Raw genomic sequence first — 49,524 nt, 5'->3', positions numbered from 1 at the left:
ACAAAGGACAAAGGACAAAGCGATGCCTGAATATTTGTGCGAGACTTGTACCGTAGCTTATTGCTTTGATGATTGTAATTCGGCATTGGCGCTACGAGAAATGATTGAAGTAGAAGAAGTCTTGGATCGTAAACAAGTAAGCCAAGATCCTGAACGGCGGCTTAAACAAGAAAATTCAGACATAAAAAATCCCTACAAGCACAGCCTGTAGGGATTTTGTACGTTGCAATACTGTTCTCGCTTTCTCAAGCAAAGGGTCTTACAAAAATTTTTAGAACAGTGTTATTCGACAATAAATTATTGACGAGTCACTATTTTTCGTAAGTTTTGATTTCGCCAGATTTAACTCGAGCAACAAATGATTGCAGTTCTTTCTTCACAACAGGCATTAGGAAGTACAGGCCAAGAATGTTGAAGATAGACATCGCAAAGATAGCCGCATCAGAGAAGTCGATTACCGCGCCAAACTGAATCGTCGCACCAATAACAACAAACACACAGAACATCACTTTAAAAATCAGTTCCGTTGTTTTGCCTTCACCAAATAGGTAAGTCCAAGCTTTAAGACCGTAGTACGACCAAGAAATCATCGTCGAGAACGCAAACATGATTACCGCGAGAGCAAGTGTGTATTTAAATACTTCTGCCGTTTCAGTAAATGATGCAGCAGTCAGCGTTACACCCGTTAAACCTGTTCCATCATATGGACCTACGTTTAAGCCAGCGATAGTGATTACCAATGCCGTCATTGTACAAATGATTACCGTATCAACGAATGGTTCTAGTAGTGATACAAGACCTTCAGTGATTGGTTCTTTTGTTTTAACTGCTGAGTGAGCAATTGCTGCTGAACCTACACCTGCTTCATTTGAGAATGTTGCACGTTTTAGACCTTGGATTAGGGCACCAATAAATCCACCAACCACACCTTCACCGGTAAATGCACCTGTAAAGATTGCGCTGAACGCAGGGCCAACTTGATCAAGATTAGAACCGATAACAATCAGAGCCATACCGATGTACAGAGCAGCCATCCAAGGAACAACTTTTTCTGTTACGGACGCAATAGAAGGCATACCGCCAACGATAACGGAAAACACTAAGGCAGCGAGTACAAGCCCTGTGATGACACCGTATTCACTTGGTACATCGAATGCGTAAGTTAACATGGCATGTGCTTGGTTAGCTTGGAACATGTTACCGCCGCCCAACGCGCCTAAAATACACATTAATGCAAAACCAATTGCAAGGGCTTTACCTAGTCCACCGAGTCCTCTTTCGCTCAGACCTTGGCTTAGGTAGTACATTGGACCACCCGAAACGACACCTGAAGGTAAGATAGTTCGGTATTTTACACCTAAAGTACACTCACAGAATTTAGACGCCATACCCAGAAGACCACACAAGATCATCCAGAATGTCGCACCAGGGCCACCAATTGCAAGTGCAGCACCAACCCCGGCAATATTACCAAGTCCGACAGTTCCAGAAAGCGCAGTTGTTAACGCTTGAAAGTGAGAAACTTCGCCATCCTCTTTGGAGTTAGGGTCGGTATACTTTCCTTTGATAATGTCTATGGCCATGCCAACACGTTTAAATTGAACAAAGCCAAAATAAACAGTAAAGATAATCGCGGCGAGCAATAGCCAGCCAACAATGATTGGGAAGTTTGCTTCACCAAGTGGGACACTTTTAAATATTAATCCAACGAACCACCCTGTGTAGTCATTGAAAAAACCATCAACACTTTGGCTCAAGTTACTGATACTTTGACTAAATGATCCTTCTTCTGCAAATGCACTGGAACTAAACAATAATATAAACCCAAAAAATAATTCACGTAAGTTTTTCATGGTTTTCCCTGTCTTTTTATTAAATTATGTTTGCTGCTGTTGTGTTTGTTTTTTATTTGATTTTTTACATTTCAGTGTTTTATCTACTTCATTCGACGGCAACATAAACGGCTGTAGCTAGGTCGAAAAACGAAATAAATATAAGTACTGATCTTGCTTTGTATGGATATCCTTTTGGTATGTGAACCAATAAGACTATGGTATTCGGCCTACCAAGTCCTACTGATAATCCTATACATAAAAATAATACCCTCAAAGAAATTTTTACAATAAATTTACAATTGTTCGGGTTTTGTCATTGTTTTGGAATAAGTCGATGCTTTTTAGGTTGCAAAAGGCATATGCAGTAGCGGTTATAGCGACGGGCTAAGGTGAAGTATAGTGCGGGATCACAGGGAAGTCGGCGAGTTTGAATATTCGATATGTGCTTGTGAAGTGTTTAAACAATTGATAGTTGAAGGTGGAATCAGGCCTGAGGGCATTAAAAAGGCCCTTTATCAGAGCCATTTTTAATGGGTTACGATGAGCATGAGCATGAGCATGAGCATGAGGCTTAGCGTTTAGAGACTAGAGTTAAACCGAGCCAGTGATACGTTTACTCGACTTGTGGTAAAGCTTAAGTGCTAATAACGAACCCCATAAAGCGACCTGTCCCCATAGTAATGTCCATTGAGACGCTACTTCTTGCCAAGATGCACCCATCTGATTAAGAGCTAAGAAACCTTGGATAGCTGGTGTGCTTGGGAATAACTGTGACAGCAGTACTAACCATTCAGGCATCATTTCAACAGGCCAGATAAAACCTGAAGAGAAGATCAGCGGCATTGAACTGATTAACACCACAACCGTGACTAACTCTCTTCTTGGCACTAGCTCACCAATAAAAATCCCGATCAAACAACTGGCCAATAAGAAGGGCAGCAGTAAGGTCAAAATTTGTGTCGTTGAGGCGAGCAAATTTATTCCATACATCGAAAAGCTCGCGCCGAAGTAGTACATCGACAACAAGTAATAAATGCCGACCAAGGTACAACAGCGAGCAAGCATCAGTTTTGCTGGAGAGGTCTTACTCCAATAGCCAAACGTAGATTGAGCGTTTTGGGTTGCCCCAACTAAACCAGAAGCCATGGCTAAGGTTTGTTGCAAGATCAACACAAAGACAGCTGGAACTACGTAATCGATGTATCCCATGCGGCTATTGAACGTTGGTTTTAGGTTCAAGCTAAACGCGCTGTAGCCTTTGGCTGCGGATTCTAAAGGCACTCCTTCGACTAACAAGTGACTGACCTTAACTTGCGCAGCTAACGTGCCACCTGCCTTGGCAAGCCCTTCAACAATGGTTCCGTACACTAAGAAGTAAGAAGCATCGCCAGCGTAAGAAAGCGTCGGGCTCTTACCGAGCAGTAAGTCTTTATAGAAGTCTTCTGGAATGACGAGGAACCCACCGATCTCTTGGTTAAGTACGGCTTGTTTTGCATCAGCGATGCTGGAGTCTCGACGTACCAACTCGATTTGAGAAGTGGCATCCACCATTCGTTCTAATTGGTAGCTGCTTTGACTCTTATCCAAGTTTACTACCGAAGCTTTAAGCTGTTGAGGAACTTGGTGCGCGTAAGGCAATGGATACAAGAATGAATAGAAGACCACACCACCAAATACCGTAAGAAGTACAACAGGGTTACGCAGTACCGCTAAGAGTTCTTGCTTGAGCAGTTGAGTAAAGCTCATCGTTTTACTCCTTGTGGTGCTGATTGTTCTGGTTTCTCTTGCTGTGTTGCTTGTGTTGCTTGTGTTGCTTGTGTTGACGGCGTCGCTTTTGCAGATAGAGCTGCTTGGGCTGTTAGATCCGTTTGTGCAGACAGATTCGATTTCGCCAAGTGTTTCTTAATCAACAACATCACAACGAAAGCAGGAACCGCGTACCACAACATAGAAGAAAGGCTGATCAAAGACTGTGCCGCGCTCACGCCATAACTAGACTGTGCCGTTTGTACTTCGATGTAGTGACTCACGGGCAATAAGCTTCTCCAGATTTGCGCTGCAGTGTTCATGTCGGTTACTGGAAAGGTAATGCCCATGAACGCAAAGCTTGGTGCTGTAAAGGCGCCAGCGAAACTCATCGCCCTTGCTGGATCAAGCGTTAAGAAGAAAAACAAACACCCCATGATGATACAACTAATGACGGTAAGCAGTTGGGCGACGGTCAGTGCCACAAAACTGCCGTTAAACGGCCAGTCTAAGAGGACATAGAACCAAAAGCTAAACGCGATACCAAACATCAAGAACAAGACAAGGTAGGGCGTTAATGTTGATGTTAGTGACTTCATAGGGGCGTTGGATAACCAAGCATGAAGACCACGTGCTCTAACGTTCGCCGTCAAAACCAATATCGTGCCCACCACAATCATGATCTGCCATAGCGCTGGAATAACCGCAGACACCAAGAACTGAGCATAACTGGTGTTCTTGTTGAACAATGGCGTGATCTGGCTTTGCACTGTTACTGCTTGGCCTAATGCGGATTGCACCGTGGTATCACCGTGTGATAACTGCTTAACGACCTCAAGTTGCGCGTTAAAAGTCCCCTGAGCCTGCAACAACGCCGAATTCACTAGCTTACCTATCAAGATAAATTGGCTGTTGTAGAACACAGACACTTGCGGATTCAATCCGAGCAGAAGGTCTCGGTCAAAATGCCTTGGTATCACAACATAACCGTAGATATCACGTTCAATCATCGCTTTCGCCGCTTCACTCGCAGAGCTGTATTTCTGAGTGACTTGCAGCGTTGGTGATGCATCAACAAGGCGTGTGAACTGCTGCGAAATTTGACTGTGTTCCAAGTCAACAACCGCAACCGGTAAGTCACGAGCGATCCCTTGCGAAAAAATCAGCCAAATACTGGCAGCAAGAAGCAAAGGTATCCAAGTTAGGCAAGACAACAACCATTTGTCTTTGCGGACAATCGCCCACTGCCTAAGCAAGGTATTCTTCGCTCTATGATGCTCAGTTGATTGCGAGCCTTTAGATTGTGAGCTTTTAGATTGCGAACCTGTAGATCGAAAGTTAGCAGACATACGTCACCTAAAGCTCAACCACAAGGCTCATGCCCATACGCAGTGTTTCGCTCGTATCGACAGGGTGCGCTTCTACTTCAAAAGTACGTAAGTCGAAGCCTTGTGCTGCGTCTGTTGAACGCCAAGTCGCGAAATCACCCATTACGGCGATGTGAGTCACTTGGAAAGTTAATGATTTATCCAGAGCCGGTAGGTACGCTTCAAACTGGCTGCCTTTTTCGAAGTGCTTAAGCATGTCTTCACGCACATTAAGTACTGCCCATGCATCCTTGGTGTCGATAACAGTCACAACAGGGAAGCCTTGTGGTGCGAGTTCACCGCTGCTCAATAGAACCTGAGAGACTTCGCCATTAAACCAGCTGTGGATCTGTGTGTCTTTTGCGTAAGCTTCAACTTCCGCTACCGCGCCTGCTGCCATTAATGCTTTTTGAGCGGCTGCCACTTTGGTTTCGTCACGAGCGCCTTCTCGTGCTAATTGATACATTTGGAACGCAGCGCTTTCCGTGTACTTCGCTGCTTGCCACTGTGTTTTGGCTTCATCGCGTTTTTGCTCGGCAACGACACCATCGTTGTAAAGGTTATTGACACGTTGATAAGTTTTGTCCATGAGATCGGCTGCTGCTTTTGCCTTCAACCACTGGTCTTTAGCAGCTTGGATCTGTTGAGTACGGGCACCATTCTCTGCTTGTTTTGCTAATGCGCCAGCAGCTTTTTGACCTGCTTTTGCTTGTTCTAGCTTCGCGTCAATCTCAGGGCTAAGAAGAGAAAAGATCAATTCGCCTTTTTCAACCGAATCGCCTTTACGCACGAATATTTCATCAATTCTGCCAGGTACTTTCGATGAGATGCTGTATTGCTGCGCATCGATTTGACCTTGAAGCTTAACAGGCTGAGGTTGATAAGCTTGGTAAAAACTGTATCCGACCCAGCCAATAACGCCGATACCAACTAAAGATAGAAGAAGGGGCTTAATAGGTTTCATGAATTATCCTTTTGACTGGCTATCGGTGTCTGTTTTTGAGTCGAAGTCAGACGGAACAGAAGAGGTTAAGTAACTCGAGTAAGCATTCATTTCGCTGGTTAGCGCTAATAGCTTGTTCAGAGAGATTAGGTATTTGAATCGCGCAGCAGATTGCTGGGTTTTGATGCTCGCAAGGTAGAGCTCTGCATCAACCACTTCTAGCGAGTTCGAAAGTCCTTGAGTGAAGGCTTTTTTACGGAGTAATAGGTTTTCTTGAGCCAAAGCCAAGCTTGAGTTGAGGCCTTGAACCTCCTCAATTGCTTGGTTCGCTTCAAGGTAAGTCTTCTGTACCAACACGGTTAAGTCTTGCTTAGCTTGCGACTTCAGGAATTGAACCTGTGATACAGCACTGTGAGCGGCGGCTACTTTGTCTGAACGGCCAGAAGTATCAAGTAGCGGCACATTCACACCAATGCCAACTAACCAATCGGGTTTCATTTCGCTGGCGAGAGAGTCATCTTCATACAGGCTGTAGTCACCGTAAAGGTATACCTCTGGGTAGTATTTACCTTTCTCAGCTTTAATTAAGCTGCTTGCTTGTTTCTCTTTTGCATCAAGAATCTTAAGGCCGGGGTAGGTCATGAGTGTTTGGTCAATGAACACATCCATATGAGGCAGGTTCTTATTGATAAACAGTTGCTCTGAGGGTTCTACACTTTGGCTCTGACCAAGGATTTGAGTCAGCGCTAATTGAGCAATCTTAAGGTCGTTTTGAGCTTTAGTTCGCTCGACAACCGCTTTGTCTAGTGAAGCATCCGCTTGCAAGCGTTCTACCCGTGCGATTTGCCCTTGTTGTTCAAGCTTGATGGCGAAATCACGATGCTGAGTTAAGCCAGCTTCAACGGCTTGACGCGTTTTCACGACGTCTTCCGCTAAGATCACCGAGAAGTAATATTTACTTAAGTCTTCGTAGCGAGCTTGTCTTTCCATCAACAGCTGGCTTTGCGCTTCTTCGCTTTTACCTTCAGCTGCATTTTGCGCAGCGGTAATTCGACCACCAGTGAAGATAGGCCAAACCGCGCGAATAGAAGAGCTAAAGATGTCTTGTTCTGTAATCGTTGAGGTGATTCCACCTAGTTGGCCTAATAAGGGAGCAAATGCTGGGTTTACACCACTTAAGCTGTCGCCAAATTGTTTGCCATTAATGGTCACGTCACTATCAAGGTGCGTGTAGTTAGCCCCTAAGGTGATAGAAGGCAAGTTGAGGCTACTCGTTGAGTTCTGAAGGTGTTGATAACGTTCAACGTTGGCTTGTTGAGCCGCAAGTGAGTTGTTGTTTTCTTGTAATATTTGCCACGCTTCAGAAAAAGTGAGCGGAGCTGCATAGCCTGGCGAAGCCATAGTGCCGAGAAGCATGCTGGCGATCGCAAGGTATCGAAATTTTGGTTTGGTCATCTGCATTAAATACCAATTAGAGTATTAACTCTAATGTTAACAGGGCAATAGTCATTTGTCTTGATCAGATTCTCTCACACTTAGAGAAAGTCTCATAACTCGTTAACCAAGTGTAAATAGGATTGAGTGATGAAGATATCAGAGATAAATGAAACTTAAAAAGCACGCATAAGCGTGCTTTTTAAGTTCAGTATAGAAGCGTTTTTACAAAATGAAGCGGCTTATTTAAAGCCAGGACAATGGTGATCGGCGCGCCACACCAATTGTCTTGAACCTTGCATTGTTTGTAATAAATCTCTGCCCGACATTTGCGGGAACGCTAACAATACCTTGAGATCGAGAGGGGAGGTACCGTCTTTCTCATAGGCTCTTACGTGAGTAAAAGTCGATTGCAAGTGTTTGAACAGCATGGTCTTAGTAAGACAAATTCCAAAATTATCGCGTTTCATTGCCTGGTTTCCTTTTCAACAATGTTTATACGTTATGTTTTTAATCCTGTTTCTATTGGACGTTGCCACTGATCGATACTTCCTGCTCATCAATGTTTTATTATTGGGCGCTGCTTTATCAGGCACCTCTGAGTTGTCATGCTGGCCTATAGTGTAAATAGAGATGTATGAATGAGGTTAGGTTGATAACCTATTTGTTCAACAATCCTAGCGGCGAGCGTGCAACGTTTCGTTATAGATACGTCCAGTGAGCGAAGAGTTGTTGTCTTTTTGTTAACCGAAATTTCGATTTAAAGCAGAGTCTGAAAATCATGACTTATGGCTTGGCAACAATAAACTTCTTCATATGCAACTATTATAATTGTATTTATTTTAAACAACCTAAAAAACACCTAAAAGCTTAGTGATCTAGCTCAATATTTATTCGTTTATTTTGATTTTTAAGCTAATCCGTTCTAAAAGCGAACGATTAATCGAGGTGAACAACGTAAAGGATTATCAATTAATAATCTGCTCAATTATTTAGTTGAGTAACAGTCACAAATTCGCGTATGTAGAAAGGTCATCTAATTAACTTGGTGTTAACATTGCTCGTCTAACACTAGGGACGGTGGAATATGAAATGGAGTAGTATCAGCTTCCGTAAAAGGCTGCTGATTATCATGACGGTCACTGGTCTTGTTGAACTTTTGATACTTTCAGCGGCTGGGTTTTATTATATCAAACAATCTCAAGAACAAGAGATGGGTTTGAAAGCGTTAGGTGTTGCTGAATTTCTGTCTGAATCGCCACTTGTCACCAGCATTATTCAAGAAAATGGAACGATGGACCCTAATGGCGCTCCCTACGTTCTGTCTGAAGAAACTCAAGTTAAATTTCGAAACCTTACCCAGCTCATTGGCGCGGCGTTTATCGTTGTGGGAGATGATAAAGGTATCCGCCTGATTCACCCTTATGATGACCGGCTTGGTAAACCCATGCGCGGTGGTGATAACCAAAAAGCATTGGTGTTGGGTGAATCTTATGTGTCGACGGCCAAAGGATCACTTGGTTTTTCTGTCCGTGGTAAATCCGCGGTTAAAGACCCGCAAGGCACTGTCATTGGCGTGGTGTCGGTTGGCTACTTGTTGGACTCGTTACAAGACAGAATTGAACCTTACTTAGCCTTTTTGATTGTGATGGCATTGCTGGTGGTTGCGGTCAACGCTTTGATTTCAAGCTATGTGTCTCGTCGCTTTCAACGCGCTATTTTAGGCTTTGAACCCGAAGAGATCGGCCGACTGTATGTCGAGTTAGATGTGACTATGAGTACCGTGAAAGAAGGTATTCTGAGCATCGATAAGCACGGAATTTTACGTTCTATTAATAAGAGTGCCTGCGATATTTTGTCTATCGATAGAGAGTCTGCACTCAACCAACAGCGCCTTTCAGATGTATTGGCCGGCAGTGATTTAGAGCAACTGTTATCCACTGGTGAAACCGACCACGACGTCGAGCTGTACCTGAACAATAAGCGAATCGTTGCCAACCGCAGCCCGATTATAGTGGCAGGTGAGGTGGTCGGGGCGGTATCCAGTTTCCGATTACGAGATGAAATCAACGATTTAACAGACCAACTCTCACAAACCAAAGAGTATGCAGATCTACTCCGTTCACAAACCCATGAGCATCAAAACAAGCTCAACACCATTAGTGGCTTGATCCAGATGGGCGAGTTGGATTCAGTACAACAGCTGATTGGCCAAGAAACAGCGCACTATCAAAGCTTGATCGAGTTCTTGCGTGAAACCGTTAAAGACCCGCTCATTGCAGGCATGCTCTTGGGGAAAACGGAGCGTGCAAGAGAAATAGGTTTAGAGCTCAAAGTCGAAGAAGGCTCAAGGCTTGAAGCATTGCCTAGCTGGCTGAACGCGGATGACGTTGTCACAATTCTGGGCAACCTGATTGATAACGCCTTTGATGCCACTATGACGGCTATTAAGCAAGAGGGTCAAATTACTCCAGCGCGTCGAGTTATTGAAGTTTCAATCAGTGATTTTGGTAATGAAATTATCGTAGAAGTAGAAGACAAAGGGTGTGGTTTGCCTAAAGATTTGGCGACGAAAGCACTCACCGAAAAAGGCGTATCAAGCAAAGCGAAACAGAATCGCGGCGTCGGTTTGTATTTGATAAAGCAATTGGCAGACCGATATCAAGGACAGCTTGAAATGGTCGACAACCACGATTTTGGTACGCGAATGACGGTTTATCTGCCAAAAGAAGCACAATAATAATTAAGCGCGAAGTGATCGAGTGAAGATCATCGTGACGGAAAAAACATGGTTAAAGGAAGAACATAAATGAGCGCAATCACGAGAGTCATGGTCATTGAAGATGATATTGCGATTGCAGAGCTACACCATCGTTATTTAGAACAGATGGGTGGCTTTGATGTGGTGGGGATTGCGACCACGCAGTCTGAAGCGTTAATGCAATTAGACATATTAAAGCCTGACTTGGTTTTATTGGATGTGTATCTGCCGGATGGATGCGGGCTTGATATTTTGAACCACGTTCGTGGTAGTAATCAGGGTTGTGATGTGATTTTGATTACTGCTGCGCGAGACGTCGATACCTTGCAACAGGCAATGCGCGGTGGAGTCGTGGACTATCTGCTGAAACCTGTGATGTTTCCTCGCTTAGAAGCGGCGCTGAAAAAATATCAATCGCAGCTGCAAGAGTTTGAAAGTGTGTCTGATTTGAACCAAGGTTTGGTCGATAAGATGCTGCAAGCCAACGCGAAAGCGGACTCAGGAAAAGTGTCAACCTTACCCAAAGGGATTGATGGCGTAACGCTTGATAAAATTAGAGCCATTTTTCAACAAGCCGACATTGCTGATATTGCAGCAGATGAAGCAGGTGAACGTATTGGAGCAAGCCGAACCACCGCTCGACGCTATTTGGAATTTCTAATCACGACTGGTGAGTTAGTGGCCGACTTAAATTACGGGTCAGTAGGCCGCCCAGAACGCTGCTACAACAAAACTAGAAGATAGATTTAGCGACAACAAGTCACCAAGACAAACGCGATGCTATCAAATAAATATAAAGCCAGTTGAATAGGCTGGTTTTGCCTTTCTCTCCATTTCCTATTATTCACTCCACCGACCAGATACCGTTCTTTCTTGACTACAATGTTTGAGAATACCGATTTGCTTCACTCTCGGGCTCGGCGAACTGAGCTATCGATTAGAATTTGTTCGAAATGAGTCAATATTTAATCGATTGCTTTCACAGTGGTTGATGTAAATCAAATACTCATAGACAATACTGTCCCGAATAGAGGTGATAGCTTTCACCCTCGTTTACCAAACGCATTCTCAAGTGTAATAGGCACTCGCTATTGATGTAATAGCCAAGGCCTATTATCTATTTTCGTATGTCGCTGATACCTTTGGCGAATACTAAAAACCTTGTTTTTATAGGAAAGATGATGGTAATACCTGAAAACAGCAGCATCGTTATTTTTGGTGCATCGGGAGATCTAACTTACCGCAAGTTAATTCCTGCTTTGTACCACCTGTATGCTAGCAATCAACTACCAAAATCCTTTGCGATTCTTGGAGTGAGCCGTACTGAGTACAGCGATGAGTCTTACCGTGAGAAGCTGAAGAAGTCTCTTCAGGAAATGGAAAAAACTGAGCCAGAGACGCTGAATGCATTTATTGAACATCTGCATTACCAAGCGATCAACACTTCAGATGTAGACGACTACGCTCGTTTAGCACAACGTCTAGACAAGCTTGAGCAAGACTATCAATTCGAAAACCATAACACATTGTTTTACTTGGCAACCCCGCCAAGCCTATACGGTGTGATTCCAGCAAACCTTGCTGCGCATGGCCTGAACGATGAAAAGAACGGCTGGCGTCGTCTGATCATCGAGAAACCATTTGGTTACGACTTAGCATCAGCTCAAGCGTTAGATGAAGAGATCCATCATCACTTCCAAGAACACCAGATCTACCGTATCGACCATTACCTTGGTAAAGAGACGGTTCAAAACCTTCTAGTGCTTCGTTTCTCAAACGCGATGTTTGAACCACTGTGGAACCGTAACTTCATTGAATACGTTGAAATCACAGGTGCTGAGTTCCTTGGCGTTGAAGAGCGTGGCGGATACTACGACGGTTCTGGTGCAGTTCGTGACATGTTCCAAAATCACTTGCTACAAGTATTAGCAATGGTTGGCATGGAACCGCCTGCACAAATCAATGCGGATTCAATTCGTGACGAAGTGGTTAAAGTACTTCAGTGTCTGAAACCACTGGAAGAAGACGACCTGCGTAAAGATTTGGTTCTAGGTCAATACACAGCGTCAGATGTTCGTGGTCAGCACTTGCCTGGTTACCGCGAAGAGCATGGTGTCGCAGACGACTCTCGTACTGAAACGTACATTGGTCTTAAAGCACACATCAACAACTGGCGTTGGAATGGGGTTCCTTTCTACGTACGTACGGGTAAACGCTTACCAACGCGCGTAACGGAAATCGTGATTCACTTTAAGAACACACCTCATCCAGTATTTGGTCAAGATGCACCAGAGAACAAACTGATTATCCGTATCCAACCGGATGAAGGTATTCAGATGAGCTTTGGTTTGAAAGAGCCGGGTGCAGGCTTCAAAGCAAAAGAAGTGAAAATGAACTTCTCTTACTCTGACTTGCCTGAAACTCAAATGCTGACGGCTTATGAGCGTCTTCTTCTTGATGCGCTGAACGGTGATGCGACTCTGTTTGCACGTACCGATGCAGTAGAAGCATGTTGGAAGTACGTTCAACCGATCTTAGATCTCAAACAAGACCCTCAAGCACTGTTTGGCTATGCTTGTGGTACTTGGGGCCCGCAAGAAGCCGATGAGCTTCTGCAGCGTGATGGCCGCGCATGGCGTTTCCCATGCAAAAACTTAACAGACACGGATTACTGCGAACTATGATCAATCACAAGATCTTTGCAACGCCTGAACTGGTCGTTGAAAACCTAGCAAATGAAATGAAAGCATACAGCGAGCAGGGTAAACCTGTTCACATTTCATTGTCGGGTGGCAGCACGCCAAAAATGCTTTTCAAGCTTTTAGCTCAAGCACCATACGCAGAAGGCATTCAATGGAATAACCTTCATTTTTGGTGGGGCGACGAACGTTGCGTGGCACCAGACGATGCGGAAAGCAACTACGGTGAAGCAAACGCACTGCTGTTTACTCAAGTCAATCTTCCTGCTGAAAACATCCACCGCATCCGTGGTGAAGATGAGCCTAAAGCAGAAGCAGAGCGTTTCGCAAAAGAGATGGCAGACGTGATTCCAATAGAAAACGGCACACCTGTTTTCGATTGGATCCTGCTAGGTGTTGGCGCCGACGGCCACACAGCTTCACTATTCCCGGGTGCAACTGACTACCAAGATGAGAACCTATCTGTATTAGCTTCTCACCCAGAGTCGGGCCAGATCCGTGTTTCTAAAACAGCGAAAGTTTTAGAAGCAGCAAAACGAATCAGCTACCTAGTACTGGGTGCAGGTAAAGTTGAGATCGTTAAAGAAATTCATACAACTCCTGCTTCAGAACTGCCTTACCCGGCAGCGAAAATCCAGTCTAAAACTGGCGAAACAGAGTGGTTCCTAGATTCAAATGCAGCAAGTGCTATCGCATAAGTGCGAATAGCCGCAAGGAGATAAAATAATGAAAGGTGATATCGGTGTAATTGGCCTAGCAGTAATGGGTCAGAACCTTATCCTAAACATGAACGACCACGGCTTCAAAGTTGTGGCTCACAACCGTACTGCTGCTAAGGTAGACGAGTTCCTAGAAGGCCCAGCTAAGGGTACTAACATTGTTGGTGCTTACTCTCTAGAAGAGCTAGTTGAGAAACTAGAAGCGCCACGTAAAGTGATGCTTATGGTTCGTGCTGGTGATGTTGTAGATACGTTCATCGACAAGCTTGTACCACTTCTAGACAAAGGCGACATCATCATTGATGGTGGTAACACTAACTTCCCAGACACAAACCGTCGTGTTGCTGCTCTTCGCGAGAAAGGCATCCACTTCATCGGTACGGGTGTTTCTGGTGGTGAAGAAGGTGCTCGTTTCGGTCCTTCTATCATGCCAGGCGGTTCTCCTGAAGCTTGGGAAGCGGTTAAGCCTATCTTCCAAGGTATCTCTGCGAAAACTGACGCAGGTGAGCCTTGTTGTGATTGGGTTGGTAACGACGGTGCTGGTCACTTCGTTAAGATGGTTCACAATGGCATCGAATACGGTGACATGCAGCTTATCACTGAAGCATACCAGTTCATGAAAGATGGCTTAGGTATGAACCACGACGAAATGCAGGCAGTATTTGCTGACTGGAACAAAACTGAGCTAGACAGCTACCTAGTAGAAATCACTGCTGACATCCTTGGCTACAAAGATGAAGACGGTGAAGCGCTAGTTGAGAAGATCCTAGACACTGCTGGCCAAAAAGGTACAGGCAAATGGACAGGTATCAACGCACTAGACATGGGTATCCCACTGACTCTAATCACTGAGTCTGTATTCTCTCGTTGCCTATCTGCACTTAAAGACCAACGTGTTGAAGCTGAAAAACTGTTCGGCAAGACTGTTGCTCCAGTTGAAGGCGACAAGCAAGAGTGGGTTGATGCAATCCGTCAGGCTCTACTTGCTTCTAAGATCATCTCTTACGCTCAAGGTTTCATGCTAATGCGTGAAGCGTCGAACGAAAACGGCTGGGATCTAAACTACGGTAACGTTGCTCTTATGTGGCGTGGCGGTTGTATCATCCGTTCTGCATTCCTAGGCAACATTCGTGATGCTTACGAAGCGAACCCAGAGATCGCTTTCCTAGGTTCAGATGCATACTTCAAAGGCATCCTAGACAACTGCATGGGCGCTTGGCGTAAAGTTGCAGCTAAGTCTATGGAATCTGGTATCCCAATGCCATGTATGACTTCTGCACTAACGTTCCTAGACGGCTACACTACAGCTCGTCTTCCAGCGAACCTTCTACAAGCTCAACGTGACTATTTCGGTGCTCACACTTACGAGCGTACTGACCGTCCACGTGGTGAATTCTTCCACACAAACTGGACTGGTACAGGCGGCGACACTGCTTCTACAACTTACGACGTATAATCGTTAGTTAGAATCAGTAAAGAACACGTTCGTTCTTTCAGCTGAAAACTAGAAAACAAAAGGATGCCAATTGGCATCCTTTTTTGTTGGTTCGCGTTCTCTTACTTAGGCCTGAATAACAAAGGTGCCATAGTTTAAGCTGTCATTAAATGCGGCTGAGCATCGTCATTGTATTGCTCCCGAATTGCCATAAAGCCGTCTAGGTTCTGTTTAAGAGCCACAACACACTCTGGGTCGAACATTGAACCGTTCTGCGCTTCTATGTATTCCATCACTTCATCGAGTGACCACGCGTGCTTATAAGCTCTTTTGCTCATCAGCGCATCGAATACATCGGCTAATGTCACTATTCGAGCCTCTAGTGGTATCGCTGTGTTACTCAAAGCATCAGGTAATCCTGAGCCATCAAACCGTTCATGATGATGGCGCACAATATTCTTAATGAATTGAATCTCTTCACTGCACATCGAGCTGTGGTGGGATAGGGCAACCACGTCATCAATCATCTCTTCGCCATATAAGGTGTGATTGTTCATGATGTTTCTTTCTTCTTCATTAAAGCGCGCGCTGCTGAATAACACTTTATCTGGAATTCGATACTTTCCGATGTCGTGAAAGGGCGCATACAACCGAATTCGATGAATGAATTGATGGGTAATTTCTCTTTTGGTGTGCGACAGAGTGCGAGCAATTTGCTCACTGTATTTACCCATGCGAATTAGGTGTTCTTTGGTTTCTGGATCTCGAGCATGACCCATATTTAAAGCGATCGCTAAAGAAGATTGAAAGTGACGCTGGCGCTCAAACCACTGAACGAAAAGGCTAGAGATGACTTGAGTGAGATAGGCGATATCACACTGAATAGTTTGGTTAGCAAAAAATCCTGTCGATGAAGCATTGATAAACACAAACCCAAGATTACTTTCTTGATGATGAATCGGTGTTGTATAACTGCTTTGATGACCAAGATCGAGTAGGTGAGATATTTGTTTGGTTGAGCTAATGGTGGTGAGGTCGTTGATGATCCGGGTATCTAAAGACTTAGCCATGCGCGACAAAGCCGATTCTGGCGTAAGTTCTTGCTCGACATGGCGATGTTCGGCTTCTTGGCACAGAGTATCCGAAACAAAGTAATTCGACGCTCTATTTTCGTTGCATAGCACAACCGAGAGCCTAGACAGAATGGGGTAATATTCGCGAGCTAGCCGAAAGAGATCATCAACGATGGCGATAATGTCTTTATCTTGGGCGGCTACTCTGCTGATTTTGGAGTAGTCAAACATGGTCAAAGCCAACCTTTATTTATAATTATATCATTGTTTAGTATCGTTATTTGTAGGTTTCTATACCACTTCTAACATAGCATCGTGCTGTTAATTAGCAACACTGCGTTCTAATAAATTTATAATTCATTACTTAAATTAGGGATATTTCATGCTTCTATCATGGTTTTTGTTAACTTGAACGAATTTGGTCGAAATCTAAGAGAAGCATTCGTCGGGAGTGCATGGCGGTATTGCACGCAACATTAGGATGATAAGTGACCATTTTAAAATTAAATTGAAAGATAAATAGGATAACGAGCATGCTTTATGCCATCATAAAGGCATAGATAAGGGCAATGGATGTAATGCCCAAATGATTGAGCTAGATATGGTCAGTGATGACGGTGTTCTAGAGTATATTCAAGGCCTTTAGTTGCCTTGGAAAAGGTAAAGATATGACTGAAGAAGAAAGAATCGAACTGCAACAAAACAACCCACTGCACGGCTTAAAGCTAGATACTATGATCACTGAATTAGTGGATCATTACGGTTGGGAAATTTTGGATGCAGCAATGCGCATGAACTGCTTTAACACTAAGCCAACGGTGGCAAGTGCTGTTAAATATCTGAAGAAGACTGAATGGGCTCGTGAGAAAGTAGAAAACTTCTACCTTTACCGTTTCAAGCGTATGCCTAAAGCTTCAGATATCGAATACCAGATGCCTCCGCGTTCACGTACATTCCGTCACGGGTTAGAGCCTCGTGAGCCAATGGAATTGACGGTTGAATCGATTCTAGCATCACAAGCTAAAGCAGCGTCTGCATTTAAAGAGCGCCGCGGCGGCAACGGTCGTAACTTTCGTCGTTAATAGGGCGTCGTTAATAGAAATGCGTTGCTAGTAATAGGGCGTCGTTAGTTTTAACGTCTTTATGTAAAGGCGTAAGTTGAGCATCGTAAGATAGCCAAAGCCTTGACTGCAAAATACAAAAGGAGCCTAAGTGCTCCTTTTTTAGTGCGTGTCGCTTTAGTCGTTCGTCTTAAGCTTCGCGGTTCTTTCTTTGATTCTTCCAAAGGTCAACGACATAAACAATGGCGCTGATCAGTAAGAATAGCGCTGACACAGAAAACAGAGCGGGCATTTTTAGAATCCACGCGAATGTGGCAGCAAGAAAAGCGACAAAGCAAATGAGTCGACTTGATGACATGACATGACCGAGTTTAATGTTCATAACGCCTCCTAATGAAGTCTCACTTTCGACTGGAGAATTATCCCACCTTTGGCAAAATAAAGGCTAAAAAACAGTCTAAATTGTTATCAAATTTGCTAATTGAAGGACTCGCCTCACACATTTTGCTTTGGCTATTTTATAAGCAATAAAATAGCGAAATCGGTATGAGAAGGGTGGAGTCTTTTTGCTTTATCTTTTCAGTCGCAAGCCTTATTGAGCCTAATGTCTGGTTAGCTTAAAACCGAGTTGGCACAGAACTCACTTAACATAGAACCTAGTTAGCATAGAAAAAGTAAGCGGTGATCAAAAAGCTCGCGATGATCACTGTGGTACGAACATAGTGTTGAGGGATGCGGCGAGAGATTTTTGCTGAATAATAACCACCAACCAATGTACCAAATAATACTGCCATGCCAGACGGCCAATCAATCGAACCATTCACAACAAAGAACACGATTGCCGCGAGTGATGCGCACGCAGACACGAGCAGTTTGATGCCATTCATTACGTTGATGTTGGTGTAACCAGCCAGAGCTAAGTAACTCAACGTTACTATCCCCAAACCTGCGTTAAAGTAACCACCATAGATACACACGACCAAAAGCAATAAAGCGGAAAAGAATACCCCTGCGCTGGTGGCGTGCTTATGTTTTACTGTTGCTTGCTTAAGCCATTTATTGAGTGTGCCACCAAACGTGAAAAGCAAAGCAGCAAATAGCAGTAGCCAAGGAACGGATTGAGTGAACAGGGCTTCTGGTGTGTGCAGCAGTAGAAATGCTCCGATGCCACCACCAATTACACACAAACCAATGGTCAGTTTTAGCTGCTTAGTACCAGATTGAATTTCGTGGCGTAGCGCGTAGGCTCCGCTAATGTAGCCAGCGCATGAAGCAAAGGTATTGGTCGCGTTGGCTGCAATTGGTGGAACTCCAGCGAACAAGAGCGCAGGGAAGGTGATGAAGCTACCGCCACCCGCAATTGAGTTAAGTACACCGCCAATCACTCCCGATAAGAATAGAATCAACCAATCCATAGTTTTGAATCCAATGCGTTAAATGATCGTTTACCTTACTTGATTTCGTTACGAATATCAGTGTCATGTGTGTTGTAAAGGTAGGTTTGTGAGTTTGCTACCATCTTTAACCGTTGGTTCAAATTGAGCACCTAATTGAAAAAAGGAGCCAATGGCTCCTTTCGTTGAGGTTTCGTTGAATTGGTAGAGTTTTACACTTCTACTGGTTTCGATTTAAAGCTTCTAAATAGTTTGACTAAGATTGGGCTAGATAGTACCAGCACAGCCAGAATAGTGAACGTCATCGTGATTGGTCGTTCCCATAGGAAGCTCAGCTCGCCATCGCTGATCATCAATGCACGTCGTAGGTTCTCTTCCATTAATCCACCAAGGATAAAACCTAGGAGTAATGGGGCAAGTGGGAAGTTAGCTAACCTCAGCGCAATCGCAACCATAGCAACAATGAGCATTACAAAAACATCCATCGTGTTGAAAGACACCAAGTACACGCCTGTGATTGAGAAGAAGATAATCATTGGCAGTAGTACCGTTCTTGGTACCGCGAGCAGTTTAGAGATGTAAGGGATTAAAGGCAGATTCAAGATAACCAGTACGATGTTACCAAAGTACATCGAGATGATGACTGACCAAAATACATCTGGGTGTTCAACGAACAAGCGAGGGCCCGGCTGAATACCGTATGCGATTAGGGCGCCAAGCATGATTGCGGTAGTACCAGAGCCGGGAATCCCAAGCGTCAGTAGCGGAACGAATGAACCACTCGAAGCTGCGTTGTTTGCAGATTCAGGAGCAACAAGACCACGAATACTGCCTTTACCAAACTCTTTCTGTTTGTCTTTTGGCGCAAGGCTACGTTCCATACCGTAACTTAGGAATGCCGCAATAGTGGCTCCTGCGCCCGGTAGAACACCGGTAAAGAAACCGAGAATAGAAGAGCGAATCGAAACTGGCGCCACTTCTTTGAACTCTTCTTTGGTAATTTTCATGCTACCAATATCAGCCATCTTTTGGCTTTCTTCGCCGCTAGTGTCTTTCTCCGGTTTCAAAATACCCATTAAAGTCTCACCTAAAGCGAAGGTTGCCATAGCAAGAAGTAGGAAACTAAAGCCATCCATCAGGTCTGTTAGACCAAACGTGAAACGCTCAACACCAACGCCTTTGTCGATGCCAACAGTAGACAGCATCAAACCAAGAATGGTCATCATCCATGCCTTGATTACCTGACCTGGGCCCGCAAACGCCGCTACTGCCGATAAACCTAACAACATCAATGCGAAGTAGTCTGAAGACTGGAAGCTCAATGACACGCTGGCTAAAGCCGGAGCCGCAATCAAAAGCATGATTGCCGAAAGTGTGCCACCAGTGAAAGAAGAGTAAGCCGCGAGTGCAAGTGCTTTACCCGCTTGGCCTTTTTGTGCCATCGGGTAGCCATCGAATGCGGTTACTACCGTTGAAGAACAACCTGGAGCGTTGATTAATATTGATGACGTCGAGCCACCAAATACAGCGCCGTAGTACACACCAGCCATCAAGATTAGGCCAGAAGAAGGGTCTAGGCCGTATGTAATCGGGATCATCAACGCGATTGCTGAAATTGGACCGAGTCCCGGTAACATCCCAATAAAGGTACCAACAAAGCAGCCAACAATTACCATCATGATGTTCATTGGCATCACGGCGGTCGAAAGTCCTTGTAAAATTCCGTCTAACATAATGTTATCCCTACCAAAGAGTGAAGATTAAACCAGGCTCTAGGTAGATATCTAAGCCTTGAGTTAATAAAAGAAAGAACGCGATAACGAAAGGAAACGACGCGCCAAATAAGACAGCTTTGCGGCGCTCACCCAGTAGGTAAAAGCCTGCAAGTAAGAAGAAGCTGGTTGCTAAAACAAAGCCAAGATAAGTCAGCCCAACACCGTACAGAGCCATTAACACCAAGAAGCCAATAAGCAGTTTCCGGTTCAACGGCGTAGTGTCGCATGTGACTTTTTTATCTGGCTGTCCGGTTATAAGCAGGATCAACGAAAGGCCAATGCCGATAAACGTTAGCAGGATAGGTAAGGTTCTTGCTGTGAAGGGTTCGTACTCGTCACCGGGGAACAAAGGAATCAGCGTGGTTTGGTAGCCATAGCATAAACACGCAAGCATAAAGAGCATGGCTCCGATGCGATCCTTCGAAAGCAAAGATTCCTTACTCAGAAATTTGGTTGGTAAGTCCGACATATCCAACTCCATTTGGGGTGGTATAAAAAGTAAAAAAGCCGTACATGAGCGAGTTAATGAAATGTCTGGGATCACTAACCAAAGGTAAGCGAATTACGGTACTGGTTTATCAGCCACTTGCGTTTACAACGAATCGGCAAGCGTTAGTAATACGTCTACGAATAAACAAAGGAGTTTGAAGTTAACTCATGCACGGCGAAACAAGGAAAGAGTAAGAGGGCACATAGGCCCTCTATGGTTGTTGGTTATTTCAAGAAACCAAGCTCACGCATTAGGTCGCCCATCTGTTTTTCTTGATCTTCTAGGAAGGCGTAAAAATCTTTGTCAGCTTTGTAGTTGTCGATCCAACCGTTACGGTCACGAACCACTTGCCACTCATCGGTTTTGTACATTTTGCCAAGTGCTACATTCCACTCGTCGATCTTCGCTTGGCTTGTGCCAGGTGCCGCAAAGAAACCACGCCAGTTAGCGAATACGGTTTCGTTGCCGTACTCAGTCAGTGTTGGGATGTTAGGTGCAGCGTCAAGACGCTTTGGCGCCGTCACAGCAAGCACTTTTACTTGGCCAGATTTAGACATCTCTAGCACTTCACCAAGGCCAGTAGAAAGCAGCTGTGTTTCGCCAGAAAGCAGTGCTGCCATCGCTTTACCGCCAGCATCGTAGGCAATGTAACGCACTTTTTTAGCATCAAAACCTTCGCCTTTGAACGCTGCCGCAACCACAAGGTGGTCCATGCTGCCACGAGCTGAGCCACCAGCAATTTTCACTTTACGTGGGTTGCTTTCGAACTCTTTAACGACGTCTTCCCAAGTGTTGTACTTAGAATCCGCAGACGCGACGATTGCGCCATAGTCGGCAATAGTTGCTGCAACTGGTGTTAGGTCGCGGAAAGATTGAGGGAAGATACCGGTCAGCGAGCGCACAACGATAGGCGTTGAGTTCACCATTAGCGTGTCTTCTTGGCGTTGAGCCGTCTCGATTAGGTGAGCAATCGCTTTACCGCCGCCACCACCAGAAAGGTTTTGGAAAGAGACATTTTCTACGATGTCTGATTTCACCAATACATCACCCGTACCACGAGCTGTCATATCCCAACCGCCACCAGCGCCGCCAGGGATTAGGAAGTGGATTTTTTCTACGTCAGCAGCAAAAGTGTTGAAAGAAAAGGTTGCTGCGATAATAGAAGCCGCAAGAGTAGGTTTCAGTGCCTTGAACATGGTTCACGTTCCTTATGTAGGGGATCTCTTCAATGGAGAGAAACTTATGTTTTATATCCAGCTACTAAATACACGAATAGGGTATTGCTTAGTAGATGACGTTAAAGTTAACGGTGTGTTAATGAAATGTCTGTAATGCGGTGATATTGAGAATAAAGAACATTGGATTAATATTGTTCATAAAGTTCACGGGGAGGTGGCTGTAGGATTCTTCTAGCAATAATAACTAGGTTTTTCTTGAGTTTATGTGAACAATTCTTTTGACTGTTGGTCGCTTTATACTGCTGTGTATCATTAAAGAGGGTACTTATTGCGACACAAAGAGTGATATGGAGAGGCGCTCTTTAATATATAGAATAATATGTTGCTAGGTGTGCAGTGCTACTGTAATAATATGATTATAGCTGGCACGTTACATTTCTGAGCTAGTGGTTATTCAAGGATCGAATAATGACAGACAAAAAAATTTCGTTACGATTTACTGTTGGAGGAATGTTTTTACTCGCGACATTTCTTACCGCTGTTGTTGCGGTTTCACTGCAATATTACTTCAGTAAAAAAATGGCGACTGAGAATACCCTATCAAAGTTGACGATGGTGTCCCAAGAGCTGAGTAACTATATCGGCGCGGTTGATTCTGACGCAGCCAATACCGCGCGTTTACTTTCTTCAGTGAAACGTTCTATAAGTAACAAAATATCGAAAGAAGAGTCGCGTAGTATTCTCTCAGAAGCAATTAAAGATAACCCTCTCTTTTATAGTATTTACATTGGCTCATCTAATGAAAACTTCTTCCAAATTATTAATCTAGAATCTGCCCCTGTCGTTAGAGAAAAAATCGGTGCACAACAAAAAGACCGTTGGGTTGTGGTTGAGATTCATAATATAGGGGAGGAGCGCGTCCGTACGACGAAATATTTTGACCAAGAGTTTACGCTAAGAAACTCAACTACGGAGCAGAGCAACTACCTTCCAACAACCAGGCCTTGGTATGTTTCTGCCAATGTTCAGTCGGTCGAAAAAACTCAGCCATATCTTTTCCAGCATTTACAAATTACCGGGCAAACTTATTCTTTAGCGTTTGATTCGAAAATCGAATCTGAAGTTCAACATGTGATTGGTATTGATATTGTGTTGTCTTCTTTAGCTAGCAAACTATCAGGTACGGCGCTTGGCTTAGCAGAAGACAGTAAGGTTGAGTCTTTCTTATATTCGAAATCGGGTAATATTATTGCGTCTAACCTCAAGGTTAACAATCAGGAATCGGAGTTTGATGTATCAACATTGATGCTATCGTCTGAGCAGCAAGCCTTGATTAACGATACCCCTCCGCTGTTAGTGTCTAATCAAAATGATTGGGGGCCGATGGACTTTTCAGTGGCGGGAAAACCAAACGGCTATGCGATAGACCTTCTTAAAATGATTGGTGAGATGACAGGGATCAGGTTTGAATTTGTTAATGGTTTCTCTTGGGGCGAGCTTGTCAGTAAGTTTCAAGAAGGAAGTATTGATGGCCTGCAATCGGTTCAACATTATAAAAATAATGGCATAGATGGCCTATACACGACTCCAATTTATGAATTGCCATTTTCTATCGTGACAAGGGTCGGCGCGAAGGTTGTCACTAATTATGCCGAGCTTGAGGGTAAAAAAGTTGCCATTTTATCTGGGTGGTCAATTATTCCTAAGTTGAGAGAGGATTTTCCGAACATTGATTTAGTTGAATTTGAAAACCTAGAGTCTGCATTTAATTCAATTGAAAGCGAAGAGAACTTTGCTTTCTTAGAAGCAGAACCCGTACTCTCGTTTGCATTAGATAGGTTTTTCCAGCCAGGCCTTGTTGTCAATGGGACTCTAGAAGATCTAAAACAGAACTACTCAAACCAATTCCATTTGGTGCTGCAGAGCAAGCATAAACAATTGCTCCCAATCATTGATCAAGCTATCAGTAAGTTAAGTGGTGAACAACTTGATGCCTTAGCGAAAAAGTGGCTGCATGATACCGGCTTTAATACGAATACGACGGTTCCTTATACTGAACTTTATGATTTGACTAAGGAAGCAACGGTTGAAGGCAGTATGGTAAGGGTAGAGTTGAATGGCGAGATCAAGCATCTCTATTTAAAGAAAATAGACACGGGCGAACACTACTCTGAGTATTTTGCGGTATTGATTCCCGAATCTGAAGTCTTCAGTACAGTCAATAAACGTCTAGCAACCTCTGTTGGTGTAACGGTGTTACTGATGAGTTTGACGTTGCCTATTGCTTGGGTTTTTGGTGCGCCGATAGTGCATCCAATTCGCCAATTAGAGGAAGAGACTCATAAGGTTAAGCTGCGTGATTATGACAACGTGACAATTCTTGATACTCGAATCAAAGAAGTGTGGGAATTATCTGTTGCTGTAAAAGATATGGCTATGGAGATTAAACGACATGAACAGATGCAAGAGGCGTTTGTTGAGTCGTTTATCAAGCTCATCGCTCAAGCGATCGATGATAAGTCCGCTTATACGGCAGGGCATTGTAATCGTGTACCAGAACTCGGCTTGATGCTGGCTGACGCGGCGGAACAATCGCAGTCTGAGCACTTCAAAGACTTTGAGTTTAAAAATGATGACGAACGCCGTGAGTTTAGAATTGCGGCTTGGCTTCATGATTGTGGCAAGATCACGACACCGGAACACATCGTCGATAAAGGTACGAAGTTAGAAGCGAACTACAACCGAATCCACGAGGTGAGAACTCGATTTGAAGTACTTTGGCGTGATGCGGAAATCACCGCTTTGAGAAAACAACTTGATGGTACGCTATCAACGCAACTGATAGCCGATGAACTTACGGCAACGAAGCAGCAGCTACAAGATGACTTTGCCTTTATCGCTACGTCGAACGTTGGTGGTGAGTTCATGAGTGACGACAAAGTTGCTCGTATTCGTTCGATCGCTGAGACGACTTGGATGCGTAATTTTGATGACCAACTTGGTCTATCACCGATAGAAGCCTTGAATCGAGAATCGAGTTCAAGCTTGCCAGCGACAGAGCTGCTGTTAAGTGATAAGCCTGAACATATAGTGAAAAGAGATAGGCCGTTAGAGTTCGACCCGAAATATCAAATCAAAATGGATGTGCCGGAGCACCTATACAACTTAGGCGAAGTCTACAATCTGAGCATTGCACGTGGCACGTTAACTGCTGAAGACCGATTCAAGATAAATGAGCATATGCTTGGCACGATTAAGATGCTTGAGAACCTGCCATTCCCGAAAGAACTAAGCCGTGTTCCTCGCTATGCTTCGACGCACCATGAAACACTCAAAGGCACTGGGTATCCAAGGAGGTTAACTGGCGATGATCTTTCAATTCCAGAACGTATTCTCGTGATATCGGATATTTTTGAGGCGCTAACTGCTGCGGATAGGCCGTACAAGAAAGCGAAGCCAATCAGTGTTGCTGTCGACATCATGTACAAAATGGCGTTGGACGAGCATCTCGATATAGAACTGTTTAGGTTGTTTCTAACTAGCGGGACACATATCCGTTATGCCGAAACGTATTTAAAACCGGAACAGATCGATCATATAGACCTATCAAAATATGTAGTTGAAGGCGTCGCTGCTTAACTTTGCCAGAAAGCATGAATGGCTGTTGACGTCACTTCATGTAGTGAGTTGGGGTTTCTCCGGTGTGTTGCTTAAAGAAATGAATAAACGCACTGTCACTGGAGAACTCTAACTCGTGGGCAACCGCAGAGACACTCTTTTTTTCTGACAATTGCTCAATGGCACTTAACAGCCTCCATTGTTGACGCCAAGCTTGGTAAGGCATCCCCGTTTCTTTGATGAATAATCGGCTTACGGTCTTGCTGCTTGCTCCAATATGCTTGGCCATTTCATTGAGTGGTTGAGGTAACTGTGTTCCTAGTTTTACTTTTTCTAACCACAACGCTAATCGTTTATCTTTGGGTAAAGGCAGCGTTAGCTCGTTCCTTTCTGCGTAAGAAAGTTCCTCGCAACACAACGCCAATGTGTTTTGTTGCTCTTCATTAGGTTTATCCCAATCCCAAAAAGCCATTCGTTCGTTCAATTCCTTTAGTAGTGGTGTGACGTTAAGAATACTTAACTCTTCAGGCAAGTTTTTAATGCGAAGAGGATCAAAATAAAGCGAACGATAGGCCACGACATTGGTCATGGTTGCACAATGCTCAATTCCCGCGGGTATCCAGGCAACTTTGGTGGGCGGCAACACACAATGCATTCCGTCGAGGGTAATACTGATGCAACCGTGTGGTGCAAATAACAATTGTGCACGGTTGTGTGTATGCATACCAGAATCGTGCCTGCCGACTTGGGCGGCAATGCCGACAAAGGGATAGGGCATTCCATCAACATAAAAAGGTGTGTTGTCATCGATCAACATGATTTGTCCTTATTTTGATGTTTGTTGTTCTACTGTTGATATTTGAACACAAATGAAATCCATATACTTCTCTTATTCCAGTTTTAGAAGAGAATAATATGAATAAAAAACCCCATATGGGACTGATCATCATTCTGCTGATGTTCCCCCAAATTGTTGAAACTATCTACAGCCCAGTATTGCCGAACTTAGTTGATTATTTTGGTGTATCAATGGCAAGTGCAAGTCAAACCTTGTCGATTTACTTTATTGCTTTTGCTGTGGGTGTTGTTTTTTGGGGGCGAGTTTCTGATCTTATTGGCCGCAGAAAAGCGATGTTGTGTGGTTTGTTTACTTATGGTGTTGGTTGCCTGTTAGCCATCACGGCAACTCAATTTGATATGGTCATGATTGCGCGGGTTGTTTCAGCTTTTGGGGCAGCGGTAGGCTCAGTTATTGGTCAAACAATACTGCGAGATAGCTATGAAGGCAAAGAGCTAGGGAAAGTGTTTTCGCTAGCAATTGTTGCAGTATCAATCAGCCCTGTTGTTGGCTTAATGTCAGGAGGATTGATTGCTGAATATTTTGGACACTTAGTGGTGTTCAGTTTACTGCTTGTCATGGCTTTTATATTGCTGATCGTATCGGCCTTTTCTTTACCCGAAACGAAACCTGCTGATACTAAAACAGTCAGCTTTATTGGTATTTTCACGGTAATGCTAAAAGATAGGGATATTTGGAAAAGTGCGATTCTTGTGGCTTGCTTTAATGTCATGATGTTTAGCTATTATTCTTTAGCACCATTTATGTTCAGCCAATTTGGCTTAAGTTCCATAGAATTTGGTTACAGTGGCGTGATCTTGGCGGCTGCCTCCGTTTTAGGAAGCTCGATGAATAAACGATTGCTAGTAAAAGAATGGGGTTCCCAACGACTCATTCAGATCGCGGTGTTAATCAGCTTTGTTGGGGCTGTTCAGGTGTACTTTTACCAAGACAGCCTTTGGTTTCTACTAGGAATGGCTGCTGTGGTTGTAGGGTTTGGTATGGCAAGTCCTAATATATTCAGTACGGCGTTGGTCAATTATAAACAGCAAGCAGGCACGGCAGGGGCGGTTCTAGGATTGTTTTATTACTGTTTAATTGGTGGGGGACTAGGGCTTGCTGGTGAGATTGGTAACTTAGGGGTAGTGCTAATAGGAATGTCGTTATTGGCAAGTACCATGTTGATGTCTCGTGATTAACCTATTTTGAGAGTGTTAACCTTGTGAATAATAAAGAGAGGCGATCATTGCTTCTCTTTTTTTTGGTCTAAATCGCTGATGAGTAGAAATGAATACTATATCTAAAAGGTGGATGGCAAGTTGTCGACACATCGATTTCTAATAATTGTAGGGTAAGTAAGGGTTTGTTGAGCCTCTCCTAGGTTAATTCATTTATTAACAGTTGGTTAAATCATTATTTGCGTGTTTTCTAACAAACTTTATCGTCTATAAAAAATACTACCTTAGTCTAAATTGTCGACAATCTACTTGATTGTCGACAATTCGATCGTGTATTTTATGTTCATGTTATGAAATTGTTGACAGTTAGGGTCGGCAATCAGAAGTGAGCAGCGTGAATATGAATACTGCGATAAAAGACCTCACCTTAAGTGCAAACACGAAAACACGTGTGAGCGACAAAGAAAACACCAAGTCGGAAAATCTGACTGAGTACCTCGTTGAGGCGATTGTTAACGGTGAATTAGCTCCGGGCAGTAAGATCTCGGAACCTGAATTGGCTAAACGCTTTGAGGTAAGCCGAGGTCCATTACGTGAAGCGATAATGCGTGTTGAAGGACTTGGCCTGATAGAACGTATTCCACATGTCGGCGCTCGAGTTATTACTTTTTCGGCAGACAAACTGCTAGAGCTTTACGCGGTGCGAGAGGCATTGGAAGGCATGGCGGCTCGCTTGGCAGCGCGACATATCACGCAAGAAGAGCTTATCGGGCTTGAAGGATTATTGTCGACACACTCAAAGCACATCGATGAAGTCGAAGGTTCTTCTTACTTTCATCAACATGGGGATTTTGATTTCCATTACCGCATTATCAAAGCGAGTCGTAACAGCAAACTCATTTCGCTGCTGTGTGATGAGCTTTATCACCTATTACGCATGTATCGCTATCAATCGCCTAGGGCTCAGTCTCGACCAAAAGAGGCGCTCGATGAACATAAATATATTCTACAAGCAATTCGTAACCGTGATGAAGAGCTAGCAGAAATGCTAATGCGACGACACATCTCGGGTAGCCGATTGCTTATAGAGCAACAAATTCAATCCAAAGATCTTGATTAAGCGGCCATTGGAATCTGTCAGCGGATCAGTGCTGGCGATAACCAAAAGCCGTAAGTCTTAAAGATTAGCTAGAAATAAACAATTAACAGGGAGCGTCATTATGAAGTTATCAGCAGGAGCTAAGTTCCGACAAGCTGTGCAAGACAACGACCCATTGCAGATCGTCGGTACGGTGAATCCGTATTGCGCGATGATGGCAAAGAACTTAGGGCATCAGGCGATCTATTTGTCGGGTGGAGGTATCGCCAATGCGTCTTATGGTTTGCCTGATTTAGGTATTACGACATTGAACGATGTGTTGGTGGATGTTGAACGTATTACCAACGCGTGTGATCTGCCATTGCTGGTGGATATCGATACGGGATTTGGTGGCGCATTCAATATTGCACGTACGATTCGCGCTATGGAGAAGGCAGGCGCAGCAGCAATTCACATGGAAGATCAAGTCGCTCAGAAACGCTGTGGTCATCGGCCAAATAAAGCGATTGTGAGCCAACAAGAGATGGTCGATAGAGTCAAAGCGGCAACCGATGCCAGAACCGATGACAGCTTTGTGATTATGGCTCGTACCGATGCATTGGCGGTTGAAGGCATTGATAGTGCGATTGAACGAGCGATAGCTTGTGTTGAAGCGGGCGCGGACATGATTTTCCCTGAGGCGATGAATCAGCTCGACCAGTACGTGAAGTTCTCGGCAGCGCTGAAATCAGCAACGGGTAAGCACGTGCCTATCTTGGCTAACATAACTGAGTTTGGCCAAACACCACTCTACAACTGTAACGAGTTAGCCCAATCAAGTGTCGACATGGTGCTTTATCCATTGAGTGCGTTCCGTGCGATGAACAAAGCGGCGGAGAATGTTTACAAGCACTTGTTAGTTGAAGGCAATCAAGAAGCTCTGTTGGATTCAATGCAAACCCGTAAAGAGCTTTACGAACACCTGAATTACCACGACTACGAGAACAAGCTTGATCAGTTGTTTTCAAGCGAAGGGTAAACCAGTTTCAATTAATCAAAAATCAACTTAATCCAATAACGTGAAATGGTTAGTCGCCATATCCAGTACCGATGATAAAGATCATCGGACATATAAACAGGCAGCACCAAAGAGTGCAGGCGGCTAACACAGAAAAGGAGTTCAACATGTCTGTATCTTTGAGTGATAAAGCAACTGTCGAAAAGGCTTCTACAGAAAACCAACAACAAAGCGAAAAAACAGCCAGCACACCTGCAATCGGTGGTGCTGGTCTACGTGGTCAGAGTGCGGGAACCACGGCGCTATGTACGGTAGGAAAATCAGGAACTGGTTTAACCTACCGTGGTTATGATATTACCGACCTTGCTAATCATGCTCAGTTCGAAGAAGTGGCGCATCTGCTACTAAGAGGTCATTTACCCAGTGAAAAAGAGCTTGATGATTACAAAACATTGTTGGTTGGTCTGCGCGGCTTGCCTCAACCTTTGAAAGTAGCATTAGAGCTTATCCCTGCTGACGCTCATCCAATGGATGTGATGAGAACGGGCTGTTCAATGTTGGGTAACTTAGAGCAAGAATCGGACTTCTCTGAGCAACTATCAGCAACAGAACGTATGCTTGCACTTTTTCCTGCGATTATTTGTTACTGGTATCGCTTTAGCCATGATGGCGTGCGCATTGATACTGAAGATCAAAGTGAAGCATGTTTGGGTGGCTACTTCTTGAAAATGCTAACGGATAAAGCACCGAGTGAACTTCACAAGAAGGTGATGCACTGCTCGCTAACCCTTTACGCGGAACATGAGTTTAATGCTTCGACTTTTGCCGCTCGTGTGTGTGCATCAACGCTGTCGGATATCCACTCTTGTGTCACCGCAGCGATTGGTACGTTGAGAGGCCCTTTGCATGGCGGTGCGAATGAAGCGGCGATGGAAATGATCCAAGATTGGCAAACCGCCGATGAAGCGGAAACGAACATCATGAATATGCTTGCTAACAAAGATAAGATCATGGGCTTCGGTCATGCCATTTATCGTGAAAGCGATCCACGAAATGCTCTAATCAAGCGTTGGTCAAAAGAGCTTGCTCAAGAGGTGGGAGATAAACAGCTTTATGCCGTTTCTGAGCGTGTTGAAGCTGTAATGAAGCGCGAGAAAGGGCTGTTCTGTAATGCTGACTTCTTCCACGCATCGGCATATCACTTCATGGACATCCCAACCAAACTGTTTACTCCTATCTTCGTGATGAGCCGCCTTACTGGTTGGACGGCACACGTATTCGAGCAAAGAGAAAACAATCGAATTATTCGTCCAAGTGCAGACTACACCGGGCCAGAGCATCAAGACTGGCTACCAATCCATTTACGTTAGTCCTCTATATCGAGCCGACTTATATCTCGAGGTGACTTTCTCTTCATGTGATAAGGCCTCGAGAACCAACGAATAGAATTTGACAGATAATGGTGGATGTATGTCTGATGTAAAACTTGAAAGAAACCAAGAGCTTGATGAAAACAAGTATCGAAAGGTTCTACCGGGAACGGGCTTAGAATATTTCGACGCTTGCGAAGCGGTAGAAGCAATATCCCCAGGTGCTTACAAAACCTTGCCTTATACGTCGAGAGTATTAGCAGAGCAATTAGTAAGACGCTGTGATCCTGAAACCCTTGAAGACAGCTTAAAACAGATCATTGAACGCAAGAGCGACTTAGATTTTCCTTGGTATCCTGCGCGCGTGGTGTGTCATGACATTCTAGGTCAAACAGCTTTGGTTGATTTGGCTGGATTAAGAGACGCGATTGCCGACCAAGGCGGAGACCCTGCCAAGGTGAATCCCGTTGTCGAAACTCAATTGATTGTTGACCATTCGCTGGCAGTGGAACACGCGGGTTTTGATAGCGAAGCGTTTGATAAAAACCGAGCGATTGAAGATCGCAGAAACGAAGACCGTTTTCACTTTATAGAATGGTGTAAAACCGCGTTTAAGAACGTGAGTGTGATTCCTGCGGGGAACGGGATCATGCACCAGATTAACTTGGAGAAAATGTCTCCGGTTATTCAATCCAAAGAAGGTATCGCTTTCCCTGATACTTGTGTCGGCACCGACAGTCATACTCCTCATGTTGATGCTCTGGGTGTTATTGCAATAGGTGTAGGTGGTTTGGAAGCTGAGACTGTGATGCTCGGTCGTCCGTCTATGATGCGTTTGCCAGACATCGTGGGCGTTAAACTGACGGGTCAACGACAAGAAGGGATAACCGCAACGGATATTGTGCTTGCGATTACTGAGTTCCTTCGAAATGAAAAAGTGGTTTCTAGTTACTTAGAGTTCTTTGGTGAAGGTGCTCGTGCACTGACTATTGGCGACCGCGCCACTATATCGAATATGACACCAGAATACGGCGCGACAGCAGGTATGTTCTATATCGATGAACAGACCATACAATACCTAAAGCTGACAGGACGCGAGCCTGAACAGGTTGAGTTAGTTGAGCTATACGCTAAGCAAACTGGCTTATGGGCCGATGATTTAGATTCCGCTCAGTACGAACGTGTGCTTGAGTTTGATTTGTCTAAAGTTGAGCGCAACCTTGCAGGGCCATCCAATCCCCATCGTCGTTTACCAACCAGTGAACTTACCAAACAAGGCATTAGCCAATCATTGTGGAAAGAACAACATTCGGCGAAATATAGCGATGAACAAATGCCCGATGGTGCTGTGATTATTGCTGCAATTACTTCTTGTACAAACACCAGTAATCCAAGAAACGTGGTCGCCGCAGCATTGGTGGCCAAGAAAGCCAATCAGCTTGGATTAGTTCGTAAGCCGTGGGTGAAAACGTCATTTGCTCCAGGTTCTAAAGTTGCCAAGCTCTATCTCGAGTCGGCAGGTTTGCTTCCTGAGCTGGAACAATTAGGCTTCGGTATCGTCGGTTATGCGTGTACTACCTGTAACGGAATGAGTGGGGCGTTGGATCCTAAAATCCAACAAGAGATCATCGACCGCGACCTGTATTCAACCGCGGTGTTATCGGGGAATCGAAACTTTGATGGTCGAATCCACCCTTATGCCAAACAAGCGTTTTTAGCCTCACCGCCATTGGTGGTTGCTTACGCGTTGGCTGGCACGATTCGCTTTGATATCGAGAAAGACAGCTTAGGCACCGACAACAATGGTAAGCCAATCTACTTAAGTGATTTATGGCCGAGTGATGCCGAGATCGATGCCGTTGTCGGTGAGCACGTTAAGCCTCAGCAATTCCAACAAATCTACGTGAAAATGTTCCAGCCAGATGAGGATCAGGTGACGACTGAACCGCTTTATGACTGGCGACCTCAAAGTACCTATATTCGCAGACCACCTTATTGGGAAGGTGCTCTTGCGGGAGAACGAAGCCTATCTGGTATGAGACCTTTAGCGATTCTGGGTGACAACATCACCACAGATCACTTATCCCCTTCAAATGCGATTCTCGCTTCGAGCGCTGCGGGGGAATACCTCACCAAAATGGAAGTGCCCGAAGAGGACTTTAACTCTTACGCGACCCATCGAGGCGATCACTTAACCGCGCAACGAGCAACATTCGCCAACCCTAAGCTGTTTAACGAAATGGTGAAGGACGCTGGAGAAGTCGTGCAAGGTTCATTAGCAAGAGTTGAACCTGAAGGTCAAGTTACGCGAATGTGGGAAGCGATTGAAACCTACATGAATCGTAAACAACCCTTGATTGTCGTTGCTGGTGCCGATTATGGACAAGGTTCATCACGTGACTGGGCAGCCAAAGGTGTACGTCTAGCGGGTGTTGAAGTGATTGTTGCTGAAGGGTTTGAACGAATTCACAGAACCAACTTGGTTGGCATGGGTGTTCTGCCTCTGCAATTCAAAGCGGGGACCAATCGCAATACCTTACAACTCGATGGCACCGAGCTTTACGATGTTTACGGCGATATTGAAGCGGGTTCTGATTTGGCTCTAGTGATCACTCGTAAAAACGGTGAAAAGCTTGATGTGCCAGTAACCTGTCGATTAGACACCGCTGACGAAGTGAATGTGTACAGCGCTGGTGGCGTATTGCAACGTTTCGCTAAAGACTTTCTCGCCCAGTAGGAGCTAGTTATGAACATCAAACAGATAAAAGTGCCTGCGACCTATATGCGAGGCGGGACGAGCAAAGGCATTTTCTTCAACCTAAGTGATTTGCCTGAATCAGCGCAAGTTGCTGGAGAGTCGAGAGATAAGTTGTTGCTGAGAGTAATTGGCAGTCCAGATCCTTATGGTAAACAAACAGATGGTATGGGTGGTGCAACTTCGAGTACCAGCAAAACTGTGATTGTTTCGAAGAGCAGCAAAGCTGATCACGATGTTGATTATCTCTTCGGTCAAGTTGCGATAGATAAGCCGTTCGTTGATTGGAGCGGTAACTGCGGTAATTTGTCTGCTGCAGTGGGCCCATTTGCTATTCATGGTGGATTGGTTAATTCGAATCGTATTCCAGAAAACGGCGTGGTCGAGGTGCGAGTGTGGCAAGTGAATATAGAAAAAACCATCATTGTTCACGTGCCTATCGTTAAAGGTGAAGTACAAGAGTTAGGTGATTTTGAACTCGATGGTGTCACTTTCACCGCCGCTGAGATCCAAGTTGATTTTCTAGACCCCGCCGATGCGAGTGGCTCTATGTTCCCAACAGGGAATGTTGTCGATTTTTTAGATGTTCCCGATCTGGGTTGCATCAAAGCGACATACATTAATGCTGGGATACCCACCATTTTTGTTGATGCTGAATCGGTTGGTTACCAAGGCACTGAACTTCAATCAGATATCAATAGTGATACCAAAGCCTTGGCTCTGTTTGAATCCATACGAGCACATGGTGCAGTAGCGATGGGTCTTATCGATTCTTTAGAACAAGCTGAATCACGTCAACATACACCTAAAGTCGCGTTTGTTGCTAAGCCTCAAGCGTACCAAGCCTCCAGTGGTAAATCGGTTGCTGTCGAAGATACTGACCTTCTGGTGCGTGCTTTGTCTATGGGACAACTGCATCACGCCATGATGGGTACGGCAGCGGTCGCCATTGCTTCAGCGGCGAGTGTGCCAGGTACGTTAGTGAACTTGGCAGTCGGTGAGGGTTCCCGAGATTTTGTTACCTTTGGTCATCCATCAGGAACCTTAAAAGTGGGTGCTAAAGCTATTCAGACGGAAAGCGGGTGGAAAATAGAACGGGCAATTATGAGTCGTAGTGCCCGAGTGATCATGGAAGGTGCCATTCGAGTGCCTTTTCCTAAGTAAAGCGATTGTCGTGAACGGTTAAATGTTCACGAGCACAACGCTGAGAAAAGAGTGCAATCAAGTGCTACTGCCAAAAGCTAGGCGCTTGGACTAATGGATAAATCATGGAGGAGGCACTATGTCTGCTACGAATCGAATGAACAGAAAAACAGACTATATCACCGAGTATCAATGGGCTAGGGAAGACCCCAATTCGTTCTGGGAAACACAAGCACAAGCGATAGATTGGTTTGAACCACCAAAAACGATATTACAAACTGACGATAACGGTATTGAACGTTGGTTTCCTGATGGGGTGATGAACACCTGCTGGCTCGCGCTGGATTACCATTGTGAAAATGGGCGAGGTAGCAATACCGCGCTGATTTACGACTCTCCAGTTACAGGAACTCAATCCTCGTACACTTACAATCAATTGCGTGAACAAGTGGCTAAAGTCGCAGGTATGTTAGCCACGCAAGGCGTTACCAAAGGTGATCGTGTGGTGATCTACATGCCAATGATTCCTGAAGCTGCCATGGCAATGCTAGCCTGTGCACGACTAGGCGCGGTGCATTCGGTGGTGTTTGGTGGTTTTGCTCCTCATGAGCTTGCCGTTCGTATCGAAGATGCTGAACCGAAGGTGTTGATTACTGCATCCTGCGGTGTCGAGATAAATAAAGTTCTGCCATATAAGCCGATGGTCGACAGGGCGATCATGGACAGTCGTTGGAAGCCTGAGAAAGTCGTGGTATTCCAAAGAGAGCAGTCTCTAGCCGAATTGAACAACGAACGTGATGTACTTTGGCAACAAGCGGTTGAGGATGCTTTGCCTCACGTATGTGTGCCTGTTCTAGCGACTGACCCACTATATATCTTGTATACATCAGGGACGACGGGTAAGCCAAAAGGCGTGGTGCGCGATAATGGTGGTCATGCGGTTGCGATGAAATACTCGATGAGCACTATTTACGATATGCCGCAAGATGGTGTGTTTTGGGCAGCTTCTGATGTCGGTTGGGTAGTGGGGCATTCCTACATTGTGTATGCGCCATTGATTCATGGCTGTACGACCATTTTGTTTGAAGGCAAGCCAGTACGAACGCCAGATCCCGGCGCATTCTGGCGTGTGTGTGAAGAGTACAAGGTCGATGTATTGTTTTCTGCGCCAACAGCGTTTAGGGCAATCAAGAAAGAAGATCCCGAAGGCGAGTTGCTCACCAAGTATGATTTATCATCGCTCAAGTCGATTTTTATGGCTGGCGAGCGTTTAGACCCTCCAACATTGGATTGGGTTGAGTCTCATACCAATAAACCAGTTATCGATCATTGGTGGCAAACCGAAACAGGTTGGGCCATTTCCGCCAATCCAACAGGGTTAGAATCTTTACCAGTGAAAGCGGGCTCTTCAACCAAGCCAGTACCCGGTTACCAAGTGGAGATCCTCAATGAGTTGGGTGAAATCGCACAAACGAATCAACAAGGGTTTGTGGCACTTAAACGACCATTGCCGCCTGGTTGTTTACCCACGGTATGGCGCAATCATGATCGGTTTGAATCCGGCTATTTGAGTCAGTTCCCGGGCTATTATGTTTCTGGGGACGGTGGCTATCTTGATGAAGATGGGTATCTATTTATCATGGGCCGTATCGACGATGTGATAAACGTAGCGGGACACCGTCTGTCGACGGGAGAAATGGAAGAGATCGTGGGTGGTCACCCAGCCATTGCAGAATGTGCGGTAGTCGGTATTCACGATGACTTAAAAGGGCAGTTACCTCTTGGTTTCGTTGTGCTGAAAGATGGCGTAAAAGTCGATGGTATTGAGTTGCAAGCGGAGTTGGTTGGCAAGGTTCGTAATGAGATTGGCGCGGTAGCTTGTTTTAAGCAAGCCTTGGTTGTTGAGAGACTACCCAAGACACGTTCAGGTAAGATCTTACGCAGAACTATCCGACAGATCGCAGAAGGTGAGCAATATGTGGTGCCTTCGACGATTGACGACCCTACCAGCTTAACTGAAATTGCTGAAAAGCTCGGCAAATAGACGTCGCAGTTTAGGTAGTATAATCTTCGGCTGGTTGATTTATACATAAGCCAGCGTGATGGTTTACCTAAACTCTACTTTATTCATCCGCTTATCCATTGCGTTTACTATGACCTCATTATGAATCCCACATATTGAGGTCTTTTTTATGCGAGCTTACTTTTGGTTGATTGCTTTACTGGTCAGTGGTGCTGCTAGTGCCAGTATTTCAAAGGATGAAGCGAGTAGAGCGTTGTTAGAGCCATTGAGTCATCCCAAGATATTTAAATGTGTGTCCAAGACTGGCGTCGATCTCTATCAAGCAGTTTTTGATATGGGCGTGGGGTATGAAGCCAACCCGATTAACTCGAAGATGATCGTTAATTCAAGGAAAGGTCGCTACGAATATCAAATCTTAGGCGCGGTAAGGTCTGAAAGAGCCGGTGAAATTGTCGTGTTGACTCGTCATGTGGGAGACGGTGTCAAAGTAGCCGCTATGATTGATGACGAAAATGGCAAGATACTGGGGATCGGCGATAAAAATCATTATCGAGATTGCGGTGTTAGGCCACCACCTAGCGCAGAAAATATGCAAAACTTTTGGTCCAAAGGCTAAGAGCGACATGTGAAATACAAAAATTATTGAGAAAGCTAGATTGAGGAGACCTTATTGGTCGCCTTTTTTGTTTGTCAGGCTAAGGCGAGCTCAAAGATATATATCAATAAGCACTTATGCGATGGTTGAATGATACATAACTGAACATGATGTATCGTCTAAACGTGGCTTTATTTATCTCATTAACGGTTCTGCTTAAGATGGCTCTACTCCAAACGAAGAACTAAGCGAGACTCCTATGAAATTCACTAAACCTTTTCTTTTAGCGACACTGATTGTGACTCTTTCTGGTTGCGCATCACCAGCAATGGATAACGAAAATGAGAATGCTGCACGTAATCGTGGTGCTGTGGGTGGTGCTTTATTAGGAGCGACAGCAGGCGCTCTAACTGGAGATGCGGGCTTAGCCGCGAAGGGTGCTGCATTGGGTGGTGTGACTGGTGGTGTTGCTGGTTCAATGAAAGATACGGATGATGCAAGAAACGCACAACGAACCCAAGTTACTGCTGATGGTCTAGCGCAAGACAATCGCACCGATGCAGAAAAGCGAGTTGCTGAAGTAGAGGCTGAAATTAAGCTTATTGAACTAGAACAACAGCTTGCTGATCTCAAAGAAGAGAAAGAGGACAATGGTGCATAAAGCTGAAGCTACAGCAAAAGCTAATGCCTAGATATTCGTTTAATTCAAAATAATTCAAACAGAATGGCCACGTAATGTGGCCGTTTTTGTATCTAAAATACGCACTTCAAACAATGAATTAATTCAATAACTTGTATAGATACTCACGCCAAGTAAACTAGACTCAGTTTAGATATTAATTTGGTTTGAGAAGCGCAATAGTCATGAATGTCATCTTAAGGGCCGCAAAGCACGCGGATTTGGAACAACTTAACGAGTTAATGTTCGATCTCCACCATCACCACCACCTTGCAAGCCCAGAGCACTTTAAAACGGCAGAAGAGATTGAGCAGGAAAAAAGCATTGCACGTTACTTAGATGATCCTGAATGCTTAGTCTACGTGGCATTAAAAGGTGAACTAATTGTTGGCTTTATCTCCGGACATTTTTGTGAGCTTATCTCAACGGTGAGTAAACCGGTGCCGATGGGGAGTGTCGATGAACTGTTTGTCTTACCTGATTATCGAAAAGAATCAATTGCTGAAAAGTTGTTTAACAAAGTTGAAAGTACTTTTGATGATTATGGCGTTGAACAAGTCTTTGTAGAGGTTTGGGACTTTAATTCACCTGCCAAGGACTTCTATCAAAAAATGGGGTTCACACCTCACATTCAATGGATGAGGAAGGCTTTGCACAAAACGTAGGCAGCGATTTTGTGCGTGTTTGATTACAATAGACTCGTGTATTAGCAGTCTTAAATTTCTTCTATTATTTTTTAGGTAAACTCGTTGGCTATTCGATATTTATTAGTTTTCATATTATCTCTTTTGAGTACTACTTCCGCTTGGGCAAGCAACACTTTGCCCGATCATATCGCGGGCGCTTTGTGTGTAGTACGTGCTGATAACCAAATCGTGTTGGTTGATGAGTTGATCACAGGTCAATTGTCTCTACCGGGAGGCACTGTTGTTTCAGGTGAGCCGCCAGCAGTCGCGGCGCAACGTGAAACGTGGGAAGAGGCGGGTTTGTCGGTAACGGTCGGTGATGTACTGGGTTATACCGACAGTGCCGTCGTGTTTGATTGTATTTCTGACTCTGAAGTGATCAGCTACAAGGCTCGGAATGAATTAGGTGGCTTTGAGTTGCCGATTTGGTTTGCGCCTCATTACGGCGTGGAAGTCAGCCGTGCGATGTTACTTCCTCCTACTGAATTGCAAGATCACCAATACCGCTACCCAGAACAGTGGTCTGAGATTAACGAGCTGTTTTTATCTGCGACAGATCAACCTGTGACGTATGTGACTGAGCTGGTGGGCGCGGCACCCCAAGTCCATCAAGTTGAACTAAATTGGATTGTGTCGCTTCAAAACGTGTTCGATAAGATGCCAAGCTTGTTTGCGAATACTGTACTTTTAACTGACTCGTTAGCGAAGCCTTGGGTTTTCATCGTGATATTGCCGCTAATTGCTTGGCATTTTGGCCGTAACTTCGCGTTAAAGTTTGGCTTCACTTTGATTTCGGTGACACTGCTCACTTTAATCGCCCACCAAGGGTTTGGTTTTCCACGTCCGCATGCTTACTTGCCAACATTGAAACTAGTGATGAGCAGTGGGTATAGCTTTCCAAGTTTATTGGCTGGCTTATGGGTGAGTTTAACCTTGTTAGTCTTTTGGAAACTAAAGCGCCTCTTGGAGCAAAAATCGATTTTGATTGTGCTCACTGGCCTACTGTGGATCATGCTATTTAAGTCTTATTCAGGCAGTGCGTTCTTTAGTGATGTCATAATGGGAGGCGTATTGGGCGCGTTAACGACTTGGCACATCGTGAGATTAGATGCGAAACCTGATGTTGATATTAGTGCCTTGTTAAGCTCTAAAGGTGTCTGGTGGGCATTGTGCTTACTGTCGATTGTTCTCACGGTTATATGGCCTCTGCCAACATTTTCTTTCTGGGTGGCAATTTTGATGACGATTGCATGCTTAGTAACGTTAACGGACTCGAAGCCTTTGGTCGGCCACTTCTCATTCAAGATTGTATTTGGAGTGATGGCGATGTTGTTAGCGGGGAATCTGCTGATTAGCTGGGCTGGAAGTTTCGTCTCATTCAGTGGCATCGCTTCATTTATTGTTGAGACCTTACGTTTCCCAATCTTGATTCTATTTGGTGTCGTGGCGTTTCGTCTGCCATGGAAAAGAGAGTTGGCGAACCGACGAACATAAAATCAAAAAAGGCTGTGCAGTGCACAGCCTTTGTCATTTGTGAAACAAGCAAAAAGTAATTCTCACTCGAGCCTATTGACCGTTTACGAGTTGAAGATAAACTTTTCAATCGCGACGGCGACTCCGTGGTCGTCGTTGGCCGCTGTGATGTGATCCGCCAGTTTCTTGGTTTCTTCCATTGCGTTTTCCATCGCAATACCCATGCCCGCGTATTCAAGCATATGGTGATCGTTTTCAGCATCGCCCATGCAGATCACTTCTTTCGCTGTAATCCCCAAATGTTTAGCGATTGCTTCAATACCGACACCCTTGTTTGAATTTGGGTTTAAGAACTCTAAGAAGAATGGTGCACTTTGCACGATAGTAAACTGAGTCTTAAGTTCTTGTGGCAACTTGCTGATGATTTCGGTCAGCTTGCTTGGTTCCGCGACAATCATTGTTTTGATAATTTCATGGTCGTCTTCTAGTTGAGAAAAGTCGAGCTCGGTAATCTTTAAGCCGTTAATACGCGCTTCAATAGCGGTGTACTCATTGTTTTCAGGTGTTATTAAGCCATGAACCTTGCTGAAGGCATGCACATAACCACCTAGCTCTTGTGCTAATGCAGCAATCTGTTTCGCGGCTTTACCATTGCTAATCTCGCTGTGAATGATCTCTTTTGTCGATACATTCTGAACCACAGAGCCGTTGTAGAAGAGTACAAAGTCATCTTCGCCGTTGATTGAAAGCTCGTCTAACTTACTCTGCATGCCTTCTAAAGGACGACCAGAAGCCAGAACCACTTTCACACCTGCAGCGCGAGCTTTAGCTATCGCGTCTTTGTTCTCTTGAGAAATCACTTTTTCACTGTTAAGTAGTGTGCCATCCATATCAAGAGCAATCAGTTTGTACATGTTGTTCCTTACGAAAAAATTAAAAGCTAACGAAATCTAATGGGCGAAAGGATAAGGGAACTTGAAAGTTCAGGCTAGGGCTTTGATCAACTCATTTATCAGTACTCATTTGTTTGACCAAAAGGGGCAAGTGCTTTAAGGTCTGCGGTTGATTAATTTCATCAAATGATTGAGCTGAGGGTAAGTTGTACAAGATTAATGAAATGTTTGAAACCATCCAGGGCGAGGGCGTATTTACCGGCGTTCCTGCTGTTTTTGTTCGACTGCAAATTTGCCCTGTAGGCTGTTCTTGGTGTGATACCAAACAGACTTGGGAAGCGTTGCCGGAAGATGAAACGAGCCTTGGTGATATTATGGTTAAGACAGAGGATTCACCGACTTGGTCTGCAATTGATGCGCAAGGAATCGTGAATGAATATATCAAGCAAGGTTACACCGCGAAGCACATTGTGATTACTGGTGGTGAGCCGTGCATCTATGATCTTGTCCCTCTTACTGAAGCATTTGAGCAGCACGGTTGTCGCTGTCAGATTGAGACCAGCGGAACATCAGAAGTAAAAGCCACACTGGATACTTGGGTTACGGTGTCACCAAAAATCGCAATGAAAGCCAAATTGGATATCCTTGATAGCGCACTCGTTCGTGCGAATGAAATTAAGCATCCAGTAGGCACAAGCAAAGACATCGAACAACTTGACGGTTTATTGGAGCGAGCTGCGGTTGCTAGCGACACTGTTATCGCTCTGCAACCAATCAGCCAAAAAGACCGCGCTACTCAGCTTTGTATTGATACCTGCATTGAGCGTAATTGGCGCTTATCAATACAAACTCACAAATATTTGAGCATCGCATAGGTTGCATTTGTTTACTGGCCTAGATAAGTCGCTAGTAGAAGATTCTCGTAAGGATTTAAGATGAAAAAAGCAGTGGTAGTATTCAGTGGTGGTCAAGACTCAACAACGTGTCTTGTTCAAGCTTTAAAAGAGTATGATGAAGTTCATGCGATTACGTTTGATTATGGTCAGCGCCATAGACTCGAGATTGAAGTGGCTGAGTCGTTGTCAAAAGATCTTGGTGTGAAAGCACACAAAGTGATGGATGTGACTCTGTTGAATGAACTGGCTATCAGCTCTCTGACTCGCGACGATATCCCTGTGTCTCATGAGCTACAAGAGAATGGACTACCAAACTCTTTTGTTCCTGGTCGTAATATTCTGTTCTTAACTTTGGCGGGTATTTACGCTTACCAAATCGGTGCAAATACCGTAATCACGGGCGTGTGTGAAACTGATTTCTCAGGCTACCCTGATTGTCGTAATAACTTTGTGAAAGCGATGAACTCTGCGCTTGTACAAGGTATGGACAAGCCGCTTGATATTAAAACACCGTTAATGTGGTTAAACAAGGCTGAGACATGGGCGTTAGCAGACCAGTACTCAGCACTTGAGCTTGTTAGAAACAAAACACTGACTTGTTACAACGGCATTGTTGGTGATGGTTGTGGCGATTGCCCGGCATGTGAACTGCGTAAAGTTGGCCTTAACGACTACCTAGGTGATCGCGAGGGTATTATGGCTGATTTGGTTCGTAAACAGGCTGAGAATAAATAACATCAGGTGAGTCTATTGGGTCGTTATAAGCATCGATGATGCAGTTTCGACCATTACTCTTCGCTTGATAAAGTGCTTGGTCAAGAACCGAGTATAAGTCATCAAAGTCACTTAATGCGTTTGAGGTTGCTAGATAAGCAAAACTCGCGGTTACATTAAGTGGCTTTTTGCTTTCTGATAAGAAAACTGCACTCGAAATAGCATAATGTAACTCCTCTACACGCTCTTGTACTTCAGCTGGTTTTGTATCAGTAAGCATAATCAGAAATTCTTCGCCGCCTAAGCGCCCGAACAGCTCACCTTTAATTAAATGTTGTCTTATTTGCTGACTTATATGAACGAGTGCTCTATCACCAGTAGGGTGGCCATATTGGTCATTAATTTTCTTGAATTTATCTAGATCGAGCAAAACGAGAACATGTTGTTTTTCTGTTCCTTTGCAGGCTTTGATACGCTTGATTCTTCGTATTATCTCGGTCCGACTATACGCCTTTGTCATGGCATCGATTGCTGCTTTTGCACGAATGGCCTTATTTGTGAAGATCATAAAGCTAGCCGCACACAGCAATAGAATAACAATCATGTTATACACCACCCTTTGATGTTCCATCTTTTCGATTTGAAGTCGGTCTAAATTTGCTTGATGTCTCAGGAAAGAACTCTCTAGTTCTTTTTCGTACCTAGCATGAGCTAGATCTAGTGCTTCAAAAGCCAACCTGTTATCTATATCTCGGGTTTCGAACTGTATTAAGGAGTATCGCTGATAGAAATAGAAAGCTTGCTTGTAATCGCTGAGTGTCTGATGAATATCAGATAGTTGAAGTAGTGCTTGAGCGGTGTACTTATGTCTTGTGACTTGTTCGGATAGCTCCAAAGCTTGTTGTGCATAATTGAGCGCTTCCGTTTTAAGTTTTTGGTCTTCGAACATATCGCTGATTGCTAAGAAAGCATTGATTCGAATGACATCGTTGTTTAGCTTGCTTGAAGCCGATAGAGACTCTACTAGGTAGTCTCTCGCCAAATCATAGTTCTTCGTCTGCGTGTATGCTTTTCCTAAACCAAGAGTTGTTAGCGCAATGCCGTAGCTATGAGATGATGTAGTCAACAGTGCTTTTGCTTTTTGAAAGTGATTAATTGCTAGGTCACTTTGTCCTTGATTAAGGTAAAGATCTGCAAGGCTATGATGAACTTGTGCTTTCATCAAATCAGAAGCATCCGATCTCAGAGCGAGTGCTTCTATGAGGTACTCTGCCGATTTATCATATTGCTTTAACTCTTTGAGCAAATTACCCACATCGTTATAGATCCCCGAAATATCGTGTCCTTGTGGGAACACGCTTATCAGTGATAGGTAAGTATCTAGAGCGGCTTGATAGTCGCTGCGGAAATGGTGATTGTTAGCGATCACTCGATAAGTGCCAAATTTTGGTAATACAGGGTCAGCAATGTCATGTAAATCCGACTGAAGTGCAGAACAATAATAGTTCGCTTGATGATATTTAGCTTGCTCATTGAGAGAACGACATAATTGGTATTTTAATAATGCTCTACCTGTAACATCGTTGATTGATTGCATTTTTACTAATATGGACAAAAAGCCTTGCTGAGCTTCTTTGTACTGACCTTGTCCATCATTTACTAGGGCATTAATAAACGCTTGTTCTATCGCTTGGTAGTCACTGTCGTTTGAAGCGATTCCATAAAACGGTTGATCGCGCTGGCTCATGTATTGATATAGCAGTGCCGAAAGGTAGAGCTTATCCCCGTAGGTTGTTGAACTCGTGTAGCGTGTTTGCAGCATGTTCAATGCGCGCGAAGGGGAATGAGTTAGAGTCGAGAGATAGAGTGCGTTCCAATCAGCATTTGGAGTTGTGTGGGGAGCTAATGCCGAGGAGCTAATTGTTGGATAAGGTTCATGATCCAATGTTGATGCTTGGCTAAAAGAATAAAGATTGATGAAAAGCAGAAAGGCAATGAAAATGGAGTGAATCACGAGATAATATCAATCAGATAAAGAACGGTATTCTATTGATAGTTTGATATTGCTTCAATTTTTTTTGGCGAGTTAATGGTTTTTTATGTGAGGTAAATCTCTAATTCTCAATGGCTTATCATAGGTAACCGGTCGTACGCTATTGTACGACCGATCTTGGAAGCTAGATGTATAATTTCGCTAGATCAGAAGGCTCAAGTTCTTTACCTTCCAATGTTGCATTCCAGTTAGTACCAACAAGAACACCATCTTCAGCTAGGGTCAGTAACCAATCTTCTACAAAGATATCTAGTGGGATTTCTAATACTTCGAAGTCTGCCCACTCTTCAACGTTGTGAGTCTGAGCGTCCTCTTTTGAAGACCAGAACGGCATCACTTCACTGTTTTCGAATTCACTTGAGTCACATGCTAGCCAACCTTCTTCGTTGCGAAGGCCCCATACCAGTTTAGTTTCTTGTGTTTCAGAAACGAAAAGTTCTAGATTTGCTTGAGTATCAGCGGTTAGTTTGCTCATGAATAATTTCTCTATGTTGATAACAAGACAAGATTAACATTATACAAGGGGTAGGTATATGGCGATCAAGGAATTATAAGGATACTGAAACGCTTACCAAACGTTTCAGTATGGTTTGGGTGCGGTAGAATCTATTTGCCGATTTTAGTAAATATATGCCACTCTTCTTTGATGTTGCCTTTAAATCCGACAACAGAAGCTACAACTTTTCTGTTCAGTGCATGATTGGTTTCAGTGTCATTATCACGGAAGCCTGCATCTCCGTACCCTACGGTATAGACTCTTGATGGCGGGATACCATTGCTGATGAGCGCACGTCTTACATTGACCGCACGTTCTTCTGAGAGCTTGAGATTGTATTCGGCATTACCTACTTTACTAGCATAACCTTGCAATTGAATACTTGTGTTTTCGTAACGCTTTAGAAACGCAGCCATTTGACGAATTTGGCTCAGAAACACAGGTTTAATTTCTGCAGAGTCATTGGCAAATAAAATATGAAGATCTTTTTCTTCGCTAGACTCGAAATACGAGCCACAGCCATCATTATCTATTTCAGCGCCTATTTGTGTGTCTATACATAAATCGCGAGCGTTGATAACACCATCATTATCATCATCTTCGAGATCATAACTTTGTGTGGTGCTAGGAAGAGCACGATAAGTGAATTCATCATTTGTTTCAGCCATGATGTTGGCAGAAGCAACCACGAAGCATAGTGGGAGTATAGTTTTGAGAAGCTTCATTAATATTCTACCTTTTCATTCCATTCTTGTGGAGTCTCTACACGTAACCCTGTTAATAGGTTACCTGTAGCATTCATGACTCTATACTTTGCGTACTGTACATCGTACTTAGCGTCTAAAAATCCCTTACGTGCTTCGAAGAGTTCATTTTCAGTGTTAAGTAGATCGAGAAGGGTACGCTTACCAATTCGGTATTGTTTTTCATAAGAGATAACGGTGTCAGAAGCCGAGTCTACGTGATCCGACAAGAAATCTTTCTGCTGAACGGTTAAGTCAAGAGCGCTCCATGAAAGGCGTAAGCTTTCTTCTACATTGCGGTAAGTACTCTCACGTAGGTCTTTTGCTTTGTTGAGTTGATAAGCGGCACTTTCGGCACGGTCTTGATCGGCCCCACCGTTATAGAGATTGTACTTTAAGCGGAGCATCGCAGAAAATTCATCGCTGTTGCCTTTCGTACCACCTGCATCATCGCGCCACCTTTGAGCGGCTTCAAAAGAAACAGTTGGGTAGTTGGTACTCTTAGACTGTTTGTACTGGAACTTCGCTGAATCTACATCAGCCTGTGCAATTTTGATAACCGGGTGTTGGTTAAAGGCTTTTGCCAAAGCACCGTCGATCGTATAAGGAATAGAGCCTGCATCAGCACGTGGGTATACCAAGCCTAGTGGGGCTTGGCCAACAAGGCGTTTGAATTGAGTATGGGCATCAAATAAATTATTTTGAGCTGCCAGCAAATTACCGTGCGCTTTTGCAATACGAGCTTCTACCTGAGACATGTCTGCCGTAGATCCAATGCCTGAATCAACTCGTTTCTTGATATCTATATAGATATTTTTGTGCGTCGCCAGATTGTTTTCAGAAAGTGTAAGCACTTCATAAGCTTTAACTGAATCAAGATAGACTTTGGTTACTTGCAGTGCAATATCTTGAGCGCTAGATAGCAATTGATAACGGACAGACTCTGCATCAGCAGCGGTACGATCAATGTCGTTAGAAGTATTCGCGCCATCCCAAATGAGTTGTGTCAACGTAATTGCTGCTTCTTTACGCGTTAGATCTGTTGAGCTCGAATTCGTCGCCAAATCCGTATATTCGTAACCAATGCCACCGTCTAAATCTATACTCGGGCGGTAAGCTCCACCAGAAGCATCGTTAAGGTAACGTTGACTAACGTACTGGTTATATGCCGCTTTGATTTCAGGGTTACTTTCTAAAGTAAACGCGACGGCTTGCTCTAAGGTTTGCGCGCTAGCCGGTAAACTGAGTGCAATAGCCAACCCTAATGTAGTCGTTTTAATCCAGTTCAATTTCAATCTCCCAAAAATGGAGTATCACCTAAGTTTGTCGCTTTTAAGCTTGAATATATCAAATTTAGATGAACCGCCAAAAAAATAACGAATGCCCGATGAGCATTCGTAAATGGTTGTAAAGCTGTTAACCGATCATCGTACAGTTTAAGTTGATTCTGAGTACTTAAATTTGATTTGAGTGTTTGGGTTATCTTTCCCTAAGACAATAACTTATATGGAAGTTTTCGTCATCTTAATTATCACTCAGTGACCGTTATCATTCGTTTACATTGTAAGTTATTAAACATGCAATTCATAGCTAGGAATTATATGACATTAGATGTTATATTGTCACTAGATTATAAAATTGATGTCACTATTTTGACGTCGCAAACAGAAAATGAGCTTAGGGATTTATATGGACATGACAGTATTGAATGCGAGCGGTGCATTAGCATTAGGTCAACGCATTGTTATTTCGATAGATGGCACAATCAAGGTCCTAGAAGACGGCCAGCCATTACAAGCTGGGGATGTCGTTTTAGAATCCCAAAATGCAAATTCTGAATCTCAGATTTCAGTTAAGCGCTTTACGCCACAAGGAAAAGATGGCGATGAAGTCGATCTTGACCAAGATATTGAAAATATTTTTGCCGCTTTAGAAGAAGGGCAAGATCCTACAGAGTTAGGCGAAGAGTTCGCAACTGCAGCAGGTGTACGTGGATCGAGCTTAGTGAGCAGCGGGACAATTGAGCGTGATGGTGACGAAACCATCCCAGTTACCGAATTTGTAACAACAGGTTTCGAAGGCTTGGGTTTGTCTCGAACTCAAAGCTTGAGCTTGCTTGATCTGTTCCGATCAGTTGAAGTTGAGCCAACCGTAACTATTGAAGACAGCCAAATTATTAATGAAGGCTCAACAGCAATTTTCGAAGTAAGTCTAAGTAAAGCTGCGTCAGGCGATGTGAGCGTTACGCTAGAGACGTTATACGGAACGGCAACAGCGGACGACATCACAAGTGTTGTTGTGAAAGATGCCGCGGGTAACGTAGTGACACCAAACGCTGACGGTTCTTACACCGTGCCAGCGGGTGAAACTAAGTTAGTTGTTGAAGTCGCGACCAAAGACGACGGTACGTACGAAGGCGATGAGAAACTGAGCCTGAAAGTGACGGGTGCAACCGGCGTCACGGGTACGGGTACGGGTGAGCTAACCATTAAAGATGATGGCACCGGTCCTGTAGACCCAACCGATCCTACTCCGCCAGTGAATCCAGATGATCGCCCAAGTGTGAGCATCGAAGACAGCAAAGTTATTAACGAAGGTTCAACCGCGAGCTTCGATGTCAGCTTAAGCAAAGCTGCATCCATCGACGTCAGCGTAACGCTAGAAACCCTTTACGGCACAGCAACAGCGGACGACATCAACAGCGTTGTTGTGAAAGATGCCGCTGGTAACGTAGTGACACCGAACGCTGATGGCTCTTACACGGTGAAAGCGGGTGAAACCCAGCTGACTGTCGAAGTGGCGACCCAAGACGACGCGACGTACGAAGGCGACGAGAAACTGAGCCTGAAAGTGACGGGCGTGACGGGCGTTAACGGCACGGACACCAGTGACTTAACCATCACCGATGACGGCACCGGCCCGGTCGACCCAGGCACTCCAAACCCAGACGATCGCCCATCGGTGAGCATTACTGGTGGTGGTGACGTGAACGAAGGCGGCACCGCGAACTTCACTGTGAACTTGAGTGCGACAGCGGACACAGACGTGACTGTGCAGTTGACGTTAGATTACGACGAAGCCGAAGCGGCGGACATCAAATCGTATGAGTATGAAAGTGCACCGGGCGTGTGGAACGCGGTACCGGCGAACGGCATCTTGACCATCGCAGCGGGCGTGCAAAACGTGAACGTACGCGTAGTGACCGAGAACGATGACGTCTACGAAGGCAGCGAAAGCTTCAACGTCAACGTGGCGGGCGCGACCGGGACCATCACGGATCCAAATGCAGCGAAACAAAGCGCGACGCGACCATCAAAGACGATGGCACAACCGGTCCGGGCACCCCAGACAACGATAAACCAACC

The 49,524-nt window shown here is 44.4% G+C and carries 40 protein-coding genes; 22 read left to right on the top strand and 18 right to left on the bottom strand.

Translation table 11 applies throughout. From position 1 onward, the window contains the following. Positions 1-22: 22 nt before the first annotated feature. Complete coding sequence (locus tag AB4180_RS07260) at positions 23-211, top strand: hypothetical protein (RefSeq protein WP_102250528.1); 189 nt, start codon at positions 23-25, stop codon at positions 209-211. A 100-nt stretch (positions 212-311) separates the two neighbouring features. On the opposite strand, the gene AB4180_RS07255 is transcribed toward AB4180_RS07260, so the two are convergent. The 6 genes from AB4180_RS07255 to AB4180_RS07230 all read right to left on the bottom strand — a co-directional run bounded on the left by AB4180_RS07255 (position 312) and on the right by AB4180_RS07230 (position 7,795). Next, positions 312-1,853, bottom strand: coding sequence for a sodium:alanine symporter family protein (locus AB4180_RS07255; protein ID WP_102250527.1), 1,542 nt, complete (start codon positions 1,851-1,853; stop codon positions 312-314). A 573-nt stretch (positions 1,854-2,426) separates the two neighbouring features. Next, complete coding sequence (locus AB4180_RS07250) at positions 2,427-3,581, bottom strand: ABC transporter permease (protein ID WP_004733578.1); 1,155 nt, start codon at positions 3,579-3,581, stop codon at positions 2,427-2,429. After that, positions 3,578-4,930, bottom strand: coding sequence for an ABC transporter permease (locus AB4180_RS07245; RefSeq protein WP_102250526.1), 1,353 nt, complete (start codon positions 4,928-4,930; stop codon positions 3,578-3,580). Before AB4180_RS07245 ends, AB4180_RS07250 begins: the two co-directional genes overlap by 4 nt. A gap of 7 nt (positions 4,931-4,937) precedes the next feature. Further along, positions 4,938-5,912 carry an HlyD family secretion protein gene (locus AB4180_RS07240; RefSeq protein WP_054547676.1) on the bottom strand — a complete coding sequence of 325 codons (975 nt, stop codon included), beginning with the start codon at positions 5,910-5,912 and terminating at the stop codon, positions 4,938-4,940. A gap of 3 nt (positions 5,913-5,915) precedes the next feature. Next, complete coding sequence (locus AB4180_RS07235; RefSeq protein WP_017087852.1) at positions 5,916-7,352, bottom strand: TolC family protein; 1,437 nt, start codon at positions 7,350-7,352, stop codon at positions 5,916-5,918. 215 nt (positions 7,353-7,567) lie between these two features. Next, positions 7,568-7,795 carry a hypothetical protein gene (locus tag AB4180_RS07230; RefSeq protein ID WP_004733582.1) on the bottom strand — a complete coding sequence of 76 codons (228 nt, stop codon included), beginning with the start codon at positions 7,793-7,795 and terminating at the stop codon, positions 7,568-7,570. Between the two features lie 662 nt (positions 7,796-8,457). Here AB4180_RS07230 and AB4180_RS07225 point away from each other — a divergent pair. From AB4180_RS07225 to gnd, 5 genes are all read left to right on the top strand, one after another. Beyond that, positions 8,458-10,065, top strand: coding sequence for a sensor histidine kinase (locus AB4180_RS07225; RefSeq protein ID WP_181257525.1), 1,608 nt, complete (start codon positions 8,458-8,460; stop codon positions 10,063-10,065). Between the two features lie 69 nt (positions 10,066-10,134). Then, positions 10,135-10,830, top strand: a complete 696-nt coding sequence (locus tag AB4180_RS07220; protein ID WP_102250525.1) for a response regulator — start codon at positions 10,135-10,137, stop codon at positions 10,828-10,830. Between the two features lie 437 nt (positions 10,831-11,267). Then, a complete protein-coding gene (zwf, locus tag AB4180_RS07215; RefSeq protein WP_004733585.1) occupies positions 11,268-12,770 on the top strand; it encodes a glucose-6-phosphate dehydrogenase in 1,503 nt (500 codons plus the stop codon). Next, positions 12,767-13,483 (top strand): 6-phosphogluconolactonase, encoded by a 717-nt coding sequence (gene pgl, locus AB4180_RS07210; RefSeq protein WP_017082687.1) that lies wholly within the window; start codon positions 12,767-12,769, stop codon positions 13,481-13,483. The genes zwf and pgl overlap by 4 nt, the downstream gene beginning before the upstream one ends. Before the next feature lie 28 nt (positions 13,484-13,511). Further along, on the top strand, positions 13,512-14,960 hold the full coding sequence (gene gnd, locus AB4180_RS07205; protein ID WP_004733587.1) for a decarboxylating NADP(+)-dependent phosphogluconate dehydrogenase: 1,449 nt from the start codon (positions 13,512-13,514) through the stop codon (positions 14,958-14,960). A 134-nt stretch (positions 14,961-15,094) separates the two neighbouring features. On the opposite strand, the gene AB4180_RS07200 is transcribed toward gnd, so the two are convergent. Then, positions 15,095-16,255: an HD-GYP domain-containing protein gene (locus AB4180_RS07200; RefSeq protein WP_019350759.1), complete on the bottom strand. Its 1,161-nt coding sequence runs from the start codon at positions 16,253-16,255 to the stop codon at positions 15,095-15,097. A gap of 425 nt (positions 16,256-16,680) precedes the next feature. On the opposite strand from AB4180_RS07200, the gene AB4180_RS07195 reads away from it, so the two are divergent. Beyond that, positions 16,681-17,094 carry a VF530 family DNA-binding protein gene (locus AB4180_RS07195; RefSeq protein ID WP_004733589.1) on the top strand — a complete coding sequence of 138 codons (414 nt, stop codon included), beginning with the start codon at positions 16,681-16,683 and terminating at the stop codon, positions 17,092-17,094. 169 nt (positions 17,095-17,263) lie between these two features. On the opposite strand, the gene AB4180_RS07190 is transcribed toward AB4180_RS07195, so the two are convergent. The 5 genes from AB4180_RS07190 to AB4180_RS07170 all read right to left on the bottom strand — a co-directional run bounded on the left by AB4180_RS07190 (position 17,264) and on the right by AB4180_RS07170 (position 21,928). Further along, on the bottom strand, positions 17,264-17,455 hold the full coding sequence (locus AB4180_RS07190; protein WP_004733590.1) for a hypothetical protein: 192 nt from the start codon (positions 17,453-17,455) through the stop codon (positions 17,264-17,266). A 274-nt stretch (positions 17,456-17,729) separates the two neighbouring features. Then, the gene (locus AB4180_RS07185) at positions 17,730-18,488 is read right to left on the bottom strand and encodes a sulfite exporter TauE/SafE family protein (RefSeq protein ID WP_102250524.1); all 759 of its coding nucleotides are present in this window, start codon (positions 18,486-18,488) and stop codon (positions 17,730-17,732) included. Between the two features lie 191 nt (positions 18,489-18,679). After that, positions 18,680-20,200: a tripartite tricarboxylate transporter permease gene (locus AB4180_RS07180; RefSeq protein ID WP_004733593.1), complete on the bottom strand. Its 1,521-nt coding sequence runs from the start codon at positions 20,198-20,200 to the stop codon at positions 18,680-18,682. A 10-nt stretch (positions 20,201-20,210) separates the two neighbouring features. Then, a complete protein-coding gene (locus AB4180_RS07175) occupies positions 20,211-20,711 on the bottom strand; it encodes a tripartite tricarboxylate transporter TctB family protein (protein WP_102250523.1) in 501 nt (166 codons plus the stop codon). A gap of 245 nt (positions 20,712-20,956) precedes the next feature. Then, positions 20,957-21,928, bottom strand: coding sequence for a tripartite tricarboxylate transporter substrate binding protein (locus tag AB4180_RS07170; RefSeq protein WP_009846588.1), 972 nt, complete (start codon positions 21,926-21,928; stop codon positions 20,957-20,959). A 450-nt stretch (positions 21,929-22,378) separates the two neighbouring features. Here AB4180_RS07170 and AB4180_RS07165 point away from each other — a divergent pair, with 450 nt between their 5' ends. Then, complete coding sequence (locus tag AB4180_RS07165; protein ID WP_065682189.1) at positions 22,379-25,549, top strand: HD domain-containing phosphohydrolase; 3,171 nt, start codon at positions 22,379-22,381, stop codon at positions 25,547-25,549. Positions 25,550-25,580: 31 nt separating this feature from the next. On the opposite strand, the gene AB4180_RS07160 is transcribed toward AB4180_RS07165, so the two are convergent. Continuing rightward, a complete protein-coding gene (locus tag AB4180_RS07160; RefSeq protein WP_102250522.1) occupies positions 25,581-26,345 on the bottom strand; it encodes a helix-turn-helix domain-containing protein in 765 nt (254 codons plus the stop codon). Positions 26,346-26,443: 98 nt separating this feature from the next. On the opposite strand from AB4180_RS07160, the gene AB4180_RS07155 reads away from it, so the two are divergent. From AB4180_RS07155 to AB4180_RS07105, 11 genes are all read left to right on the top strand, one after another. Then, complete coding sequence (locus tag AB4180_RS07155; RefSeq protein ID WP_157936328.1) at positions 26,444-27,565, top strand: multidrug effflux MFS transporter; 1,122 nt, start codon at positions 26,444-26,446, stop codon at positions 27,563-27,565. A gap of 379 nt (positions 27,566-27,944) precedes the next feature. Beyond that, entirely contained in the window at positions 27,945-28,664 is a 720-nt protein-coding gene (locus AB4180_RS07150; protein WP_017071741.1) for a GntR family transcriptional regulator, read from the top strand. A 100-nt stretch (positions 28,665-28,764) separates the two neighbouring features. Next, positions 28,765-29,661: a methylisocitrate lyase gene (prpB, locus tag AB4180_RS07145; RefSeq protein ID WP_017082680.1), complete on the top strand. Its 897-nt coding sequence runs from the start codon at positions 28,765-28,767 to the stop codon at positions 29,659-29,661. A 146-nt stretch (positions 29,662-29,807) separates the two neighbouring features. Beyond that, on the top strand, positions 29,808-31,010 hold the full coding sequence (gene prpC / locus AB4180_RS07140; RefSeq protein ID WP_017103082.1) for a 2-methylcitrate synthase: 1,203 nt from the start codon (positions 29,808-29,810) through the stop codon (positions 31,008-31,010). Between the two features lie 100 nt (positions 31,011-31,110). Beyond that, on the top strand, positions 31,111-33,747 hold the full coding sequence (gene acnD, locus AB4180_RS07135) for a Fe/S-dependent 2-methylisocitrate dehydratase AcnD (RefSeq protein ID WP_102250521.1): 2,637 nt from the start codon (positions 31,111-31,113) through the stop codon (positions 33,745-33,747). Between the two features lie 9 nt (positions 33,748-33,756). Further along, entirely contained in the window at positions 33,757-34,929 is a 1,173-nt protein-coding gene (prpF, locus tag AB4180_RS07130; protein WP_102250520.1) for a 2-methylaconitate cis-trans isomerase PrpF, read from the top strand. Between the two features lie 118 nt (positions 34,930-35,047). Beyond that, on the top strand, positions 35,048-36,952 hold the full coding sequence (locus tag AB4180_RS07125) for a propionyl-CoA synthetase (RefSeq protein ID WP_102250519.1): 1,905 nt from the start codon (positions 35,048-35,050) through the stop codon (positions 36,950-36,952). Positions 36,953-37,100: 148 nt separating this feature from the next. Further along, complete coding sequence (locus AB4180_RS07120) at positions 37,101-37,547, top strand: hypothetical protein (RefSeq protein ID WP_017096691.1); 447 nt, start codon at positions 37,101-37,103, stop codon at positions 37,545-37,547. 238 nt (positions 37,548-37,785) lie between these two features. Next, entirely contained in the window at positions 37,786-38,187 is a 402-nt protein-coding gene (locus tag AB4180_RS07115; protein ID WP_017103079.1) for a glycine zipper domain-containing protein, read from the top strand. A 203-nt stretch (positions 38,188-38,390) separates the two neighbouring features. Beyond that, positions 38,391-38,870, top strand: a complete 480-nt coding sequence (locus AB4180_RS07110; RefSeq protein ID WP_048606870.1) for a GNAT family N-acetyltransferase — start codon at positions 38,391-38,393, stop codon at positions 38,868-38,870. An 84-nt stretch (positions 38,871-38,954) separates the two neighbouring features. Continuing rightward, complete coding sequence (locus tag AB4180_RS07105) at positions 38,955-40,385, top strand: NUDIX domain-containing protein (protein ID WP_102250518.1); 1,431 nt, start codon at positions 38,955-38,957, stop codon at positions 40,383-40,385. Positions 40,386-40,468: 83 nt separating this feature from the next. On the opposite strand, the gene AB4180_RS07100 is transcribed toward AB4180_RS07105, so the two are convergent. Further along, on the bottom strand, positions 40,469-41,278 hold the full coding sequence (locus tag AB4180_RS07100; RefSeq protein ID WP_017098537.1) for a Cof-type HAD-IIB family hydrolase: 810 nt from the start codon (positions 41,276-41,278) through the stop codon (positions 40,469-40,471). A gap of 185 nt (positions 41,279-41,463) precedes the next feature. On the opposite strand from AB4180_RS07100, the gene queE reads away from it, so the two are divergent. Both queE and queC read left to right on the top strand, forming a co-directional pair. Further along, a complete protein-coding gene (gene queE / locus AB4180_RS07095) occupies positions 41,464-42,132 on the top strand; it encodes a 7-carboxy-7-deazaguanine synthase QueE (protein WP_017098536.1) in 669 nt (222 codons plus the stop codon). Positions 42,133-42,192: 60 nt separating this feature from the next. Beyond that, on the top strand, positions 42,193-42,888 hold the full coding sequence (gene queC / locus AB4180_RS07090; RefSeq protein ID WP_017103076.1) for a 7-cyano-7-deazaguanine synthase QueC: 696 nt from the start codon (positions 42,193-42,195) through the stop codon (positions 42,886-42,888). On the opposite strand, the gene AB4180_RS07085 is transcribed toward queC, so the two are convergent. The 4 genes from AB4180_RS07085 to AB4180_RS07070 form a co-directional block, all read right to left on the bottom strand. Then, entirely contained in the window at positions 42,848-44,881 is a 2,034-nt protein-coding gene (locus AB4180_RS07085) for a tetratricopeptide repeat-containing diguanylate cyclase (RefSeq protein ID WP_017103075.1), read from the bottom strand. The genes queC and AB4180_RS07085 overlap by 41 nt on opposite strands. Before the next feature lie 163 nt (positions 44,882-45,044). Then, positions 45,045-45,395: a DUF2750 domain-containing protein gene (locus tag AB4180_RS07080; RefSeq protein WP_017062305.1), complete on the bottom strand. Its 351-nt coding sequence runs from the start codon at positions 45,393-45,395 to the stop codon at positions 45,045-45,047. Positions 45,396-45,526: 131 nt separating this feature from the next. Then, positions 45,527-46,141 (bottom strand): OmpA family protein, encoded by a 615-nt coding sequence (locus AB4180_RS07075; protein ID WP_017103074.1) that lies wholly within the window; start codon positions 46,139-46,141, stop codon positions 45,527-45,529. Further along, positions 46,141-47,448, bottom strand: coding sequence for a TolC family outer membrane protein (locus AB4180_RS07070; RefSeq protein ID WP_009846631.1), 1,308 nt, complete (start codon positions 47,446-47,448; stop codon positions 46,141-46,143). Before AB4180_RS07070 ends, AB4180_RS07075 begins: the two co-directional genes overlap by 1 nt. A gap of 400 nt (positions 47,449-47,848) precedes the next feature. Between AB4180_RS07070 and AB4180_RS07065 the strand changes: the two genes are divergently transcribed. Continuing rightward, positions 47,849-49,524: Calx-beta domain-containing protein (locus AB4180_RS07065; RefSeq protein WP_277869662.1), on the top strand; the 1,676-nt coding region annotated here is incomplete at its 3' end.

It is taken from the genome of Vibrio sp. 10N.286.49.C3, from assembly GCF_041469545.1.
Classification (GTDB): Bacteria; Pseudomonadota; Gammaproteobacteria; order Enterobacterales; family Vibrionaceae; genus Vibrio; species Vibrio tasmaniensis_A.
This window is presented reverse-complemented; position numbering and strand designations above follow the sequence as displayed.

Coding starts and splice junctions, on each gene's coding strand:
- AB4180_RS07260 (WP_102250528.1), top strand. CDS start 23: ATGCCTGAATATTTGTGCGAGACTTGTACCGTAGCTTATTGCTTTGAT.
- AB4180_RS07255 (WP_102250527.1), bottom strand. CDS start 1,853: ATGAAAAACTTACGTGAATTATTTTTTGGGTTTATATTATTGTTTAGT.
- AB4180_RS07250 (WP_004733578.1), bottom strand. CDS start 3,581: ATGAGCTTTACTCAACTGCTCAAGCAAGAACTCTTAGCGGTACTGCGT.
- AB4180_RS07245 (WP_102250526.1), bottom strand. CDS start 4,930: ATGTCTGCTAACTTTCGATCTACAGGTTCGCAATCTAAAAGCTCACAA.
- AB4180_RS07240 (WP_054547676.1), bottom strand. CDS start 5,912: ATGAAACCTATTAAGCCCCTTCTTCTATCTTTAGTTGGTATCGGCGTT.
- AB4180_RS07235 (WP_017087852.1), bottom strand. CDS start 7,352: ATGCAGATGACCAAACCAAAATTTCGATACCTTGCGATCGCCAGCATG.
- AB4180_RS07230 (WP_004733582.1), bottom strand. CDS start 7,795: ATGAAACGCGATAATTTTGGAATTTGTCTTACTAAGACCATGCTGTTC.
- AB4180_RS07225 (WP_181257525.1), top strand. CDS start 8,458: ATGACGGTCACTGGTCTTGTTGAACTTTTGATACTTTCAGCGGCTGGG.
- AB4180_RS07220 (WP_102250525.1), top strand. CDS start 10,135: ATGAGCGCAATCACGAGAGTCATGGTCATTGAAGATGATATTGCGATT.
- zwf (WP_004733585.1), top strand. CDS start 11,268: ATGGTAATACCTGAAAACAGCAGCATCGTTATTTTTGGTGCATCGGGA.
- pgl (WP_017082687.1), top strand. CDS start 12,767: ATGATCAATCACAAGATCTTTGCAACGCCTGAACTGGTCGTTGAAAAC.
- gnd (WP_004733587.1), top strand. CDS start 13,512: ATGAAAGGTGATATCGGTGTAATTGGCCTAGCAGTAATGGGTCAGAAC.
- AB4180_RS07195 (WP_004733589.1), top strand. CDS start 16,681: ATGACTGAAGAAGAAAGAATCGAACTGCAACAAAACAACCCACTGCAC.
- AB4180_RS07190 (WP_004733590.1), bottom strand. CDS start 17,455: ATGAACATTAAACTCGGTCATGTCATGTCATCAAGTCGACTCATTTGC.
- AB4180_RS07185 (WP_102250524.1), bottom strand. CDS start 18,488: ATGGATTGGTTGATTCTATTCTTATCGGGAGTGATTGGCGGTGTACTT.
- AB4180_RS07180 (WP_004733593.1), bottom strand. CDS start 20,200: ATGTTAGACGGAATTTTACAAGGACTTTCGACCGCCGTGATGCCAATG.
- AB4180_RS07175 (WP_102250523.1), bottom strand. CDS start 20,711: ATGTCGGACTTACCAACCAAATTTCTGAGTAAGGAATCTTTGCTTTCG.
- AB4180_RS07170 (WP_009846588.1), bottom strand. CDS start 21,928: ATGTTCAAGGCACTGAAACCTACTCTTGCGGCTTCTATTATCGCAGCA.
- AB4180_RS07165 (WP_065682189.1), top strand. CDS start 22,379: ATGACAGACAAAAAAATTTCGTTACGATTTACTGTTGGAGGAATGTTT.
- AB4180_RS07160 (WP_102250522.1), bottom strand. CDS start 26,345: ATGTTGATCGATGACAACACACCTTTTTATGTTGATGGAATGCCCTAT.
- AB4180_RS07155 (WP_157936328.1), top strand. CDS start 26,444: ATGAATAAAAAACCCCATATGGGACTGATCATCATTCTGCTGATGTTC.
- AB4180_RS07150 (WP_017071741.1), top strand. CDS start 27,945: ATGAATACTGCGATAAAAGACCTCACCTTAAGTGCAAACACGAAAACA.
- prpB (WP_017082680.1), top strand. CDS start 28,765: ATGAAGTTATCAGCAGGAGCTAAGTTCCGACAAGCTGTGCAAGACAAC.
- prpC (WP_017103082.1), top strand. CDS start 29,808: ATGTCTGTATCTTTGAGTGATAAAGCAACTGTCGAAAAGGCTTCTACA.
- acnD (WP_102250521.1), top strand. CDS start 31,111: ATGTCTGATGTAAAACTTGAAAGAAACCAAGAGCTTGATGAAAACAAG.
- prpF (WP_102250520.1), top strand. CDS start 33,757: ATGAACATCAAACAGATAAAAGTGCCTGCGACCTATATGCGAGGCGGG.
- AB4180_RS07125 (WP_102250519.1), top strand. CDS start 35,048: ATGTCTGCTACGAATCGAATGAACAGAAAAACAGACTATATCACCGAG.
- AB4180_RS07120 (WP_017096691.1), top strand. CDS start 37,101: ATGCGAGCTTACTTTTGGTTGATTGCTTTACTGGTCAGTGGTGCTGCT.
- AB4180_RS07115 (WP_017103079.1), top strand. CDS start 37,786: ATGAAATTCACTAAACCTTTTCTTTTAGCGACACTGATTGTGACTCTT.
- AB4180_RS07110 (WP_048606870.1), top strand. CDS start 38,391: ATGAATGTCATCTTAAGGGCCGCAAAGCACGCGGATTTGGAACAACTT.
- AB4180_RS07100 (WP_017098537.1), bottom strand. CDS start 41,278: ATGTACAAACTGATTGCTCTTGATATGGATGGCACACTACTTAACAGT.
- queC (WP_017103076.1), top strand. CDS start 42,193: ATGAAAAAAGCAGTGGTAGTATTCAGTGGTGGTCAAGACTCAACAACG.
- AB4180_RS07080 (WP_017062305.1), bottom strand. CDS start 45,395: ATGAGCAAACTAACCGCTGATACTCAAGCAAATCTAGAACTTTTCGTT.
- AB4180_RS07075 (WP_017103074.1), bottom strand. CDS start 46,141: ATGAAGCTTCTCAAAACTATACTCCCACTATGCTTCGTGGTTGCTTCT.